The following is a 47,901-nucleotide window of genomic DNA, read 5'->3' on the forward strand; positions in this document are numbered from 1 at the left end:
GCGAGCAGCGCGTCCATGGCGCTGTAGTACCTCCAGATATCGTCAACAGTACCGATGAAAACCGCCGATTCGCCCAGCCCCAATTCAGCCGCCCTCTCCTTCGCAAGGGGAAGTTCCTCGGCTTGGCCGAAGAGCAGAAGGCGGGAATCGGCCTCACTGGAGCGCAGCTGATTGAAGATATCGAGGGCGCGCAGTGTGTTTTTTGCAGGAATACCCGCCCCAACAAACCCTATGACGGTGGCATCGCCCGGGATCCCAAGCCGATGTCTAACGGCAGCCCGGTCAGAGGACGAGAATCGGAATTTATCGGAATCGACCCCGTTGTGCACCAAGGCATAGCCAGCGCCCTGAAAGAGATATTCACCTGCGACCTCGCTGCATGCCCAGCGCTCACTCGCCGACGGGAGAAACCTCTCTATCATGGCCACGTTGACCATATTCTTCAAACGCGAGGTGCTGCCAAGCGCGCTGTTATGGCAGTGCACGATGCGCGAGGGAACTCCGGTCTTTTTGGCCTCAGAGGCGAAGACGAAGCCGAGCGCATTGTTCGTGTGAATCTGAACGATGTCGAAACGGTGCTTCGACAGAAAAGCGCCAAGGCGCTTCGCACCCAGAGTGCCAACCAATAGCGGGCTGTAGCTATCGATTAAAGGACCGAAGAATCGCTCTCCGAACCTGTCCCCTTCGACTCTTCCCACCGACAGCACGCTCTGCTCGATATCGGGAGCCGGGCAATCGAGCATCGTGGAGACGAAGGTCCTCACCCCGCCCCTTCCGGGCCCTAGCTGTTGAATGATGTGCAGGACCCGAATCATCGCGACCGGCCTGCCAGCACGTCCGCAATCCGCTCGCTCGCATGCCCGTCTCCGTAGGGGTTGGAGGCGTGGCTCATGGCCTCGTACTCAGACTCGTCAGAGAGCAGGCGGCTGAACTCACGGTAAATGACGTCCTCCTCGGTGCCCACGAGCTTCAGCGTGCCGGCCGCCACACCCTCGGGACGTTCGGTGGTATCGCGCATGACGAGCACCGGCTTGCCCAGGCTCGGCGCCTCCTCCTGGATGCCGCCCGAGTCGGTGAGGATGAGGTGGCTCGCGGCCATGAAGTTGTGGAAGTCGAGAACCTCGAGCGGGTCGATGATGTGGAGCCTGTCGAAGCCGTCGAGCTCCTCGTGCGCCGCCTTGCGGACGAGTGGGTTCATGTGGATGGGGTAGATCGCCTTGGTGTCGGGGTGCTCCTCCATCACGCGGCGGATGGCGCGGAACATGCGGTGCATGGGCTCGCCCAGGTTCTCGCGGCGGTGCGCCGTGATGAGGATGAGACGGGAGCCCTCCGCCCAGTCGAGCTCGGGGTGCGAGTAGCCCCCGCGCACGGTGGTGCGCAGGGCGTCGATGCCGGTGTTCCCGGTGACCCAGATCTTCGACTCCGGCTTGCCCTCGTCCAGCAGGTTCTGCTTGCTGGCCTCAGTGGGGGCGAAGTAGTACTCGCTCACGATATCGACCGCCTGGCGGTTGAACTCCTCCGGCCAGGGGCTGTAGATGTCGTGCGTGCGCAGGCCCGCCTCGACGTGCCCCACGGGGATCTGCAGGTAGAAGCATGCGAGCGCCGCGGCGAAGCTTGTCGTGGTGTCTCCGTGCACGAGCACGACGTCGGGCCTCTCGTCCTCGAGGACGGCCCTGAGCTTGAGCAGCACGTCGCACGTCACGTCGAACAGCGTCTGGCCCGGCTTCATGATCGCAAGGTCGTGGTCGGGAGTCACGTCGAAGACGCGCAGCACCTGGTCGAGCATCTCGCGGTGCTGGCCGGTCACGGTCACCACAGTCTCGAACTCATCCGTGCGCGCCTTCAGCTCGTTGACGAGCGGGCACATCTTGATTGCCTCCGGGCGGGTGCCGAAGACGAGCATTACTTTCTTCTTAGTCATTGGCCTTGCTCCTCTTTGACTCCTTGCGGAGAAGCATGTAGAAACGGGTGTTGCCGACCACGTAGCGCTTCACCAGGCGCTTGGGCTCCTGCATCATGCGGAAGAGCCACTCCAGGTTCGCGCGCTGCATCCACATCGGGGCGCGCGGGATGTTGCCGGAGACCACGTCGAACGAACCCCCCACGCCCACGAAAGCGCCCTTGGCGCCCAGCTCGCGGAAACGCTCGATCAGGCGTTCCTTCTTGGGCGAGGTGATGCCCACGAACACGATGTCGGGCTCGGCCTGCTCAACCTCGGCGACCACGGCATCGAACTCGTCTTCGCCGAAGTAGCCGTCACGGTAGCCCGCAAGGACCATATTGGGATACCTCTCGGACAGTACCTCGGCGGTCTTTGCGACCACTTCGGCTTTGGCGCCTAGCAGGTAGACGCTGTGCCCCTCACGCTCGGCCAGCCCACACAGCTTCCACATGAGGTCGATGCCGGCCACGCGCTCGGGCAAGTCCACGCCCAGCTTCTTGGCGGCCATGACCATGGACGCGCCATCGGCGTTTACGATCTCGCAGCGGCGCACGCACGCATCCATCTCGGGATCGTCACGCATCTGAAGCAACTTGTCGGCGTTCACGCCGATCAAATGAGCGAAGCGCCCCTCCTTGATGAGGGCATTGGTCGCCTCGACGGTCTGCTCCATCGTCCACGGGTCGACGGGCGTACCGAGCACTTCGACGCGCTTTGGCAGACCAGCGTTAAAACTAGCGTCCTCGTATTTCTCTTGGGTATCTTTAGAAAGCACCATTTCCGCTGACAACCTCAATCACTGTGAGTAGGATTATTTTCAAATCGAACAAAGCGCCCCGCTTGGCGATATATTCCAAGTCGCGACGGACCATACCGTCGAATCCCGTCGAATTGCGTTCGGTGACCTGCCACCAGCCAGTGATGCCCGGCTTGACGGCCAGACGCTGCAGGTCATACTCGGTGTACTGCTCCACCTCGCGCGGCAGCGGCGGGCGCGGGCCCACGACGGACATCTGGCCCAGGAATACGTTGAGGAACTGCGGGAACTCGTCGATGGAGTGCTTGCGGATGAACTTCCCGATCTTGGTGACGCGGGGGTCCTCCTTCATCTTGAACATCGCGCCGGCGATCTCGTTCTGCCCCTTGAGCTCGGCGAGGCGTTCGTCGGCGTCCCTGTACATGGAGCGGAACTTCCACATGCGGAACGTGGTCAGACTTCCGTCGGGGCGGGTCTGTCCCACTCGGATCTGGCTGTAGAAGGGGCTGCCCTCGCTCTCCAGACGGATGAGCGCCGCCAGCACCAAGCTGGGAATCGCGATTACGACGAGCACAGCACCGCTGAACACGATGTCGAACGTGCGCTTTATGGCCCGGTAGGCCAGGCGCGAACGATCCCAGTCCATGATGGACTGCATAGCCTTGTAGCGGCCGGCGCCCTCGCGTCGGTCCATGGCCTGAGCAATGAGCGCTGCCCCCGCAGGCGCATCCGTTGCAAATTGAGTTTTATCCGACACGTTTTCTTCCAAGACCTCGTCCCCGGGTCGGGGATCCTCCCTGTTCTGTGTAGCGATCGCCTGCAACTAGGCGATCGCCTTTTTAAGGTTGCGCATGACGCGCTGCTCGGCTGAAAGCACGGCAACGCCAACGCGGGTGGTTACGCGTCGGCCGCACAGGTCGAGCTCCAAATAAGCAGTGCTCTTGCGTCTGTTAATGGATTTGATAAGGCCCTCGTGGCCCAGCAGCGGACCTGCCGTCACTAAGACCTGGTCGCCGTCTTTTAAGGCCTCGCTCATGGGCACTACGCGGTCTCCCCTATGCGTAAAGCCGCCAATAAGCTGGACCTCTTCTTTTGCCAGCGGCACAAACTGACCGTCCTGGGATAGCACCCGGGCAAAGTCGTCCATGCGTAACAGATACTGTTGCACGGTGCGGGGATCTGCCGTATCGCAGATGAGATATCCGGGAAAGAGCGGCTTGGTCGTGTTGACCCATTCGCCGTGTACCTTAATCTCGGTTTGAAATTGGGGATAAAAGAGCTCCTGCATGGCACCAGCTGGCACCACACGCTCGATGCGCTCGCGCATTGCGTCTTCGCGACCGTTAATGACCTGGATCACATACCACACGAGCACCACCCCCTTGCTGTCTTACGTGTGGCTCACGGGGTTTGGGTATGGCTTCGCCAGGGCGCTTGTGCGCGAAGGCGCTCCATATTCAAACCCTGAGCCCAGTTAGACAAGCACGTGGCTCTGCCCCACCGTGAACGGTATGTACAAATGCAGTTGCTAGAGTCGCGGACGTGTATCGCAAAAATGACCGTGACCCCAGCTGGCTGCGTGCGAACCAGTCAAGCGAGTACAAAACTGGACCGCACGCAAACAGCTATAGGACTGCTACGTTTTGTCATGCTTACTAACAAGTATTTGCATCTCATATCTAAATCGATGCAAATTAAAAAGTCGCATGACTTCTTTATTGGAGCTCGTGGTATTTCTAACACCGCCGTTACGACCGGATGCTGATCAACCCCGTGCTATGTGGCCTGTTAGAGCCGTGAGCACAGTTGAACTCATGTAACGTTAGGTATCCTAGCACAAACTGGTAGCGAAACTGATTTGGGTTGCGTTGGACAACATATCGTTCATTTGGCGTGCTTAAGGGGGTTGTTTTTGGATGTTGTTCACGTTGGCGCAGGATATTGGGGTGCGAGCGGTGATTAAGGGCGATCCTGAAGCGCAAATGGAACGGCGAGCTGCACTGATAATCACGTTTGTCTAACAAACTATGTACAGACATGGGAAATAAATTGTGCAACTTTTTGTTGGTGTGGGTGGGGTTTGTGGCGCGAGGTATTTTGGCATGAAAAAAGGCCTTCGGAATTCCGAAGGCCTTTGCATTCACGATGGTGGAGACGAGGGGGATCGAACCCCTGACCTCTTGACTGCCAGTCAAGCGCTCTCCCAGCTGAGCTACGCCCCCGTGACGACGAGATACTATAGGGGAAGTTGGCTCGACGTGCAAGGACTTTTTTGGGTCAGACTTTAAATGCCTAATGATATAGGTAAGCGATGGCGGTGCCGGTGTGGACTTGGATCGTGGCTGTTGATCTGACGACGTTGCTGATGCCCGTATCCGCCAAGAGTCCTAGCGGGGAATGGTTTAGCTCCCACTCTAAGCCGAGTTCGCTAACCACGGTGTTGGGGGCGATGGCGATGATGGAGAACGTCTTGCCTTCGGCGCCTTCAATAGTCCAGGATTCGCCTCCGTGCAGGATGTGGGCCGTGGTCTCGTCCTCGGCAATCCAGACGGGGGCGTCCGCATAGCTTGCCAGTAGCCCTAACACGGACAGGGCCATGTCGGGACGGCCGCCCGTAGCGCAAGTCGCAACCACTTCGGCACCTGGCCAGCGACGGCGGACGGAATCGAGCGCCAGCGCAAGATCGGTATAGTCCTTGTACGGGTCGTGGCGCTCAACTTCAAAGTCGGTGGCGGCATCGATCAGCGCGCGGCCCGCATCGCTCACCGTGTCGGCATCCCCCACATATACGTCGCAGCCCAGTCCCGCGCCCAGCAGCGCGTCGAGTCCGCGGTCCACAGCGATGACGTGGTCGCACTCCCCTGCTAGCCTACGCAACAGATCCGCGCTCGCCACCACGGGCGAACCACAGACCACTAATACCTTGCAAACCACAGCCCTCGCCTATCCCTCAAAAGTAAGCACACGGGCAAGGTCAAGCTCCTCGTAGCTGTCGATAAAGATATCGCAGTTGCCACGCACTTCGTCGCGCTTCATGCGGCCGTGCGGGTCATAGATGCCCACGCGCTTAAAGCCAGCGACCCCAGAGCTCTTTAGGCCAAAAACGGCGTCCTCAAACACCCAAGCGCACTCAAACTTGCACCCATGGCGCTCCTCCAGGCGGCGCAGCGCCAACTCGTACACATCGGGGAACTGCTTGGAGCGCCCCGCCTCGCCCGTCGTGGTAACAAACTCCATGTATGCGTCGAGTCCGGCACCAGCGAGCGCGGACTGCACCAGCTCGGCCGGCGTGGACGTGGCGACGCACATGGCAAAGCCGGCCGCCTTTGCCTGCTCCAAAAATGCCAGGAGCCCCTCGCGCGGCGGCACCTTGGAGTACCCATCGATCAAGATGTCGCTCAACTCGCGATAGAGCTCCTCGCCATTCGTGCCAATGCCCCACGTGTCGTGGTATGCCTGGCACTCATCCTCGAGCGACAAATGCTCAAACTGGGCAAAATCGTCGACTGTTACGTCAACTCCGTGGCGGCGCAATAACTCGGGCTGGGCATAGGCCCAAACGGGGGTGCTATTAACCAGCGTTCCGTCGCAATCGAAAATAAAAGCGACATTGGGAGCAGCGGTCTGGGACATAAACGAACCTTTCGATGTCAAATGGTAAACATCCTGTTAAAAACGTTTTACCAAACGTCAGACTAACAATCTTGAAACCCTAATTGGTAAAACTGTCAAGAGTTTTACCATCGCAATTCTGCTAGTGGTCTAAACATGGCGCTTACCGATTAAACGCCGCCCAAAAACCACTTTCCTTCATAAAAGTAACGTACAGGTGTTATCGTAGTTTCTGCCGAAAGTTCCACCGAGCACGCGAGGTGGAACGAATCATAGAACTATCGCCGTCCCTTCGATTCGTGCAGCTTTGGACCTTTCGCATCTAGTCACCAAGGCAACACGCTGCCGCGTCATGATGGGATCAAACGTGAGCGATACAAAGCTAAAGCCAACGGCTAAAAAGCCCGCAACCCGTAAAGCCGCCCCGCACGCACCGGAGCTCACCAAGGACGATGTCTATCTATTTGGCATCGGCACGTGGGAGCGCAGCTGGGAAAAGATGGGCGCGCACCCCGACACGCAGAACCGTACGCGCGGCTGGCGCTTTTGCGTTTGGGCGCCCGATGTAAAGAGCGTGCATGTCATTGGCGAATTTAACGACTGGGATGAAGAAGCCAACCCGCTGGTGCCCGTGCATACGAGCGCTATTTGGGAAGGCTTTATTCCTGGCGCAGAACAAGGTCAGCTCTATAAGTATCTCATCGAGACCAACGAGGGCGAAAAGCTCTACAAGGCCGATCCGTATGCCTTTAAGGCCGAGTGCCCTCCGGGTACTGCGAGCGTGCTGTGGACACTCGACGGCTATAAGTGGAACGATGCCGCATGGCTCAAGCGCCGTGCCGGCCACAACCACATGTCACAGCCCCTTAACATCTACGAGGTGCATATTGGCTCGTGGAAGCGCCATGGCGACGCACCGCAGGGCGAGCCGGACGAGTACGGCAACTACCCCGGCCCCATGGATCCCTTCCCCGCGCAGCGCGGCGATTTTTACACCTACGACGACCTGTCGGTGGAGCTCGTGGACTACGTGCGCGATATGGGCTATACGCATATCGAGGTCATGCCGCTTATGGAGCATCCCTTCGATGGCTCCTGGGGATACCAGACGACCGGCTACTATGCCGCCACGTCGCGCTATGGCGACCCGCAGCAGCTCATGCACTTTATCGATGCGTGCCACGAGGCAGGCATTGGCGTGATCATGGACTGGGTGCCCGGCGGTTTCTGCGCCGACTCCCACGGCCTTGCCACCTTTAACGGCCACATGCTGTTTGAGCACGAGATTCACCCCAACTGGGGCACGCATAAGTTCGACTTCGCCCGCGGCGAGGTCCGCTCCTTCCTAGTCTCCAACGTGCTGTACTGGCTCGAGAACTTCCACGTTGACGGCATCCGCATGGATGGCGTGTCCAGCATGCTGTACCTCAACTTTGGCATCGACGATCCGGGCCAAAAGAAGTTCAACAAGTACGGAACCGAGGAGGACCTGGATGCCAGCGCGTTTATCCGCCAGGTCAACTGCGCCGTGGAGGCCCACTTCCCTGACGTGATGATGATGGCCGAGGAGTCCACCGCGTGGCCGCTCGTGACCTATCCGCCGCAGGACGGCGGCCTGGGCTTCCACTACAAGTGGGACATGGGCTGGATGAACGACACCCTGCACTACATGCAAACCGATTTTCCGTGGCGCCCCGGCAACCACGGGCTGCTCACGTTCTCCATCATGTACGCCTTTACCGAAAACTTTATTTGCCCGCTGAGCCACGACGAAGTCGTGCACGGTAAGTGCTCGCTCATCGGCCGCATGCCGGGCGACTGGTGGCGTCAGTTTGCCGGCCTGCGCACGCTGGCTTTCTACCAGATGACGCACCCCGGCGCCAAGCTCAACTTTATGGGCAACGAGATCGGCCAGTTTATTGAGTGGCGCTACTACGAGTCCATCCAGTGGTTCCTAACCGAGGAGTACGAGACCCACCGTCATCATCAGGCGTTTATCAAGGCGCTCAACCACCTGTACACCGCCGAGCCCGCCCTGTACGAGCGCGGCTACAACGACGACGGCTTTACCTGGATCGACGCGGACAACTCCAAGCAGTCCATCGTGAGCTTTGTGCGCCAGGGCGAGGACGTCGATGACGACCTGGTGATTCTGATCAACTTTGACCCGGCGAGCTACGAGAGCTTCCGCGTGGGCGTGCCGCGCGAGGGTGACTGGGAGGTCATCTTCGATTCTGACCGTCCCGAGTTCGGTGGCAGCGGCTATGCCGGCAAGGAGCCCTACACCTGCTCGAGCGAGCCCTATCCCTGGAACGGGCAGATGGACTCCATCGAGATCAAGGTTCCCGGCCTGGCAGGTGTGGTGCTTAAGCGCCGCGGCCCCAGCAGCTATAAACCGCCAGTGGTCGAGGCTCCCAAGGCTGCGACCAAAAAGCGTACGTCCACGGTAAAGCCCAAGCCCGCGGCCACCAAGAAGGCTCCGGCTAAGACGAAGGCTACCAAGCCCGCTGCCAAGGCTTCGGCCAAGTCCACCACGGCCAAAAAGGCAGGCACCAAAAAGGCCGCTCCCAAGGCTAAGGCAGCTGCCGTTAAGGCTCCTGCTAAGAAAGCGTAACAAAGCCGTTACAGCTGTAATTACCCGCCCCGACGGGGCGTAGGATACATGTCATAACCGTTCCGGGAGAAACATCCCCGGGGGAAAGGAACGTATGAATAAGATCTTCGACAACAAGCAGGAGTTTACCGAGCTCTATCGCGATGCCGTCATGAGCATTAGCGGCAAGAGCGTCGAGGCCGCCAGTGACCTCGACCGCTTTAACGCCCTGGCCAAGCTCGTGGCCGAGAAGGCGCGCACCGTTGCCACCAAGAGCGACGCCCGCGTCACCGCCGAGGGCAAGAAGCGCGTGTACTACTTCTCGATCGAGTTTTTGATCGGCCGCCTGCTCGACAACTACCTGCTCAACTTTGGCGTGCGCGACATGGTCGCCGAGGCGCTCGAAGACATGGGCTTCGACCTGTCCGTCATCGAGAACCAGGAGCCCGATCCGGCTCTGGGCAACGGTGGCCTGGGCCGTCTGGCCGCATGCTTCCTGGATTCCATGGCAGCCGAGGGCATTGCCGGCTACGGCAACGGCATGCGCTACCGCTACGGCCTGTTTAAGCAGGAGATTGTCAACGGCAGCCAGGTCGAGGCCACCGACGAGTGGCTCACCCACGGCTATCCCTGGGAGGTCCGTCGTCAGGACAAGGCCGTGACCATCAAGTTCGGTGGCCGCGTCGAGGGCTTTGAGGAGAACGGCCGCACGTTCTACCGCACGGTGGACACGCAGGACATCCTGGCCGTCCCATATGACATCCCCGTTGTGGGCTATGCCGGCGAGACCGTCAACAAGCTGCGCGTCTGGGCCGCAGAGCCGGTCGAGGAGCACTTTGACCTTGAGGCATTCAACCGCGGCGACTACGCCCTGGCCGACGCCGAGCGCGCCGAAGCCGAGGCCATCAGCGCCATCCTCTACCCCAACGACGCCGGCGAGCACGGCCGTCTGCTGCGCCTGAAGCAGGAGTACCTGTTTGTCTCTGCCGGTATCTACAGCCTGCTCGACACCTTTGAGAAGGAGCACGGCGAGAACTGGGAGCTGCTGCCGCAGTTTGTGGCTATCCACACCAACGACACGCACCCCGCCATGTGCGGCCCCGAGCTCATGCGCATCCTCATCGACGAGAAGAAGCTCGAGTGGGACGACGCCTGGAACATCGTGACGCAGGTCGTGAGCTACACCAACCACACCATCCTGCCCGAGGCTCTGGAGAAGTGGCCCATCGGCACGTTCTCCAAGCTCCTCCCCCGCGTGTACCAGATCATCGACGAGATCAGCCGTCGTTGGCACGAGTCGTTCGACACCACGCAGGAGGGCTGGCAGGAGCGTCTGCGCCAGACCGCCATTCTGTGGGACGGCGAGATTCGCATGGCCAACCTGTCCGTGATCTGCAGCCATAGCGTCAACGGCGTGGCAAAGATCCACTCCGACATCATCAAGAACATCGTGCTCAAAGACTTCTATGCCCTCACGCCCGAGAAGTTCAACAACAAGACCAACGGCATCTCGCACCGTCGCTTCTTTGCCGAGGCCAACCCCACCTATGCCAAGCTCGTGACCGAGGCCATTGGCGACGGCTGGCTTAAGGACGCCTTTGAGCTGGAGAAGCTCAAGGAGTTCCAGAACGACACCGAGTTCCTGAAGGCCGTGGGTGCCTCCAAGCGCGCCAACAAGGAGCGTCTGGCCGCCTACGTCAAGGCCGAGACCGGTCTGGTCATCGACCCCAACACTGTCTTCGATGTTCAGGTGAAGCGCTTCCATGCCTACAAGCGCCAGCTCATGAACATCATGAAGGTGATGGACATCTACAACCGTCGCATCGCCGATCCTAACTTCCACGTGACGCCGACGACCTTCATCTTTAGCGGCAAGGCCGCCTCGAGCTACACCTTTGCCAAGGAGACTATCCGCCTCATTAACTCCGTGGCCGATGTCATCAACAACGACCCGCGCGTCAACGAGGTCATGAAGGTCTGCTTTATCCCCAACTTCCGCGTGAGCAACGCCCAGCTCATCTACCCCGCCGCCGAGATCTCGGAGCAGATCTCCACGGCCGGCAAGGAGGCCTCGGGCACGTCCAACATGAAGCTCATGATGAACGGCGCCATAACGCTGGGAACCCTCGACGGCGCCAACATCGAGATCGCCGACCTGGCCGGCCGCGAGAACGAGGCCATCTTTGGCCTGACCGCCCCCGAGGTCGAGCAGCTCTGGGCGTCGAACAGCTACTTTGCGTGGGATACGCTCAACAACGATCGCGAGCGCCTGGGCCGCGTGATGGACGAACTCAAGGACAACACCTTTGCGGGCCTTTCGGGCAACTTCGAGAGCATCTACAACGAGCTCATGAACAACAACGACCCCGACCTGGTCATGGCAGACTTCCGCAGCTACGTGGATGCATGGGAGAAGCTCACGAACAGCTACGGCGACCAGGAGACCTGGAACCGCAAGGCCCTGCTCAACACCGCCTCCTCCGGCTGGTTCTCGAGCGACCGTACCATTCGCGAGTATCGCGACGAGATCTGGCACGCGTAAAGGCGCGCGAGCTCCCTTTGCCGCACGGCATTATTCGGTGGGCGCGACCAGGCGCTGCGCCCACCGCTAATGGGTTAGGAACATCGATGACAGAAGGAGAAATCGATGAGTAAGAAAGAATGCATCGCGATGCTCCTCGCAGGAGGACAGGGCAGCCGATTGGGGGCACTCACCCAAAAGATCGCTAAGCCGGCGGTTAGCTTTGGTGGCAAGTTCCGCATTATCGACTTTTCGCTCTCCAACTGCTCCAATTCGGGCATCGACACGGTGGGCGTTCTGACGCAGTATCGCCCCTACCTGCTGCATGCCTACGTGGGCTCCGGCGAGGCGTGGGATCTGGACAGCCGCGACGGCGGCGTGTCGATCCTGCCGCCGTACGAGACGCAGACCGGCGGCGCCTGGTACGCGGGCACGGCAGACGCCATCACGCAGAACCTCGACTACATCAAGGCCAACGACCCCAAGTACGTCCTGATTCTTTCGGGCGATCACCTGTATCGCATGGACTACCGCAAGATGCTCAAGACGCACATTGATAACAATGCCGACCTCACAGTGAGCGTTATGCCCGTGCCTTGGGAGGAGGCCAGCCGCTTTGGCATCCTGACCACCGACCCCGAGGACGGCCGCATCACCAAGTTTACCGAGAAGCCCGATAAGCCCGATTCGAACCTCGCATCCATGGGCATCTACATCTTCTCGGCCGATGTGCTGATCGAGGCGCTCGAGGAGGACGCTCTGGACCAGCGCTCGAGCCACGACTTTGGCAAGGACATCATCCCCAAGCTGCTCGGTGAGAATAAGCGCCTGTACAGCTATGAGTTCCACGGCTTCTGGAAGGACGTCGGCACCATCGCCAGCTTCCATGAGACCTCGATGGACCTGCTGGGCAACAACCCCGAGTTTGATCTGTTTGACAAGAACTTCCCCATCATGTCCAACATCACCACGCGTCCGCCGCACTACATTGGCCCAGACGGCCGCCTGGACGACTGCCTGGTCTCCAACGGCTGCAAGATCTACGGCACCGCTCGCCACTCGATCCTTTCGACCGATGTCATCATCGAGGAGCGCGCCGTGGTCGAAGACTCCGTGCTGCTGCCGGGTGCGCACGTTAAGAGCGGTGCGCACATCTGCCGCGCTATTTTGGGCGAGAACTCCACGGTCGAAGAGGGCGTGAAGCTCGGCTCTGTCGATACCACCAAGGATACGGCCGTCGTTGGAAATGACGTCGTTATCGGGAAGGGGGAATGATCCGATGATCAATCGCAAGGCCATCGGTTATATCACCGCTAACTACTCTTCGTCCTACGGCAGTGTCTTGCTCAAGGACCGCCCCATCGCGTCCGTCCCGTTTTTGGGCCGCTACCGCCTGATCGACTTTCCGCTGTCCAACATGATGAATGCCGGAATCAAGACCGTCGGCGTCGTCATGCCGGGCAACTACCGCTCGCTGATCGATCACGTGGGCTCGGGCAAGGACTGGGGCTTGGACCGCAAGAAGGGCGGCCTGTTCATGGTGCCCGGCAACGCGTATGGCACCACCAAGGGCGGCATGCGCTTCCTGCTGCGCGACATCATCTCCAATAAGACGCTGTTCCAGCGCTCGGAGAAGCCCTATGTCGTGATGATGGGCACCAACATCATCTTTAACATGGACCTCAACACCATCATCGAGGCGCACGAGAACTCCGGCGCTCAGATGACCGTGGTGTACTGCAAGGCCACGCGCAACGTCGATGACGAGACCAAGCTCGAGATTAACGAGAACGGCCGCCTGACGGGCGTGAGCGCCGGTGTCGTGTACGGCGACAACGCCTCCATGGACTGCTGCATCGTCAACCGCGAGACGCTGCTCGAGATCATCGACCACTACCAGGCCGCCGACTATCTGGACCTGCTCGAGGCGCTCCAGGGCGACTTTGGCAACATCGACGTGTGCAGCTACGAGTACAAGGGCGAGGTCGTGGGCGTGTTTAGCGAGAAGTCGCTGTATCGCCGCAGCATGGACCTGCTCGACCAGACCGTGGCCGACCAGCTCTTCGATCCCGAGCGCCCGATCCTGACCAAGGCTCACGACGTGCCGCCTTCGCGCTATGCGACCGGCAGCCACGCGTGCAACTCGATTATCTCGGCCGGCTGCATCATCAAGGGCACCGTGCGCAACTCGATCCTGTCGCGCGGCGTCGTGGTCGAGGAAGGCGCTTCGGTGACCAACTCGATCATCAACCAGAGCTGCATCATCAAGAGCGGCGCCCGCGTTGAGAACGCCATTCTGGACAAAAACAACGTGGTCCCCACCAACACCGAGCTTCGCGGCACGCCCGAGAATATTCTGGTGCTGGGCAAGGCTCCGTTAACTTCTGACACCACCATCGTACGTTAACGTTGGCACCGCAACATCGCTCGTAACATGTAGAATAGCCGCCCGGTTCGCGCCAGGCGGCTATTCTCGAATTGCAACATGGGAGACAATATGGCAGATTCCAGCAAAAAGATGCAGATCGTGTTTGCCTCGGCCGAGTGCGCACCGTTTGTGAAGACCGGTGGCCTGGGCGACGTGGCGGGCTCGCTGCCTGCGGCGCTCGTGCGCGCCGGCGCCGAGGTTATCGTGATGGTGCCCAAGTACGCCACCATCAAGGCCGAGTACAAGGCGCAGATGGAGCACTTCTCCGACTTTTACGTGAGCCTGGGCTGGCGCAACGAGTACTGCGGGCTCGAGAAGCTTGAGCACGACGGCGTCACGTATATGTTCGTGGACAACGAGCGCTACTTTGCGCGCGACTATCCGTACGGCTTCTTTGACGACGGCGAGCGCTTTGCGTTCTTCTCCAAGGCCATCACCGAGAGCCTGCAGCACCTTCCGTCCGGTTTTGAGTGCGACATCCTGCACTGCAATGACTGGCAGACGGCACTTGCGCCCGTGTTTTTGCGCGAGTTTTACCAGGGCCTGCCGCTGTATGACCGCGTCAAGACCGTGTTCTCGATCCACAACGTGGCGTTCCAGGGCCAGTTTAGCGACACCGTAATGGAGGACATCCTTGGTGTGGCTCATATTCCGGCGGCCGCCTCACAGCTGCGTTGCGACGCCTGCAGCATCAACTACATGCTGGGCGCGCTGCGCTATGCCGATGCCATCACCACGGTGAGCCCCACCTATGCCAACGAGATCCAGACGCCCGAGTTTGGCGAGGGCCTGGACGGCGTTCTGCGCGAGCGCTCCTATGCGCTGCAGGGCATTTTGAACGGCATTGACGTGGCGGGCTTTGACCCGGCGACCGACAAGCGCATTGCCGCCAACTACACCGTCGAGGACCGTTCCGGCAAGGCCGTGTGCAAGGCCAAGCTGCAGGAAGAGCTGGGGCTCGAGGTTCGCGACGACCGTCCGCTCATGGTGATGGTCACGCGCCTGACGCGCCAAAAGGGCATGGACCTGGTCATGTACGCACTCGACCGCATCCTGGCCGGCGGCGTGCAGGTGGCCGTGCTGGGTACCGGCGACCGCGACTACGAGGACGGTCTGCGCTACTTCCAGGACAAGTACCCCGGCACCATGGCCGCGCGCATCGAGTTCGATCCGGCGCTGTCGCAGCGCATGTATGCCGCCGCCGACATGTTCCTGATGCCTTCGAAGTTTGAGCCCTGTGGCCTGTCGCAGATTATCGCCATGCGCTATGGCACCCTGCCCATCGTGCGCGAGACCGGCGGCCTGAAGGACACCGTGCAGCCGTACAACGAGTTTACCGGCGAGGGCACGGGCTTCTCGTTTAGCAACTTTAACGGCGACGAGATGGGCGACGCGGTGTTCCGCGCGGCGCGCCTGTTCTGGGATAACCGCGACGCTTGGAACCAGCTGGTCACGCAGGCCATGAGCCAGGACTTTAGCTGGACGCGCTCGGCAGACAAGTATCTGGACCTGTACTTCTTTATGCATCCGGAGATTGAGCGGCCGGCGGCTGTTGTCGACGAGCCTGTGGTTGTGGCTGAGAAAGTTGAGGCCGAGCCCGAGCCCAAGGCCGAGTCGGTTGTTGAGGCGCCCGCTGCTGCTGAGGAGCCCAAGTCTGAGGAGAAGCCGGCTGCGAAGCCTGCGGCAAAGAAGACCACGACTCGTAAGACGACGACTAAAAAGGCCACGACAACAAAGGCCGCTGCGAGCAAGACCACCACTGCCAAGGCAACTACCGCCAAGGCAGCGACCACGCGCAAGCGCACCACCGCAGCTGTCAAGAAGGCCGCCGAGGCCGAGGTCGTTCCCGAGGTAAAGGCCGAGACCGCTGCAGCCGAGGTTAAGCCCGCGGCAAAGGCTCCGGCCAAGACCGCCGCCAAGAAGACGACCGCGTCCAAGAGCACAACCAAGACCCCTGCCACCAAGAAAGCTACAGCTACCAAGGCCACTGCAACGAAGGCTGCCGCAAAGCCGGCCGCCAAGGTCGAGGAGACGCCTGCCGAGTCCAAGGCGGAGGCAACCGTCGAGGCCAAGCCTGCCGCCAAGACCACCTCGCGCAAGCGCACGACGACAGCCAAGAAGACCATGGCAAAGACCGCAACTCCCAAAGCAGAGACTAAGCCCGCTGCTGCCAAAGAGGAGCCCAAGGCCGAGGTAAAGGCCAAGCCGACGCCGAAGGCCGCTGAGGTCAAGGCCGCACCGAAGGCAGAGGCTAAGCCCGAGCCTGCCAAGGAGACTCCGGTCTCCCCCGCCACTCCGGCCGAGGAAAAGGCTCCGACCAAGAAGACCTCCGTCCGCAAGGCAACTGCCACCCGCAAGCGCCGCTAATCCTGACGATTAAAACTTAATCCTCAACGCAAAAGAGGGCGCCCCAAGCAGGCGCCCTCTTCTTGGTTGAACCCCGCATTAAAAAGAGGGCCGGTTTACTACGACAAAATGGCTCCGGCCGACCACGGCGAGTAATCATCGAAATTGGCAACGCTTCTACCTGCAGTTTTAATATCACTAAAATGACTGTGGTTGAGATCATTCAATTCGTCGTAGTAAACCGGAGCTGTTTTGTTTGGCTACAAATACTATCTACATAGGCGTTTTCGAGTATCGCGATAATGTGGATGGTAAAACGATTTTCTAGGACAACCGTTCGCCGATAATGAGCGGCTGTAGTTTATACAACTAAAGTGCAACGATATACTTAAGTATTGTGCGTTAAGCCCATGGCCCGCTGGCCATGATTGTATAGAACTGGACCGTACTATGAGATTGATTCACAACAGCCGTCTGCCGCAGTTTCGCACTCCGTTTGGCGCTGTGACCACTGGAACTTCCGTTGCACTCTCGGTGATTTTGGAGGATGCCGATCCCAACCAGGCAACGCTTACGCTGCGCACCTGGATCGATGAAATCGGTGAGTCTCTGTATCCCATGACGCACGAGGGCGACGGCATATTTACCGTAGAGCTTGAGTGCACCGAGCCCTGTCTTATCTGGTACAGCTTTATATGCAATATCGAGGGCCAACCCGAGGTTCGCTTGGGCGCGCCGCAAGGCCGCACCGGCGGCGAGGGCGTAACCTACGACTACGCCGAGGTCCCGTCCTTCCAGATTACCGTCTACAAGCACCGCGAAGTTCGTCCCGAGTGGTACGAGCGTGGCATGGTTTACCAGATCTTCCCCGACCGCTATGCACGCGACGAAAACTGGCGCGAGCGCACGCAGACCGAAGTCGAAAAGCCTCGCAACGGAATCCAGCGCCGCATGGTCGAGGACTGGAATGAACCGCCCGAGTACAAGCGTGCCGAAGACGGCTCCATCAAGACCTGGGATTTTTACGGTGGCTCGCTCAAGGGTATCCAAAATGACCTGCCCCGCATCGCGGAGCTGGGCTTCACGGCCATTTACCTCAACCCCATCTTTGAGGCCGCGAGCAACCACCGCTACGACACGGCCGACTACACCAAGATCGACCCGATCCTGGGCACCGAGCAGGACTTTACCGAGCTGTGCCAGGCAGCCGAGAAGCTGGGCATCTCCATCATCCTGGACGGCGTCTTTAACCATACGGGCGATGACTCGATCTATTTCAACCGCTACGGCAACTACCCCGGCGTGGGCGCCTGGCAGAGCGAGGATTCGTCGTGGCGCGATGCGTTTTATTTCCACGAGGACGGCTCGTATGACTGCTGGTGGGGCGTGGGCAACATGCCCGCCATCAATGAGAGCTCCGAGCTGGTACGCGAGCGGCTCCTGGGCAAGGACGGCGTGATCCGTAAATGGCTACGTGCCGGCGCTCATGGCTGGCGCCTGGACGTGGCCGACGAGCTTTCCGACGACTTCCTGGCCGAGATAAAAAAGGCCGTGCTCGCCGAGAAGCCTGACGCACTGTTGCTCGGCGAAGTCTGGGAAGACGCCTCTAACAAGATTAGCTACGGCCATCTGCGCCGCTACCTGCAGGGATCCGAGCTGGACTCTGCTATGGATTACCCCTTCCGCGACGTGGTCATCGGCTTTTTGATGGGCTACAAGAACGCCTACGAGGCCGCCGAGGATATCGAGACCCTGCGCGAGAACTACCCGAGCGAGGCATTGTCCTGCGCGCTCAATCTGCTTTCGAGCCACGACCGCCCGCGTATCATCTCGGTACTCGGCGGCGGCCCCGACGAGTCGCAGCTGCCCGAGTGCGAGCGCAGCAAGTGGCGTCTGGACGAGAACTCGATGGGCCTGGCCAAGAGCCGTTTTTGGCTTGCAACGCTTATGCAGATGACCTTCCCCGGCGTGCCTTCAATTTACTACGGCGACGAATACGGCCTGGAGGGCCTTACCGATCCGGGCAACCGCCGCACCCTGCCGACCAAGGACCAACTGCACGACTTCGATACGCTGGCTATTGTCAAAAACGCCTCTGCGGTACGCCGCGCACTGCCGTTTATGATCGACGGCGAGATCAAGGCCTTCGCGCTCAACGACGAGGTGCTGGCCTACAACCGCACGGGCAAGAATGGCGAGTCCGCGACGGTTATCATCAGCCGCAGCCTGCGCAATTCGCACCGCGTGACGATTCCGGCGCTCGGCGAATGCGCGAGTGACGTGATCAGCGGTCACGAATGCGAGATCCACAACGGTACGGTCACGCTCGATCTGTATCCGCTGGGCTCGTCGATCATCTATCACCATGCCGAGCAGCGCCTGCAGGAGCCGCTCGATCACGGCGCGGGCGTCGTTTGTCATATCACCTCGGTACCCACCGACGACGGCAAGCCCGGCACGATCGGCGCACCCACGCGTCGCTTTATCGACCATCTGGCCGCCATGGGCATGCGCTACTGGCAGGTCCTGCCCGTCAACCCAACGGACTTCTTCCGCTCCCCTTACGCCGGGCCTTCGGCCTTTGCGGGCAATATTGACCTGCTGCCCGAAAGCCAAGAGGAGCTGGCGGCCGACTTTGAGACTTGGAAGGCCCGTGGCGGCGAGGATGCAGACCCGCTCTACACGGCGTTTAAGCATCGCAACGCCGATTGGCTCGAGAAGTACTGCGTCTACATGGCCGTCAAGAAGTACTTTGAGGGCGAGTCGCGCCACGATTGGCCGGCAGATGTCGCGCGCTACAACGAGCATCTGATTGACGACAAACGTTTCCACGACGAGGCAGAGCTGCAGGCGTACATGCAGTACCGCTTTGACCTTGCCTGGTGCGAGCTCATGAACTATGCGCACAAGAAGGGCATCGAGGTCATCGGCGACATTCCCATGTACGTTTCGGACGATTCGGCCGACGCGTGGAGCGAGCCCGAAAACTTCTGGCTTTCCGATACCGGCAAGGCAATCGAGATCTCCGGTGCGCCGCCCGATAACTTTGCGCCCGAGGGCCAGGTGTGGGGCAACCCGACGTTCCGCTGGGACCACATGAAGCAGAACGGCTACCGCTGGTGGATGGACCGCCTGCGTCGCGCGTTCTCGCTCTACGACCGTGTGCGCCTGGACCACTTCCTGGGCTTCCACAGCTACTTTAGCATTCCCGCAGGCAAGGCCTGCGCCGACGGCCGCTGGCTGGCGGGTCCGGGCAAGGACCTGTTCCAAACCGCCTTTGACGAGCTGGGTCCGCTCAACTTTATCGCCGAGGACCTAGGCTACCTGACGCCCGGTGTTCGCGCCATGGCTTCGACCTGCGGCTTCCCCGGCATGGACGTGCTGGAGTTTAGCGATTACGACGTTCGCTGCGGCGTGCATCCAACGCCGGGCAAGATTCTATACACCTCGACGCACGATACGTCGACACTCGCCGGTTGGTGCACGCGCTCCTTTGCTGGCGGCGACGAGCCGAGCGGTGTTGAGGTGGCGGCCAAGCTGATGGGCGACGCGCTCGCAAGCAATGCTCCCCTGGTGATGATGCCGCTGCAGGATGTCCTGGGGCTTAGCGACGACGCGCGCATGAACGTGCCGGGTGTCGCCACGGGCAACTGGACCTGGCAGGCCGATGAGGCAGACGTTGCGGCCGCTGAGGGCAAAACTGCACAGCTCCTGCGCAACACCCATAGATTCTGGGGCGAAGCGTGATAAAACCCCCGATATAGGGTACAGTTACAGCTGTTTGAATTTATGCGGGCAGAGCGATCTGCCCGCTTTGTGCTGAAAAGGAAGTATTATGGCGCGCTACGATTACAAGTGCTCGAGTTGCGGCAACGTGTTTGAGGTTGAGCATCCCATGTCCGAGACCCCCGAGGTCGTGTGTCCGAGCTGCGGCGCTCCGGCGACAAAAACGTTCTCGGCAAGCGGCATCAAGTTTGAGGGCAGCGGCTTCTACAACACCGACCAGCGCAGCGGAGGCTCCAGCACCAACGCCACCAACGGCTGCTGCGCCAACTGCCCGCACAGCCACTAAGAACAACGCAGCCCCGCGACCGGCACCGATCGCGGGGCTGCTTCTTTAGCTACCCAGGTTTCCTTATGAGTTGCGGTGAAATAAGGACTGATTGGCGGCTAGAAGCCGCTATTCAATCCCTATTTCACCGCAACTTAGTCGTTACTTGCGGACCAGGCGGGCGCAGAAGTGGCCGTCGTAGGAGTCGGCGTTTACCGGCACGCTTTGGAAAAGGCCACGATCGTTTTGACGGACGGCCACCAGCTTCTTGGCCTGTGCGAAATCGGGCAGCTGCAGAATCTGGGCTTCGGAGAACGGTGCCACGGTAAAGCCGGCGCCCTCGGGAGAAGCCAGGAAGGCATCCACGACCTGCGTGTTCTCTTCATCAAAAACCGAGCAGGTAGCATAGATAAGTTCACCACCGGCAGCCACGCGCGCGGCTGCTTCCTTGAGCATCGTCAGCTGCAGACGGGGCAGCTCAGTCGTAACGTCGTTCTCGGTCAGACGCCACGGAATCTCGGGGTGGCGGCGCATGGTGCCGGTGCCAGAGCACGGCGCATCGATAAAGACCGTGTCGAACAGGGCGGGTTCGCCAAGCATCGCGTCAAAGGACGTAAGCACCTCATTGAGCTCGCAGGCATCGCCCGACACCGTACGAACACCTGAGATACCCGCCTTGTGCAGGCGCGCGAGATTCTGATCGCACTTACGATCGTGCAGATCGAGCGCAGTATGCTGACGCTCGTACCCGGCACGCTTGGCCTGGCACATCATCACGTAGGTCTTGGTGCCGCGACCGGCGCCAATCTCCAGGCAACGACCGGGACGTGTCGCGGCAGTAGCGATAAGCTGAGCGTTGAGGTCCGAGGCAACCGCGGCAGCACGCTCAAACACGCCCGATGCAACCGCGACCTGCGCATCGACCGGAGCATGGCAGCCCGGGAAGACAGGAGCGACGAGCTGCGAGATATACGGGTCGGGTTTGGTCGCAAACGCGTTCTCATGCAGGGCCAGCGGCGCGGGGGCCAGATTGCCGGCGAAGTTCAGCGCGCCCTCGGGCGTATCGAACGAGGCAATAATTCGAGCGCACAGCCAGCGCGGCAGACCCATCAGGCGCGACAGACGAACCAAGCGTCGCTCAGACTCACCCACATCGGACGCCGTGGCAAAGTCCTCAACGTTGTCCGCAACCTTATGCAGCACGGCGTTCGCCAGACCGGCGGCCGATTTAGCACCGCTGCGAACCAGCTCAACGCCCTGGCTCACGGCAACGCGACCCGGGGTATGCAGGTAGAGCATCTCGAAGGCCGAGATGCGAAGCGCCATGCGAACGCGCGGCGCGACCTTTTTGGGCTTATCCAAAAATTGATCGAGCAACTCATCCAAAATACCCTGCGTGGCGGCAACACCAAGCGCCAAACGGGCGGCAAAAGCAGAATCGCGCTGGTCAATGGCCTTGGCGGAAGCACGTGAAGACAACACGTCACGTGCGTACATACCGCGACGATCGGCCTCCATCAACACATCGAGCGCAAGCTTGCGCGCGGGAGACAACTTGCTCATGACAGTACACCCCACCTAAGTTCGGCACCCTGCAGGCCGGCAGCCCAGGCAGAGGCAGCCATTGCACGCTTGCCATCGGGCTTAACCTCGAGCAGTTCAACAGCGCCATCAGAAAGGCCCAGGTAGACACGCTTGGCCTTAACGAGAACCTGACCCTCGCCAAGCGACACATCGGAAAGCGCAGCATCGAGCACGCGAACCATCTTGCCGGCAATCACGCAACGGGCAGGCGCGGTATCGGACGAAGCGAGCACATGGCGCACGCAATCGAGCGCCGCCATCTGCGGATCCAGACGCATCTCCTGCTTGGAAATCTTGGCAGCATGAGTGACGAGCGACTCATCCTGCTCAGTCCACACGGCGGTGCCATCAGCAAGCGAAGGAAGCGTATCGGCAAGCAATTTGCCGCCAAGCTCAGCAAGCTCCATGGTCAGCGCCTCAGCATGCTTACCGGCAACCGACGTCGAGGCCTGCGCGCAATAAGCACCAGTATCAACGCCATGCCCAATGCGCATAATAGAAACGCCAGCAACCTCGTCACCAGCAAGAATCGCACGCTGAATGGGAGCAGCGCCACGCCAACGAGGCAACAGCGAAGCATGAACATTCACAATACCAAGCGGCGCCATATGCAGCACCTCATCAGGCAAAATGCAGCCATAGGCAGCCACACAGAAAATATCAGCCTGCGCAGCCTGGAGCGCCTCAACAACCTCAGGCGTCATGCGATTTGCCTCAATAACCGGCAACCCCAGCTCAAGCGCCTTGGCCTTAACAGGAGAAGGCTCAAGCTTCTTACCACGCCCACGAACAGCATCGGGACGAGTAATAACAAGCGCAATCTCGTTCCCAGCCTCAACAAGCGAAGTCAGCGAAGGCACAGCAAAATCAGGCGTACCCATAAACACAATACGCATAAAGAACGTCTCCCCTCAACCAAAGCCGAGACGGCTACAAACAACAGCGGAAAGCCAAGTACCCAGCCCATCCGCAATAACAATTCAACAAGAACAAATATACCCAAAACCAAAGAAAGAGCCGCAATAAAAGCAGCTCTCTCTCAACAAAGACTATCAGCGAAGACGCCCCTCCCTGGCCCGACGGCACCCGGGCGAAAAGGAGCACGAAAACGCAGTCCCCTTCCGCCGCAGGGCTTAGGTTATTGCTCCACGCGCAGTTCCGCACGAGCCGAAGAGCACTTAATGTGCTCTTCGTGCGAGCAGGACTGTTTGAGCATGGAGCAAAACCTAAGCCCTGCGGCGGAAGGGGACGGTGGGACCTACTCCGTCTCGCCCGGTCGAGCGCCGCGGGCCAGGGCGTCCTGGTACTCCTTGACTGCCTTGATGCGCTGCATCGGCTTGAGTCGCTCAAACATGGTGTTGCCATGCAGGTGATCGATCTCGTGCTGCAGGCACACGCAGAACAGGTCGCCCGTTGCCTCATAGCGAATCAGGTTGGCGTCCAGGTCATACGCCTCGACGACGACATGATCGGGACGCTCGATCTCGCAGCTAATGCCGGGGATGGACAGGCAGCCCTCGCTAAACGGCACCAGATGGTCGCTCTGCTCAACAATGACAGGGTTGATGAGCACGTACGGGTCGTAGTCGTTCTTGTCGCTGTAGTCGCAGTCGATGGTGACGAGTTGAATAAGCTCGCCGATCTGCGGAGCAGCCAGGCCGCAACCGCCGTTGTCGAACATCATCTTCTTCATCTTCTCGGCAAGCGCCTCGATCGCCGGGGTGATCTCCTCGATCACGGCGCACTCCTGACGCAGGCGAGGGTCGGGCGACAGTACGATTCCGTTGGCTTCCATGGCCATCCTTTCGGGTTGTTACATCAAATCATAGGCATCGACGTCAACGCTCACGCTTACGCCGCGCACGGAGCCCACCTCTTTGAGGCAGGCGTCGATATCATCAGAGACATGGTACCCCACGGGCGACTTCACAAGCAGATGGAAGCGGTAACGGTCCTTGGCTCTCTCGATTACACACGAAGCCGGGCCCAGCACCTGCGGCATGGCACTCCCCGCCCTCAAAAAGTCGGGCGCGGCGGCATGCCAGCGGCGCTTAAGAAGCTTTGCAATGCGCCCAATGTAGTCCTGCGCGTCGTCTCGGTTTGCCGACCACACCAAGATGTTGACCAGGCGCACAAAGGGCGGATACAGCGCGTCGCGCCGCTGGTCCAGGTCGTAGTCGGTAAAGATCGAACGGTCGTGCTCAGCGACGGCGCGAATGACCGGATCCTCGGGCAGGTAGGTCTGGATGATCACCTCACCGGGACGATCGCCGCGACCGGCACGGCCCGCCACCTGTTCCAGCAGATCGTAGGCGCGCTCCCCTGCGCGGAAATCGGGCAGCTTGAGGGCGAAGTCGGCATTGACCACGCCCACGAGCGTGACCTCGGGAAAATCGAGACCCTTTGCGATCATTTGGGTGCCCAGCAACACGGCGCAATCGGCCGCATCGAACTGCTCGAGCAGCTTTTTGTGCGCATCCTTGCCGCGCGTGGAGTCGGCATCCATGCGGATGATGGCGACGTCCTCGGGCAGCATCTGGTGCAGTGCGTCCTCGATCTGCTGCGTGCCCAGCCCCATTTTTGCCAGGTAGCGACTGCCACATTTGGGGCAACGGCTTGTGGGCGCCGGATAGGGCTGCACGCGCCAAGACGAACCGCATGTGTGACACTGCAGCGTGTGCGTGCGCTCGTGATACGTAAGCGCGGTGGAGCAGTGGTTGCAGGTGGGGACGCAGCCGCACTCGCGGCACATCAGGAATGGCGCAAAGCCACGGCGGTTATGCAGAAGCACGGCCTTCTCGCGGCGCTCGACCACACGCTCCAGGCCTTCCATCAGCGGTTTTGAGAACATGGAGCGGCTGCCGTGTGCGAACTCGCGACGCAGGTCGGCAATGCGGACCGTAGGCAGCACGGCGTGTCCGGGGCGCTCGGGCATCTCGACGCGCGTCCACGTGGCACCGCCGTACGTTCCGCGACGGCAGCGATCGAGCGCTTCGGCAGAAGGCGTGGCCGACCCCAGCACGAGCGGGCAGCGATAGCGGCGCGCCATCTCGGCTGCCACCTCGCGCGCATGGTAGCGCGGACTGGAGCCCTGCTTGTAACTGGTCTCGTGCTCCTCGTCGATGATGATGAGGCCCAAGTCGCTGAGCGGGCAAAAGAGCGCCGAGCGAGCGCCGACGACCACGCGGGCCGCACCGCTAGCAACCATATCCCACTGGTCCAGGCGCTCGCCGGCCGAAAGCCGCGAATGGAACACGGCGACCGTCTCGCCAAAGCGCGAGCGGAAGCGGCCGACGGTCTGGGCCGTCAGCGAAATCTCGGGCACCAGCACGCAGGCCGAGCGACCGGCTGCGAGCACGCGCTCGATGGCGGAGAGGTAAACCTCGGTTTTGCCGGAGCCGGTGACGCCGTCGACCAGCACCACGTCGCCATGAGCGTCCAGACGGGCGCGCTCAATCTGCGCGAGTGCCTGTTGCTGGCCGTTGGTAAGGGAGACCGGCGCCTTGCCGCTTGCCGAGGACAGCGTGGTCTGCTCGCTGCAGCCACGCCAGGCGCGGCGCTCTTCCACCACCACGACGCCGCGTTTTTCGAGCGACTTGATGGTCGCCGACATACTGTTATAGAGAAGGTTGAGGTCGCGCGTCGTGACAGGACCACACTGGAGCGCCTCGATGAGTTGGCGCTGGCGGACCGCGGTCTTGGGTGGCGTGTAGTCAAAGCCTTCGGGCGTAAGCATCACCCAGCGGTTTTGGATGGGTTTGACGGCTGGACGTTCAACCGTCCACACGCCGTCGTCGCCCTTGACCACACGCGGGCTGCCGCCCGGTGGCAAAAACAGGCGCAGGCACTCGGAAAGCGTTGCGACGTACTCGTGGCTCATCCAACGCGCGATGCGTGCAGCCTCGGCGGTAAAGAGCGGTTTGCTGAGGATAGACTCGATGGGCTTGATGCGCACGGGGTCGAGGGCGTTGTTGCCCGGCAGATCGCCCAGATCAGGCGCAATGTCGACGACATAGCCCGCGGCGGCACGGTTACCAAAGTGGACCAGGACTGTGGATCCGATCTGGACCTCGTTGGCAAGGGACTCGGGGATGCCGTAAGCAAACGGTTCCGACAGCGCACGGGTGGGGATGTCGAGGACCACGCTCGCGTAGGCGGCAGGGGGCTCGGGCGCAGGCTTAGACTGAGCCGAGGCAGCGGCAGGCTTGGGCTTCACCGGAGCTTCCTCCGGTTCCGGCGAACCAAACAGCGACAGTTGTTGAGCCATACACCACCTCTAACGAACGGACCTGAAAGGGGTGGGACAAAATAATCAGTAGAGTTTGTCCCATGGCCGATACGAGTGTCGAGCTCGTTGCGTCACTCGAACATGGGACAAACACTACTGATTATTTTGTCCCAGCAACCCACTCATCGGTACAGAAACAAGAGCCCCGCTCGGGTGAACGGGGCTCGGATACAAACGTTTGCGCAGCGATTACAGCGCCATCGTGCGGGCGCGGTCGATGCGCGCCAGGCAGTCGTCGCGGCCGACGAGCGCCATGGTCTCGCCCAGCGGGGGGCTCACCATGTTGCCGCAGACGGCGACGCGCACGGCCTGGAACACCACGCGCTTCTTAAGGTCCATCTGCTCGGGCAGCGGCTCAAGCGCGGCGTCGATGTTGGCAGCCGTCCACTCGTCCACGCCCTCGAGCGCGGCCTTGGCGGCATCGAGAATGGCGCCCATGCCTTCCTTGGCCAGGCCCTTGTTAACAGATTTCTCGTCATACTCGAGCGTCTCGGGCGTAGCAAAGATGGGAGCGGCGACGGTCACGGCGTCGGCCGGCATCTTGGTGCGCGGCTTGACGATGGCGGCAAGCGCATCGATCCAGTCCTCACCGTACTCGACGTTGCCCTCGATGAGACCCGCCTCGTGCAGCTCGGGGACCATGATCTCGTCGGCAAACTGGGCATCGGACATGCCGTTGATGTACTCGGCATTGACCCAGTCGAGCTTCTTGGGGTCGAAGGTCGCCGGGTTCTTGGAGATGCGGTCGAGCGAGAACTTGCTGGCAAGGACATCGCGCGGGATGATCGTGGTCTCGCCGTCGAGCGACCAGCCGAGCAGCGCCAGATAGTTGACGAAGGCGTCGGACAGGTAACCGGCGTCGCGGTACTCCTCCACCGAGGTGGCGCCATGGCGCTTGGAGAGCTTCTTGCCGTCGGCGCCCAGGATCATGGAGATGTGGGCGAACGTGGGCACGGGCGCGCCGAGGGCCTCGTAGACCATGACCTGACGCGGGGTGTTGGACAGGTGGTCGTCGCCGCGGATGACATGGGTGATCTTCATCATGGCGTCGTCGACGACGGTCGCGAAGTTGTACGTGGGCGTGCCATCGGAGCGGAAGATGACAAAGTCGTCGAGCTCCTTGGCGTCGAAGGTCACCTCGCCGTGGACGGCATCGTGAATGACGACGTCGCCGCGGTCCTCGGGCACCTTGATGCGTAGGACATAGGACTCGCCGGCCTCGATGCGACGGCGGGCCTCCTCGGGATCAAGATCGCGGCAACGGCGCTGATAGCCCTGGAAGGGGTCCTTGCGCTCCTGCGCGGCCTTGCGATCGGCGTCGAGCTGCTCCTTGGTGCAGAAGCAGGGATAGGCCTTACCCTCGTCCCAAAGCTTCTGGGCAGCCTGCTTGTACAGGTCCAGGCGCTCGGTCTGGGCGTAGGGGCCAAAGTCTCCGCCCACCTCGGGACCCTCGTCCCAGTCCAGGCCCAGCCAACGCATGGCGCGCAGGATGATCTGCGTGTTCTCGTCGGTAGAGCGGGTGGGATCGGTGTCGTCAATGCGCAGGATGAACGTGCCGCCGTTAGCACGGGCGAAAGCCCAGTTATAGATAGCGGTGCGGGCGCCGCCGATGTGCAGCTTGCCCGTCGGTGAGGGTGCAAAGCGGACGCGAACGTCTGATGCCATGGAAATCTCCTCGATTGCAGGATGGATGTCTAACCGCACCAGTATAAAGCAGCAATGCCCACCTCCGCACAAAGGGCACCGACCCAGTCATTGGGGACAGACTTAAATGACCAATCTTTGGGCAACCTGTCGGCACTTAGGCAAGGCTGCTCATTTAAGTCTGTCCCCAATGAGTAGGTGCGGAAAGGGTGTGAATATTCGATTAACGCGATATCATGTGCCCTTGCATACAGAGCCCGGCGGAATGGTAACGGTCGCCGGGACACGTTTTTGAAAGGACAATCATGTCAGAAGAGCTTCGTTCCATCCCGCCCCAACACGGATCGTTTGTGTTTACGTCGGAATCGGTGACCGAGGGTCATCCCGATAAGATCGCTGACCAGATCAGCGACGCCGTACTCGACGCAATCCTCGCCAAAGAAATAGAGCTCCAGGAGCAGGGCTATATTGCGCCCAACGGCGTGCCCGCCAACGTGGAGAACGTCCGCTGCGCCTGCGAGACCCTCGTGACCACCGGCACCGTCATCGTCGCCGGCGAGATTCGCACCCAGGCCTACGTCGACGTACAGGAAATCGCCCGCGGCGTCATCCGCCGCATTGGCTACAACCGCGCCAAGTTCGGTTTTGACTGCGACACCTGCGGCGTTATGAGCCTCATCCACGAGCAGTCGCCCGATATCGCCCAGGGCGTTGACGAGTCCTTCGAGACCCAGACCGGCGCTACCACCGACCCGATCGACCTGATCGGCGCCGGCGACCAGGGCATGATGTTCGGTTATGCCTCCAACGAGACCAAGACCCTCATGCCCATGCCGCACTACCTGGCAAGCCGCCTGGCCGAGCGCCTGGCTGCCGTGCGCCATGACGGAACCCTGCCCTACCTGCGCCCCGACGGCAAGACCCAGGTCACGGTGCGCTACGAGGAAGGTAAGCCCGTGGAGGTCACGACCATCGTCATCTCCACGCAGCACGCCGCCGAGATTGAGGACATGGGCAAGATCAAGGCCGACCTCATCGAACACGTCATCACCCCGGTCATGGCCGCCGAGAACATGCCGTGGGACAACGCGGACATCTACGTGAACCCCACCGGTCGCTTTGTCGTGGGCGGCCCCATGGGCGACACGGGCCTCACCGGCCGCAAGATCATCGTCGACACCTACGGCGGCTACGGCCGTCACGGCGGCGGCGCCTTTAGCGGCAAGGACTGCACCAAGGTTGACCGCTCCGCCGCGTATGCCGCGCGCTGGGTCGCCAAGAACGTGGTCGCCGCCGGTCTGGCCGACCGCTGCGAAGTCGAGCTTGCCTACGCCATCGGCGTTTCCAAGCCCCTCTCAATCATGGTCGACACCTTCGGTACCGCGCATGTTGCCGAGGACAAGATCGTCGAGGCCGTCGAGAAGACCTTCGACCTGCGCCCGGGCGCGATCATCCGCGACCTGGACCTGCGTCGACCGATCTACGAGAAGACGGCAGCCTACGGCCACTTCGGCCGCGAAGACGCCGACTTTACCTGGGAGAAGACCGACCGAGTCGAAGAACTCAAAGCAGCCCGCGGACTGTAATTGGGAACCACCAAGGTCACAACACGCACACGCTTTCAAAAGAAGTACCGCCCCCAAGCGGTACTTCTTTTTTATTTATCCGGTAGTGAAGATGTTTCGATATGAGCCAACGCTGCGTCACTAGCTAATGAATTTTGCAGCACGGGCACTCCAACCATGTATCCTTAGTCCCGAGGGGCGGGGCATAAGGTTGATCGCGAGTTCCGCACGAGCCGGAGAGCACTTAATGTGCTCTCCGTGCGAGTCAGGACTGTCCGAGCAGGCGACCTTATGCCCCGCCCCTCGGGACGATGGGATAGAACAGGAGCGCATATGGCAGGCAAGCCACAAACACTAGCAACGACCTCGGCATTCGAGATCTTGGGCCCCGTCATGGTCGGCCCCAGCTCATCGCACACCGCCGGCGCCCTGCGCTGCGCCCAAGTTGCCGCCAGCCTGCTGGAAGGCCGCATCACCAAAGTCACCTTTGGCCTGTGGAACTCCTTCGCCCACACCTACCGCGGCCACGGCACCGATCGTGCGCTCGTCGCGGGCATCCTGGGCCTCGACACCGACGACGAGAACATCAAGCAGGCCTTCGACCTCGCAAGCGAGCAGGGCCTCGAATATCACTTTGACATCAAGGGCGACGATGCCTCCATCCACCCCAACACCGTCGACATTGACATGGTCGACGACACGGGCGCCACGGCACAGGTCCGCGGTGAGAGCCTGGGCGGCGGCAAGATGCGCATCAGCCGCATTAACGGCGTCGGCGTTGACATCTCGGGCATGTACTCAACGCTCTTCGTGGCGCACAAGGACGTCCCCGGCGTGCTCGCCGCGCTCACCAACCTGCTCGCCTACGCACACGTGAACATCGCCTTCTGCCGCACCTACCGCACCGAAGTGGGCGGACAGGCCTACTCCGTCTTTGAGACCGACGGCGCGCCCGACGACACTGTTGTCCCGATGCTGCGTAAGCTCGACAATGTCGATTACGCGACCTTTATCGAGCTCCCCGGTTCTGCCTCGTCGCTCTCCCCCGGCGTCTCGGCAAAGGAAATCTTCGACGACGGCGAGCAGCTGCTCGATGCGTGCGCCGAGCTCGGCCTGAATATCGGCGCCGTTATGGCCGTGCGCGAGGCGCGTCTGACCGGCGAGGCCCACGCCGTCGCCGCCATGCGCCGCGTGCTCGACGTCATGCGCGAGGAGACCACGACCCCCATCGTCAATCCGCAACGATCGCTCGGCGGGCTTATCGGCGGCGAGGCTAAACTCGTCGATGCCACCGGCCGCAACGATTTGAGCACGAGCCTGATGGGCACCGTTCAAACCGACGCCGTGGCCCGCGCGATGGCCGTGCTCGAGCGCTCCGCCACGATGGGAGTGATCGTCGCCGCTCCCACGGCAGGCTCCGCGGGTGTCGTGCCCGGCTGCGTGCTGGCGCTCGCCGATCACCTTCAGCTCGACGACGAGCAGGTCATGGACGCGCTCTACTGCGCAGCCGCCATCGGCCTCAACCTCACCACGAGCGCCTGCGTCGCCGGTGCCGAGGGCGGCTGCCAGGCTGAGGTAGGAAGTGCGGCCGCCATGGCAGCCGCCGCGCTGGTGCAGATGCTCGGCGGCACGCCCGGGCAGGCGCTCGACGCCAGTTCCATCGCGCTGAGTAACTTGCTGGGCCTCGTTTGTGACCCCGTCGGTGGCCTCGTGGAGGTACCCTGCCAAAACCGCAACGCCATCGGCGTGGCAGCCGCCTTTAGCTCGGCGCAGCTTGCACTTGCCGGTATCAAGAGCCTGGTGCCGTTTGACCAGATGGCGCACGTCATGCTCTCCGTGGGCCACGCGTTGCCGGCCACGCTGCGCGAGACGGCAAAGGGTGGCATCGCGCAGGCTCCGGCCGCACTTTCGGCCTGTGCAAAATGCGGTGTGTGCGGATAGCGACAAAGAAAGACTCGAAGGTGGGACAAATGTCCCACCTCTTTTGAATGCCACCGTTTCCATACCACAAACAACTAGGTAATCGCTATAATGCAAGCCCAGTAAAAACACGATGAGCCGCAAGGCGAAATTCGAAGGATATGCATACGATGTCGCAAAACGATCGAACTCAACTGATTCCCGATCCGCAGCAGCCGAGCAGGCACACCGGCGGCGTTCAATCGCCGCGTCCTATCGCGCCGAGCCGCGGTCAGCAGCGAGGTGCGGCAAACGTTTCCCAACATCCGAACAAGCAGCATCAGCAGCGCCAGACAAATGGCAATGCGCCCAAGCAGCCCCCCACGCACGCTCGAGGCGATCGCGGCCCCGCACGCAAACCCGCCGAGAACAATAAGTCGGGCAAAAAGACGACGCTCTTTGTCGTTCTGGGTCTTATCGTCATTGTCTATATCGTAGGCGTCGTAGCGTTTTCGCAGGTAGCCTACCCCAACACCACTATCGCCGGCGTCGATGTCTCGTTCTCCAACGCTTCGTCTGCCGCCACCAAGGTCAACTCGGCTTGGAAGCACTATAAGCTCACCGTGACAGGCGATGACTTTAGCTGGACCTATCAGCCCGAGTCCGATGAGCCCATTGTCGACGGCGAAGCTGCCGCAAAAGAGATTATCAGCCGCAACGAAGCCATTGTATGGCCGGTTCGCCTTGTAGAATCCTTAAGCGGCAAGACCAAAACAACCGCTAGCTCCAACGAAGTCGATCTTGATCAAGACGTCGACCTGTCCATGCTCTCCGACACCTTTGACCAAAAGCAGTTTGAGAAGGATCTGGGCGCCGCCATCGACGAGTTTAACGAGGGGCGTTCGGGCGCGTTCGAGGCCAATAGCTCCTATGACGAGCAGGCCGGCAAGTTTACCGTCGAGAAGGCGCGCTCCAACGAAAAACTCAACCGCGAGCATGTCATTAAGTATGCCGAGCTCGAGCTTGCCTCGCTGGCCGAGACCTTAGATCTTTCCAAGCTCGGCAACGATGCCTATGAGCCGCTCAATGGAACGCTGACCGATGATCAGATTCAGTCTGCATGCGATGCCGCCAACAACTTCTTGGGCGTCAACGTGACCCTCAAGCTCAACGGCGAGGATGCCGGCAAGGTTGATGGCAGCTCCGTGTTGCAGTGGATCAGCTTTGCCGATCCGGCCAACCCCACGCTCGATACGTCGCAGATCAGCAGCTGGGCAGCCGAGCTCGCCAACGGCTTTAATACCGTGGGCTCCACTCGCTGGTGGACGCGCGCCGATGGCAAGCAGTGCGCCGTCGAAGGCGGCGACTTTGGTTGGTCAATCGACAGCAGCTCGCTCGCCAAGCAGGTCGAGGACGCCATCAACAACAAGCAGACCGGCGAAATCGAGATCAAGTACTCCCAGAAGGCCGACACATTTACCGCCAAGGGCGAGCCCGACTGGAAGGCCTATATCGACGTCGACCTGTCCGAGCAGCATGCGCGCTACTACGACGAGAGCGGCAACATCGTGTGGGAGGCCAACTTTATTTCTGGCAAACCGGGCGAAGACGCCACCACCGAGGGCGTATGGCAGATCAACAGCAACGATGGCGCCAGCAAACTCATCGGTGCCAAGGACCCCGAGACCGGCAAGCCCAAATACGAGAGCCCGGTAAGCTACTGGATGCCGTTCGAGGGCAATATGGTCGGATTCCACGACGCCACCTGGCAAAACGATTCGAGTTTCGATAACGCCGAATCGTACAAGTGGTGCGGTAGCCACGGTTGTATCAACCTGCGTCTGGCCGATGCCAAGTCGCTCCACGAGCGCATCAAAGTCGGCCTCTGCGTGGTCGTGCACTCGTAACGCAGCTAACGTCTACAACAAGTAAACAGCACGGCGACAAAACTTACAGTACCGTCATCCGCAACTTCTATACGCCCGCCTATCGCGACGGGCGTATATACTTATCAGAGCCATATCGATAAAGGAGACGCTATGTCCAAGGTCCCCACGATCAATCCGGGTCCTGACGATTCCGATCGCATGCCCCAAGATGCCACCGAGACCCTGCCGATTATCAGCGCTGCAGACACCAAGCAGCCCCAAACGAGTCTCGACGATTCGACCGATATCTCCGATGAAGAAGCCTATGCAAAGCTCAAGGCAAAGCGTGCCGAACGTCGACGCAAAAAGCTGATTCGACGCGGCATTGCCGCCGGCATCGTGGGTGTCATCGCGCTCATTGCAATTGTCGCAACCCTAGTTATCAATGCGCAGCCGCAGGGCGCTAGCGGGCCTGTGACCGACATGGTGACCGAGGGCACGTTTACCACAACGGTCGAGGCGAAAGGCCAGCTCAAACCCATTTCGTCCTCAGTGGTCTCCCCTTCTGTCGACGGCACGGTCGATTCGATCAACGTGCAGGCAGGCCAATCCGTCAACGAGGGCGACGTGCTCATGACCATTAAAAACGACGAGCTCGATCGCAACGTTGCCGAGGCGCAGCGTGCAGTAGCAGCCGCTCAGGAAGACCTCGCCAACGCGCAGAAAGCCGCAGCTGCCGCGCAGGCCACCCCAACGACGGACGTCGATGGAGCTTCCGCAGCGGCTGGCATCTCCGCCGCATCAGCGGACACGAACGCTGTATCGGCCGCGCAGCGCAGCCTCGCATCGGCCCAGGCAAACCTCGATCAGGCGAACGCCAAGGCCGCCAGCCGTACGGTCACGGCCCCGAGCTCGGGCAGCATCGTGGAGCTCAACGCCAAGGTCGGCGCCACGGTAACAGGCGGAATGATCATGGGCGAAAGCGATACGAGCGGCGGCAAGCAGTGCATGCAGATCGCCGACCTGTCCAAGATGAAGGTGACGGTTCAGGTGGGCGAAAAGGATATCGCCAAAATTGCCGTGGGCCAAAGCGCCAACGTGACCTATCCCGCGTTTCCCGATATCGTGAGCCAGGGCACCGTCACGGCTATCGCCTCGGTGGCAAACTCTGACTCCGGCTCCGGTAGCGGCGGCAGCGTGACCTTTAACGTCGACATCCTCATCGAAGCACCCGACAGTCGCCTTAAGCCGGGTATGACTGCCGAGGTCTCGGTAGTGACCGAGAAGCTCGACGACGTGGTTATGGTGCCGACCATGGCGCTGATGACCGAAGATGGCGAGCACTATTACGTCAATCTGGCCACCGATTCGGAAGGCAAGAAGACGCGCCGCGTGAAGGTGACCGTCGTGACGCAAAACGACAACGAAGCCGTAGTCGGCAAGACACAGATCAAGCGCGACGACCAGGGCAACGAAATCAATCCTGGCGTGCCCACAACCAAACTGCGCGACGGTGACACCCTCGTCATGGACACCGGAGCGGGCGCAACGGCTGACGGCGGCTACAGCGCGGATTCGGGCAGTATGTCTGCCGACGAGGGTATGTAATGCGTCCCGTCATCGACATCCGCAACGTGCACCGCATTTTTGAGAGCGAAGCGGGTTGCGCCCACATCTTGCACAACGTGAGCCTAGCGGTAGATCCCGGCGAGTTCGTCGCCATTACCGGCCCCTCGGGCTCGGGCAAGTCGACGCTCATGAACATCCTAGGCTGCCTGGATAAGCCGACGGCGGGCGACTACTACCTGCAAGGGCTCAACGTGGCCGAGCTTGACGATGACGAGCTCACCGAAGTTCGCGCCCTGAGCATTGGCTTTGTCTTTCAGAGCTTCAACCTGCTGCCGCGCCTGTCGGTTATCGAAAACGTCATGCTGCCGCTGGCCTACACCAACGTACCCCGTAGCCAGCGCGAAATGCGCGCCGTGCACGCGCTGCAGGCCGTCACGCTGCCCGTCGACCATTGGGACCACCGCATATCCGAGCTCTCGGGCGGCCAGATGCAGCGTGTCGCCATCGCACGCGCCCTCGTCAACGATCCGCCCATCATTTTGGCTGACGAGCCGACGGGAAACCTGGACTCCGCAACCGGAGCGCTTGTGATGGAGACCTTCCATAAGCTCCAGGAGCGTGGCAAAACCATCGTGCTTATCACACACGACCCCGGCATTGCCGCCGAGGCCGACCGTGCCATGACCATCCGCGACGGTCGTATACACGACGGCGCGTATATTCCACATACACCGCGGACCCTGCGCAGCGCCGTAGATAGCCTGCCCATGATTTCCGCCTCCGCCAACCCGCCGAAAGGAGTGGTGGCATGAGCGCCCGCGATCTCATCCAGGAAGCACTTCACTCGCTCGAGGCCAACAAGGGGCGCAGCCTGCTCACCATCCTGGGCATTGTCATCGGCATCGCATCGGTCATCGCCATGACTTCGCTCATCGGCGGCATACAAAACAGCCTGGTCAACAGCTTGGGGCTCAATGCAGCCCGCATGGTGCAGATCTATTCGTCCCAAGAACTCACGGAGTCGGATATCGAGAAGCTACAAAAACTGGTGCCGCAGATAGAGCAGATCGGCATTGTCGACAGCGCGTATACCGAGTACAAGTCTGGCGATAAAAGCTATACCGTCATGGCACAGGGTGTCGACAGCGACATGCTCGACGCCGTGGGTGCCAGCAAGCTCGTTGCAGGACGTGTCTATTCACAGGCAGAGTCTCAATCAGGCTCGCGCGTGGCGCTCATCAGCCGCGGCGGCGCCGATCAGCTTTACGGCAACGAACAGGACGCACTGGGGAAAACCATCAAGGTGTCCAACGGCGAGGTGCAGATTGTAGGCGTGATTGATGGCGGCAGCGACTCCATGGGCTCGCTCACGCTGTATATGCCACGCGAAACCATCTCCGGCCTGTTTGGCGACGAGAATCCTTCATTCCCCAGCGTGACGGCACTTGCCGCCGAGGGCACAGACATGGACGAGCTCTGCAAGACCATCGAGTCTAAGGTGCGCGCGATGAAGGGCATCTCGGAGGATGATGAGTACGACAGCGTATCGGCGACCTCCATGAAAAGCGCCATCGATGCACTCAACTCGTTTATGGGCGCCTTCTCGCTCATCATGGGCGCTGTCGCCAGTATCTCACTGCTTGTCGGCGGAATCGGCATTATGAATATGATGCTTACCAACGTGACTGAGCGCATCCGCGAGATCGGTATTCGCCGTGCCTTGGGCGCCAGTCGCCGCGATATCACCGCGCAGTTTTTGGCCGAGTCCTCGGCGCTGTGCGTCACCGGTGGCCTGCTGGGTGTCCTGATTGGCTATCTGCTGGCCTGGGGCCTCGCGATGTTTGCCGCAGGATCAGGGGTTCTCAACGAGCTCGGTGCCAGTGGGCAGATCACACCGAGCTTTTCAATCGCCACGGTGCTGCTGGCCTTCGGCGTCTCCGTCGGCATCGGCGTAATCTTTGGCTTCTACCCCGCTCGCCGCGCGGCAAAGCTCAACCCGGTGGAGTGCCTACGCTACCAGTAAGCCACCACCAGCTACCAGTAAGCCACCACCAACAAGTTGCGGTGAATTAGGGACTGAATATACTATCTAGCAGCAAAAACAGACACTATTTCACCGCAACTTATTGAAGGGCTGTTAGCGCCAGTTCTGGGCGTCGTCCTCGAGCTATTGATGGATGACGGGCTTGTACGGGTCGAGCTTGCTCGGGACGCTCCTCCTCGCGGGCGGGAGGGCGCGCAGGCGCGGCAAGCGCCTAGCGCGCGAACTCCCGTAAGAGCGCGTCTTCCACTTCCCGAAGCGAAAGGGCCCCGCCTCCCTCGGCGGGACGGGTGACCACGATGCAGCGCGCTCCCACGTCGCGCGCGGAGGCGAGCTTCTCGGCCGTGCCGCCTACGGTTCCCGAGTCCTTGGTCACAAGCCACTGGGCGCCCACCTGCCGAAGCATCGCCTCGTTGAGCTCGCGGGTGAAGGGCCCCTGCATGCCGATGACGTGCGACGGCGAAAACCCCGCGTCGATGCACTTCGTTATAGCACCGGGCAGCGGGAGCACACGCACGAAGAAGCGCTCCGCGAAATCGGCGACGCGCGTGTAGGGAGCAAGCTCCTTGCTCCCCGTCGTGAGAAGCGCGCGACCCGGGTTCTCGGAGAGAAAGCGCGCCGCGCAGGCGATCGACGCGACCGACACGATGCCTTTGGGCAGCGCCTCGACCGGGCGCGCAAGGCGCAGGCATCGTGCACCCGCGGCGAGCGAAGCGGCCCGGATGTTGCCGCTTGCGAGCGTAGCGAAGGGGTGCGTGGCGTCGACGACGATGCGCGCGCCGGAAAGCTCGCGCTCCATGTCGGCCTCGTCGAGCCTGCCCGCATGCACCTCGATGCCCGGAAGCTCGCCCAAAAGCTCGCCTCCGTACTCAGTTGCCGCGTAGGCACGAGCGGGGATGCCCACCCCGCTCGCCCATTCGCACAGAAGGCGGCCCTCGGTGGTCCCGGCGAAGATGCGCAGCGCCGTCACTTCGGGCCGCCTGTGCGCGTGATCTGGTAGAGTAGCGCGTTCATAATGGCGGCCGCCACGGTCGAGCCGCCCTTGCGACCCCTCGCGACGATGGCCGGCACGCGTCGCGCGAGTAGCTCCTCTTTCGCCTCGACCACGTTCACAAACCCGACCGGCACCCCAACGACGAGCGCGGGCGCGATCTTCCCCGCGTCCATGAGCTCGGCGAGGCGCAGAAGTGCTGTGGGAGCGTTGCCGACGGCCACGATGAGCGGACCCTCGATGCCGCAAGCTTTGTCCATGCTCGCAACGGCGCGAGTCGTGCCCGCGGCGCGCGCAGCCGCGGCGACATCAGGGTCGGCCATGTAGCACACGGCCTTGCAGCCGAGCTTCGCGAGCGCGGGCTTGCTAATGCCTGCGAGCGCCATGTTCGTGTCGGTGAGCACCGTGGCCCCTGCGCGCAGTGCGTCGAGCGCACAGTGCGCGGCGTCATGGGTGAACACGAGGGAATCGGCGTACGAGAAGTCGGCAGTGGTGTGGATGACGCGCTTCACGACGGGCTCTTCGAGCGGCAGGAACGTGCGGCCGCTGAGCTCTTCGGTGATAATCTCGAAGCTGCGCCGCTCGATGTCGCCGGGCGCCATCTCCTTGGAATCCAACTAGTACTCCACTCCTTCCCTTGCACATATCCCCTGCTCGTAGGGATGTTTCTCGCACCGCATCTCGGTTATGTAGTCGGCCTTCTCCACGATCTTGCGGGAAGGCGCGCGCCCGGTGAGCGCTACTTCGACGCCGCGCGCGGACATATCGAGCGCGCGGTCCACGAGCGCCTCGTCGACAAGCCCCTTCGAAAGCGCGTCGAGCGCCTCGTCGAGCACGAGCAGTCCCTCTTGCGCGCCCTCGAGCTCGGCGAGCGCGGAAGCGAGGTTCCCATCGTGCAGCTCGCACGTCGCGGCAAGTTCTTCCGACGTCATCGACCAGGTAAACTTGTCCGACGCCTTCCCCGCGAACACGGGCACGCCGAAATGCTCAGCGAGCAGGCGCACCTCCCCGCTTTCGCCGTCTTTCAGGAACTGCACGACGACGACGCGGCGGCCTGCGGCGATCATGCGAAGGGCGAGGCCCATCGCCGCCGTGGTCTTGCCTTTGCCGTCGCCATGATACACGTGGATCATACGCCCTCCTCGATAATGCGGTAGACATACTCCATGTCGAGCGCCCCGCGCACGACGTCGGCCAGGCGGTCGAACTCGCGCGCACGGTGATCGGCCGCGGACGCCGCGCCCGCAGCACCCACGACGTTCTCGGGCAGGCCGCGCATGCGCGCGAGTGAGCGCGCGAGGGCGAGCGCCACCCCCGGTTCGTCGAACAGGCCGTGGAGATAGGTTCCGAACACGTTTCCGCAGGCCGCGCCTTCTGGTTTGCCGCCAATTGTGCCCGCAGGGGCGCAGGAGACGGTCGTTTCGCCGTCGTGAATCTCGTACCCGCGCGCCGTCATGCCGTTCCACGCCGAGAACGCGCCTTGGGCGCCCGTGATGCGCAGCTCCGACTGGGCGAGGCGCTTTTCCTCCTTGAACACCGTACTTGCAGGGATGAGCCCGAGCCCGCGCGCGGTGCCAGCGCCTTCCCTGCCGTGCGGGTCGGAAAGCTCGTCTCCCAAAAGCTGGTAGCCTCCGCATATGCCGAGCACCGGCGTGCCCGCGCCCGAAAGCGCGCGTACACAGGCTCCGATGCCGCTAGCCGCAAGCCAGCGCGCGTCGTCGAGCGTAGTTTTCGAGCCGGGAAGCACCACCAGGTCGGGTCGGCCCAGATCGGTCGTCGAGGAAACGTAGCGCACGCCCACGCCGGGCACGCGCGAAAGCGGGTCGAAGTCGGTGAAGTTCGACAAATGCGGAAGGCGCACGACGGCGACGTCGATGACGCCGCGCGCCTCGCGGGCAGATAGGCGCGGCGCGAGCGAGTCCTCGTCGTCCAGGTCGAGCGTAAGATACGGCACGACCCCCACGACGGGAACCCCGCACATCTTCTCGAGCGGGGCCAAACCCGGGCGCAGGATTTCCACATCGCCGCGGAACTTGTTCACCACAAGCCCCCGCAAAAGCGCGCGGTCCTCGGGCGCAAGGAGCGCGACCGTGCCGTAGAGCTGGGCAAACACCCCGCCTGGGTCGATGTCGCCCGCGAGCAGCACGGGGGAGGACACGGCGCGCGCGAGCCCCATGTTGACGATGTCGTTTTCGGAAAGGTTGATTTCGGCGGGGCTGCCGGCGCCCTCGATGACGATGACGTCGTTTTCCTCCGCGAGCGAATCGAACGCCTCCAAAATCTGCGGCATGAGCGCCTTCTTTCGCGCGAAGTAGTCCCTCGCAGCGAAGGCTCCCTGCGCCTTGCCGGCCACGATGAGCTGGCTTCGGTGGCCGCTTTCGGGCTTGAGCAGGATGGGGTTCATGCGCACGTCGGGCGCGATGCCGCACGCCTCGGCCTGCATGATCTGGGCGCGCCCCATCTCGAGCCCGTCGGCCGTGACACCGCTGTTGAGCGCCATGTTCTGGCTCTTGAAGGGAGTCACGCGCAGGCCGTCCTGCGAAAGCACACGGCACAGCCCCGCCGCAAGCAGGCTCTTCCCCGCGTTCGACATGGTGCCCTGGATCATGATGGGCTTCGCCCTACCCACGGGTATCGACCTCCTTCGCCGAGCCTCGGCCATCCGCGCCCGCCATAGCGCCGCTGCAAGAAGCACCGCCCCGTTCGTCGGGTTGGCCTTCGTCCGATGCACCTTCCGCCCGAAGTGCGCGGCTGAACGCCATCGCAAGCCGGGCATTCTCCTTGCGCGTGCGCACCGCGACGCGGCACCAGAAACGGGACAGTACCGAAAACGAGTCGCACGTGCGGACCAAAACCCCCTGTTTATACAGGCGCTCGGGGATGTCTTTCGCCGGCGTGCGGACTAAAAGGAAGTTCGCATCCGATGGCACGACGGAAAGCCCGAGCGAGGAGAGCTCGTGGGAAAGCCACGCTCGCTCACCCGCCAATACATCGCGCGTGCGCGAGACGTATTCAACGTCTTCCAGGGCGGCGATGCCCGCGGCCTCGGCGACCGAGGAGACGGGCCACGCCTGCCCCGCCCGGCGAATCCCCTCGATGAGTTGGGCGTTTCCGCTGATCAGATATCCCAGCCGCAAGCCCGCCATTCCGTAGAGCTTGGTGAACGCGGAGAGCACGGCCACATGGCGCGAACACGCGGCGCGTGCGGCCACGCTCCTTTCGCGGGCGTCGAGCGCAAATCCGAGGAAGCACTCGTCCACGACGAGCAGCGCGCCCACCTGCTCGCAGCGGCAAGCCGCGGCATCGATCACGCTGGGGTCGACGAGACGCCCCGTCGGGTTGTTCGGATTGCAGAGGTACGCCACGTCTCCCGGCCCCTCGATCGCGCGGGCGAAGGAGGCGGGCACGTCGAAGTCGTCCGCTTCGGAGAGCGGGAACTCCTGCACGCATGCGCCGTAGTACGATGCCGCCTCCGCATATTCAGAGAACGTCGGCGCGCACACGACGATGCGTTTCGGGCGCACCGCCGCGGCGAGCCGCCAGATGATGTCGGACGCGCCCGCGCCGCAGACGATAGTATCTTCGGGAATGCCCTGGGCGCGCGCTAGGGCGCGAACGAGGGCGAGGCTTTCCCTATCGGGGTAGGCGTCGATTCGAGAAAGCGCCTTGCAAGCTGCGGCGACGGCGCGCGGCGAGGGGCCTGCCGGATTCACGTTCACCGAGAAGTCAATGAGGTCGGAGGCGCCCCCTTTGCAAGCGATGCCGAGCGATTGCGTGCTACCCCCATGCGCACGGGCACGCAGGATTCCCCCGGCAGCCCGGGGCGCGACGTGGTCTTCCCTCATGCCATCGCCCCCACGGCGAGCACGACCGCCGCGCGCGCAGCACCGAAGACGACAAGCGCGCATACGGACGCGGCGAGCATGAGCCTTGTCGCCCGGGCGATGTCGCCCCACTCGATTTCGCGGGACGCGTCGCCTATCGTCGGTTTCTCAACGAGCTTGCCGAAATACACCGCGGGTCCTGCCAGGCGCAGCCCGAGCGCGCCCGCGCACGCCGACTCGGTCTGCGCCGCGTTCGGGCTCGCATGGCGACGCCTGTCGCGGCGCCAGATGCGCGCCGCCCCGCGCGCGTCGAGCCCGACGATCGGGCACACGGCGATCATGAGCAGGGCCGATAAGCGCGCGGGAATCCAGTTCGCCGCATCGTCGAGGCGCGCCGAGGCGCAGCCGAAGTCGATGTAGCGCTCGTTTTTGTAGCCCACCATGCTGTCGAGCGTATTCACCGCCTTGTACGCCATGCCCAAGGGCGCACCCCCGATCATAAGGTAGAAAAGCGGCGCGATGACGCCGTCGCTCGCGTTCTCCGCCACCGTTTCCACGGCGGCACGTGCGACGCCGTGCTCGTCGAGAACAGACGTGTCGCGTCCCACGATGAGCCCGACGGCTTCGCGCGCCGCGACAAGGCCGCCCTTCGAGAACGCGCGGGCCACGGCCAGGCTCTGGCGGCGCAGCTCGCATGTCGCGAGAATCTGATAGCTCGCCCATGCCTCGGCAACGAAGCGCAAGCCGGAGTGAACCATGCCGCAAAGATACAGGATGCCCCAGGTCAAAAGCCCACACGCAAGCGGAAGCGCCACGGCGAGCACAAGACCTGCGGCGCGCGTGCCCGCGGACGTTTGCGGGAATGCGCCCCGCAGGCGGCCTTCGGCCCACGTGATCGCGCGCCCCATGGCGACGACGGGATGGGGAAGCCAGCGCGGGTCGCCGAAGGCAAGGTCGGCCGCGAACCCGGCGGCGACGGCAAGAATCGTCATCACCGGGCATCGCCCCCCGAAGCGGGACGAACGTCGCGAAGGCAGCGCCCATCCCAGGTGGCGGCCCATGCGCCGCCCGGCTCGGTATGCACGTCGAAGTATCCAATTTTCGGGACAGCTAACTCGGAGAGCAGCGCTTTCACGGTACCCGCGTGAACGACGAAGACGGCGCGCCCACTCCCCTGGGCACGCTCCGATTTGCACGCCTCCCGAAACGCCGCGACGACGCGGCGGGTGAAATCGCTCTTGCCCTCGCCATGCGGGCAGCGCGTCTCGCACCAGGAGTCTACCCAGGCGCGGTAGCGCGCATCCTCTTTAAGCTCGGCGGCGCTTCGTCCCTCGAAGTCGCCGAAATCCATCTCGCGCAGACCGGGGCACGCCATAAGCTCCGCGTTCGGGAAGAGGATGCGCGCCGTCTGGTCGGTGCGGGCCATGCCGCTCGTGATAACACGGAACACGTCACGATCGCACGCGAGGTCGCGCAAAGCGCGCTCGCCCGCGCTCGACAGGGGCTCGTCGGTGCCCGCCCCGCTGTAGCGATGGTCTTCCGTGCCCGCCGTGGCACCATGGCGCACGAAGACGACTTCCAAAGGCGCGCCCGCGCCCTGCGTCCCTCGAGGCGCATCATCAAGATTTCCCTTGATGACCTGGGGAATCCCGCACGTCATGCGCACGACGACGTCGGCGCGCGCAGCGAGCGCGCATCCCAGGCGCCCCGCGCGCTCGCGCCATTGGGCGTCTTCCGCACGCATAGGGACGACCCCCGAGCCGACCAAGGACAGAATCACTACGTCGAAGCCGATCAGCCGCTCGAGCGCCCGGTCAGCGTCGAGCGCGCGTACGAGTTCCTCAGCACAGTAAGCGACACGGCCGGCAAAAGCCGCGGGCACGCCGCCCTCCGCAAACTGCGCCGCGTCGACGAAATCGTCCGCCGCGAACCCGAGCTTTTCGCGCACGAAGGTCCTCTTCCCCGAATGCGCGCCACCTACCACGAGCATCATAGGAGCATGCCCCCCGCCACCAGCATGGCAAGCATCGCGAGCTCGGCCCATTGCAGAAACCATCCGGCCAAATCCCCCGTCACCCCGCCGAAGCGGGACAGGGCAACATGGCGGTACCACGCGAGCGCCAAAAGCCCCGCCACCGCCATAAGGGCGCCGACGGCCTGAGCGCACGCGACCATCCCTGCAGCCGAAGCCGCAGCGAAAGCGCAAAGCGGCACGACGATCGCCGCGCGCTTCTTAGCAGGCGAGAGCCCCGCGGCCATGCCGTCCGCACGCGCGGCAGGCCAGCATTCAACGGCGAGCCCCGAAAGCGAGCGGGAGAACACGAGCGAGCACAGAAGCGCGAGGAACGCCCCCGCCGTAAGCGGCAGCGCGGTGAACAGGGAAAACTGCAGAATAAGGTACACAACAACACCGATGACCCCGAAGGCGCCCGCCCGCGGGTCGTGCATGATCTCGAGCTTTCGCTCGCGCGGGGCCCAACTTGCAAGCGCATCGGAGGTGTCGCAGAGCCCGTCTAGGTGGATGCCTCCCGTCACCGCCACAGGCAGCGCCACGAGCACGGCCGCGACGATGGTCGCGGGCACGCCGAGCAGGTTCGCAACGTGTCCCCACGCCGTCATGAGGAACCCTTCCGCAAGGCCCACCAGGGGAAACGCGGCAAGCGCATGGGTTGACCCGAAATCGGTCCAGGCCGATTTCGGGACGGGGATGCGCGAGAACGTTCCGAACGCCGCGCCGATTGCCTCTGCTATCTTCACCTTGTAGGTCCTTCACCTTTCATCCACACGGGAATCCCGCATACCACCTCGACTGCGCGGTCGGCCAGCGCCGCCACGCCCGCGTTCACGCGCGCGAGCGCGCGCCTCCATGCCTCGGTCCCCTCATCGTAGCGCATCTCATCGGCGAACACGTCGACGGTGACCACCACCGTATACGCAGCGGCCTGAGCGAGCCGTTCGATGCCTCCGAGCACCTCGCGCGCCACAGCGTCAGGGTCACGCGGGGACAAGCCGCCTTCCGCGAAAAGCTCGTTCGCAACCAGGTTGCCCACGTCTTCCAAAAGAAGCGTGCAGCCGCGCGGAAGCTCGGGCACTGCGGTGCCCACGTCACGCGTGCGCTCGAGGGTGGAAAACCCCTTGCCCTCGCGCAGCGCCCGATGGCGCGCGATGCGGCGGGTGCCCTCTTCCCCGAAGGGCTCCATCGTTGCCAGGTACACGCGGGGGCCGTCGTGCCCGAGGCACAGAGACTCGGCGTAGGCGCTCTTGCCGCTCGCGGCGGCGCCGATAACGAGCGTCACCGTCATTTCACGGCCTCGAAATGCTCGTAAGCAGCCATGCCAGTCGCCGTGAACGTCTTCCCATCCCGGTATACGCGCAGCGCCGAATCCAGAAGGGGCAGATACGCCATGGCGCCCGCGCCCTCGCCCAAGTGCATGCCTGCGTCGAGGGGTGCCTTTATGCCGAGCTCGAGAAGGAGCTCCTGGCTTGCGGGTTCGCTTGATGCGTGGGTGCCCACGAGGTAGCCCAAGGCGTTGGGGCACAGGCGCGCCGCGCACAGAGCCGCCGTGCAGGATATGACCCCGTCGAGGAGCGCCGGCGCCTTCGAGGCCGCGGCCCCCAGGTAGAAGCCGCACATCGCCGCGATGTCGAAGCCGCCCACCTTCGAGAGCACGTCGATCGGGTCGGCGGGATCGGGCGAGTTCGCGTCGATAGCGCGCTCGACCACGTCGCGCTTGCGCGCGAGCGAGGCGTCCGAGAGCCCCGCGCCGCGCCCGACGAGGCTCCGCGCGTCCGCCCGGATGAGCACTGCGGCCACCGCCGCCGAGGTGGTCGTGTTGCCGATGCCCATCTCGCCCGCGGCGAGAAGGCGCACGCCGGCGCGGGCAAGCCCGCACGCGACGGCGATTCCGACCTCGATCGCGCGCACGGCCCCATCTCGAGACATAGCGGGGCCGTGCGCGATGTTGCCACTCCCCCGCCGCACGTTCGCGCGCACCATGCGCGCGTCTTCTATGCCCCGGGCCATACCCACGTCGACGGGCACGACCTCGGCACCCGCGAACGCCGCCATGCGGCAGGCGCTCGTGGCCCCCTCGCACATGTTGCGCGCGACGGCTCGCGTCACGTCTTGCCCGCTTTGCGACACGCCTTCGGCAACGATCCCGTTGTCGGAGAAGAATACCGCGAGCGCACGGGGAAACTCGGCCACCTCGGCGCTCCCCTGAGCTGCGGCGATACACGCGACGGCGTCTTCAAAGTCGCCCAATCCCCCCAAGGGGTGCGCGATGGAGTCCCACGCGGCGTACGCGGCGGCGCGGGCGCACTCGTCTGCGGGCTCGATCCGGGAGAGCGTGGCTTCGAGCACGGCGCCCGGCGCCGACGAGAACGCGCGCTCGACTTCCTCGCGGATGCAGGCAAGCGCGGTTTCGGTTGCTTCAGCCATGCCGTCTCCTCTCTGCAAACGACGCTGCGGCAGACGCGAACGCGCGCGCAACGTCGGGGTTCGCAGGATAGTACACATGCGGGAAGCCCGCAACCAGGGACGGGGTGGTCGACATGCACGGCCAGCCCTTGTCGCGCCGGGGCTTCTGCGCCCAGAAGTCGCCGCCCGGGCAGGTGGACTGCCAGTAGTGGAACTCGTGCGCGCGGATGCGTGTGCCGCGCGGCCCGTAGAGCCCGTCGCGTTGGGAAGTGAGCTCCACGTACCCGAAATGGGACAGCCTTCCCCCATTCTCGCTTGCGCCCTCAAGGGCGCCCGCAACAGGCCAGCGCCGCCCCTCGCTATCGGCGATTTCGCGCTGCAGGTACAGAAACCCACCGCATTCGGCGACCGTCGGCATGCCGGATTCCACCGCGCGCCGCACCGCCTCGCGCATCGGCGCGTTCTCGGAGAGCTGCCGTGCATGGAGCTCCGGGTAGCCGCCCCCCAGATAGAGGGCGCTTGTCCCCCGGGGCAACTCGCTATCACACAGGGGGCTGAAAAAGGCCAGCTCGCAACCCAGGTCCTCGAGCGCGCGCAGGTTCTCCTCGTAGTAGAACGAGAACGCCTCGTCACGCGCGACGGCGACGATGGGCCGCGCTCCCGCGATCGGCTCCAACCGGTAAGGTTCCTCGCGGATATCGGGTGCCGTCACCGCTATTTCGAGCAAGCGGTCGACGTCGACGCTCTTTTCCACCAGCTCGGCCATCTTGTCGATGCGCGCGGAGAGCTGCTCGACCTCGTCGGCGGTCACAAGCCCCAGATGCCGGCTTTCGAGCGAGAACGCCTCGTCGGCGGGGATATTCCCCAAAACCGCGACGCCCGTGTGCTTCTCGATCGCAGGCGCCGCGTAGGCGCAGGCAGCGGCGCTCGTCTTGTTCAGCACGACGCCGCGCACGTTCGCACAAGGCAGGAACTCGGCAATGCCGCGGATTACGGCGGCGAGCGATAAAGACGCCCCGCGCCCGTTCACCACTAAAACGACCGGCGTTTCCGTGTCGCGCGCAACCTGGTAGCTGCTTGCGTCGGCCACGCCGGGCGCCATGCCGTCGTAGAAGCCCATAACCCCCTCGAGCACCGCGACATCCGCGCCCGCGGCGCCGCGTGCGAGCAGGGCGCGCAGCGTCGGGGCGTCGGTGAAGAAGCCGTCTAAATTGCCCGAGCGCGCACCCACGACGCGGCGATGAAAGAGCGGGTCAATGTAGTCGGGTCCGCATTTGAAGGCCGCGCATGCAAGGCCGCGACGCGCGAGCGCGCGCAGGAGCGCGCACGTGACGACCGTCTTGCCGCTCCCGCTCGAGGGCGCAGCGACCATGAAGCGCGGGATGGACGTGCTCACTGGGCGCCGCCTTCCCCACCTGCGGCGTTGCAGTTAGCAAGCGAGACCACCTCAACGGATGGTTTCCCCTCGGCAGAGGGGTCCTCCCCGACAGGTGACTCAACAAGCGCCCCGACATCGGCAAGCTCCTCGGCATCCGCGCCCGCACCACGCGCGCTGACGAGGAACACGGGGTTTTGCGCCTTCATAAGATGGTGCGAGCCTACAGCCTCGGCGCGGGCGGCCGAAACCTGGCACGCCTCGAACTCCTTAAAGCGCGAACCCGAGAGGAGCGCGCACGCCTCGGTGAGCGTCTCAACGGTGACGCATGGCACGCACAGGCGAACCTGCGAGTTCTTCTCGAGCGCCGCCTCCACGATGGAGGGAAGCTCGCCCGCGCTCCCGCCGACGAACACGGCGTCGGGGACGGGCAGTTTCGCGAGCGCTTCGGGGGCGACACCGGGGACCGCATGCACGTTGCCGCACCCGAATGCATCCGCGTTCTCTCGGATGAGCCGCACGCCGGCCGCGTTGCGCTCGACCGCCCATACCGACCCCGCTCGCGCGACGAGCGCCGCCTCGA

General features: G+C 62.5%; 37 protein-coding genes and 1 tRNA gene (1 of these 38 running past the window's edge). 13 read left to right on the forward strand and 25 right to left on the reverse strand.

All coding sequences use genetic code 11. The annotated features are described in order from the left end of the window. From DWX39_RS00305 to DWX39_RS00340, 8 genes are all read right to left on the reverse strand, one after another. Nucleotides 1–764, reverse strand: partial view of a glycosyltransferase gene (locus tag DWX39_RS00305; RefSeq protein WP_158561591.1) — the 5' portion only. 295 nt of this gene lie to the left of the window's left edge; only the first 764 of its 1,059 coding nucleotides appear in the window; it begins with the start codon at nt 762–764; its stop codon lies beyond the left edge, outside the window. Between the two features lie 47 nt (nt 765–811). Next, nucleotides 812–1,921: a non-hydrolyzing UDP-N-acetylglucosamine 2-epimerase gene (gene wecB / locus DWX39_RS00310; RefSeq protein WP_199411418.1), complete on the reverse strand. Its 1,110-nt coding sequence runs from the start codon at nt 1,919–1,921 to the stop codon at nt 812–814. After that, nucleotides 1,914–2,720, reverse strand: a complete 807-nt coding sequence (locus DWX39_RS00315) for a WecB/TagA/CpsF family glycosyltransferase (protein ID WP_199411419.1) — start codon at nt 2,718–2,720, stop codon at nt 1,914–1,916. Before DWX39_RS00315 ends, wecB begins: the two co-directional genes overlap by 8 nt. Next, complete coding sequence (locus tag DWX39_RS00320) at nt 2,707–3,456, reverse strand: sugar transferase (protein WP_233508824.1); 750 nt, start codon at nt 3,454–3,456, stop codon at nt 2,707–2,709. The genes DWX39_RS00315 and DWX39_RS00320 overlap by 14 nt, the downstream gene beginning before the upstream one ends. Before the next feature lie 66 nt (nt 3,457–3,522). Next, nucleotides 3,523–4,068: an antiterminator LoaP gene (gene loaP, locus DWX39_RS00325; RefSeq protein ID WP_233508823.1), complete on the reverse strand. Its 546-nt coding sequence runs from the start codon at nt 4,066–4,068 to the stop codon at nt 3,523–3,525. A gap of 777 nt (nt 4,069–4,845) precedes the next feature. Next, nucleotides 4,846–4,921: transfer RNA gene (locus DWX39_RS00330), tRNA-Ala, on the reverse strand. Nucleotides 4,922–4,991: 70 nt separating this feature from the next. Further along, a complete protein-coding gene (locus DWX39_RS00335; protein WP_117758097.1) occupies nt 4,992–5,633 on the reverse strand; it encodes a thiamine diphosphokinase in 642 nt (213 codons plus the stop codon). 9 nt (nt 5,634–5,642) lie between these two features. Further along, entirely contained in the window at nt 5,643–6,332 is a 690-nt protein-coding gene (locus DWX39_RS00340; protein ID WP_117758098.1) for an HAD family phosphatase, read from the reverse strand. 331 nt (nt 6,333–6,663) lie between these two features. Between DWX39_RS00340 and glgB the strand changes: the two genes are divergently transcribed. The 7 genes from glgB (at nt 6,664) to DWX39_RS00375 (ending at nt 20,271) form a co-directional block, all read left to right on the forward strand. Next, a complete protein-coding gene (gene glgB, locus DWX39_RS00345) occupies nt 6,664–8,925 on the forward strand; it encodes a 1,4-alpha-glucan branching protein GlgB (RefSeq protein ID WP_117758099.1) in 2,262 nt (753 codons plus the stop codon). 94 nt (nt 8,926–9,019) lie between these two features. Further along, on the forward strand, nt 9,020–11,446 hold the full coding sequence (locus tag DWX39_RS00350) for a glycogen/starch/alpha-glucan phosphorylase (protein WP_117758100.1): 2,427 nt from the start codon (nt 9,020–9,022) through the stop codon (nt 11,444–11,446). Nucleotides 11,447–11,551: 105 nt separating this feature from the next. Next, nucleotides 11,552–12,700, forward strand: a complete 1,149-nt coding sequence (locus tag DWX39_RS00355; RefSeq protein WP_117758101.1) for a glucose-1-phosphate adenylyltransferase — start codon at nt 11,552–11,554, stop codon at nt 12,698–12,700. A gap of 4 nt (nt 12,701–12,704) precedes the next feature. Next, complete coding sequence (gene glgD / locus DWX39_RS00360) at nt 12,705–13,832, forward strand: glucose-1-phosphate adenylyltransferase subunit GlgD (protein ID WP_117564079.1); 1,128 nt, start codon at nt 12,705–12,707, stop codon at nt 13,830–13,832. 90 nt (nt 13,833–13,922) lie between these two features. Further along, entirely contained in the window at nt 13,923–16,220 is a 2,298-nt protein-coding gene (glgA, locus tag DWX39_RS00365; protein ID WP_199411420.1) for a glycogen synthase GlgA, read from the forward strand. A 429-nt stretch (nt 16,221–16,649) separates the two neighbouring features. Continuing rightward, on the forward strand, nt 16,650–19,946 hold the full coding sequence (locus DWX39_RS00370) for a 4-alpha-glucanotransferase (RefSeq protein WP_117758102.1): 3,297 nt from the start codon (nt 16,650–16,652) through the stop codon (nt 19,944–19,946). Between the two features lie 88 nt (nt 19,947–20,034). Further along, nucleotides 20,035–20,271 (forward strand): FmdB family zinc ribbon protein, encoded by a 237-nt coding sequence (locus tag DWX39_RS00375; protein WP_117758103.1) that lies wholly within the window; start codon nt 20,035–20,037, stop codon nt 20,269–20,271. A 141-nt stretch (nt 20,272–20,412) separates the two neighbouring features. Here DWX39_RS00375 and DWX39_RS00380 read toward each other — a convergent pair whose 3' ends face one another. The 5 genes from DWX39_RS00380 to gltX all read right to left on the reverse strand — a co-directional run bounded on the left by DWX39_RS00380 (nt 20,413) and on the right by gltX (nt 27,787). Next, nucleotides 20,413–21,813, reverse strand: a complete 1,401-nt coding sequence (locus DWX39_RS00380; protein ID WP_117758104.1) for an RsmB/NOP family class I SAM-dependent RNA methyltransferase — start codon at nt 21,811–21,813, stop codon at nt 20,413–20,415. Next, nucleotides 21,810–22,730 carry a methionyl-tRNA formyltransferase gene (gene fmt / locus DWX39_RS00385; protein ID WP_117758105.1) on the reverse strand — a complete coding sequence of 307 codons (921 nt, stop codon included), beginning with the start codon at nt 22,728–22,730 and terminating at the stop codon, nt 21,810–21,812. Before fmt ends, DWX39_RS00380 begins: the two co-directional genes overlap by 4 nt. 362 nt (nt 22,731–23,092) lie before the next feature. Further along, the gene (gene def, locus DWX39_RS00390; RefSeq protein ID WP_055250379.1) at nt 23,093–23,629 is read right to left on the reverse strand and encodes a peptide deformylase; all 537 of its coding nucleotides are present in this window, start codon (nt 23,627–23,629) and stop codon (nt 23,093–23,095) included. Nucleotides 23,630–23,647: 18 nt separating this feature from the next. Continuing rightward, the gene (gene priA / locus DWX39_RS00395) at nt 23,648–26,101 is read right to left on the reverse strand and encodes a primosomal protein N' (protein WP_117758106.1); all 2,454 of its coding nucleotides are present in this window, start codon (nt 26,099–26,101) and stop codon (nt 23,648–23,650) included. 210 nt (nt 26,102–26,311) lie between these two features. After that, a complete protein-coding gene (gene gltX / locus DWX39_RS00400) occupies nt 26,312–27,787 on the reverse strand; it encodes a glutamate--tRNA ligase (protein WP_117758107.1) in 1,476 nt (491 codons plus the stop codon). A 284-nt stretch (nt 27,788–28,071) separates the two neighbouring features. Between gltX and metK the strand changes: the two genes are divergently transcribed. The 6 genes from metK (at nt 28,072) to DWX39_RS00430 (ending at nt 36,690) form a co-directional block, all read left to right on the forward strand. Next, nucleotides 28,072–29,352 (forward strand): methionine adenosyltransferase, encoded by a 1,281-nt coding sequence (gene metK, locus DWX39_RS00405; RefSeq protein ID WP_117758108.1) that lies wholly within the window; start codon nt 28,072–28,074, stop codon nt 29,350–29,352. Nucleotides 29,353–29,664: 312 nt separating this feature from the next. Further along, on the forward strand, nt 29,665–31,272 hold the full coding sequence (gene sdaAA / locus DWX39_RS00410; protein WP_117758109.1) for an L-serine ammonia-lyase, iron-sulfur-dependent, subunit alpha: 1,608 nt from the start codon (nt 29,665–29,667) through the stop codon (nt 31,270–31,272). A gap of 149 nt (nt 31,273–31,421) precedes the next feature. After that, complete coding sequence (locus DWX39_RS00415; RefSeq protein ID WP_158561592.1) at nt 31,422–33,137, forward strand: L,D-transpeptidase; 1,716 nt, start codon at nt 31,422–31,424, stop codon at nt 33,135–33,137. Between the two features lie 132 nt (nt 33,138–33,269). Then, on the forward strand, nt 33,270–34,706 hold the full coding sequence (locus DWX39_RS00420; protein WP_117758111.1) for an efflux RND transporter periplasmic adaptor subunit: 1,437 nt from the start codon (nt 33,270–33,272) through the stop codon (nt 34,704–34,706). After that, on the forward strand, nt 34,706–35,479 hold the full coding sequence (locus DWX39_RS00425) for an ABC transporter ATP-binding protein (protein WP_117637734.1): 774 nt from the start codon (nt 34,706–34,708) through the stop codon (nt 35,477–35,479). The genes DWX39_RS00420 and DWX39_RS00425 overlap by 1 nt, the downstream gene beginning before the upstream one ends. Next, the gene (locus DWX39_RS00430) at nt 35,476–36,690 is read left to right on the forward strand and encodes an ABC transporter permease (RefSeq protein WP_117758112.1); all 1,215 of its coding nucleotides are present in this window, start codon (nt 35,476–35,478) and stop codon (nt 36,688–36,690) included. The genes DWX39_RS00425 and DWX39_RS00430 overlap by 4 nt, the downstream gene beginning before the upstream one ends. Before the next feature lie 232 nt (nt 36,691–36,922). On the opposite strand, the gene cobK is transcribed toward DWX39_RS00430, so the two are convergent. The 12 genes from cobK to DWX39_RS11100 all read right to left on the reverse strand — a co-directional run. Beyond that, a complete protein-coding gene (cobK, locus tag DWX39_RS00435) occupies nt 36,923–37,678 on the reverse strand; it encodes a precorrin-6A reductase (RefSeq protein ID WP_117758113.1) in 756 nt (251 codons plus the stop codon). Continuing rightward, nucleotides 37,675–38,316, reverse strand: coding sequence for a precorrin-8X methylmutase (locus DWX39_RS11090; protein WP_117833454.1), 642 nt, complete (start codon nt 38,314–38,316; stop codon nt 37,675–37,677). Before DWX39_RS11090 ends, cobK begins: the two co-directional genes overlap by 4 nt. Next, nucleotides 38,317–38,832, reverse strand: coding sequence for a cob(I)yrinic acid a,c-diamide adenosyltransferase (locus tag DWX39_RS11095; RefSeq protein ID WP_117833453.1), 516 nt, complete (start codon nt 38,830–38,832; stop codon nt 38,317–38,319). It abuts the gene before it with no gap. Then, a complete protein-coding gene (locus DWX39_RS00445; protein ID WP_233508821.1) occupies nt 38,829–40,328 on the reverse strand; it encodes a cobyric acid synthase in 1,500 nt (499 codons plus the stop codon). The genes DWX39_RS11095 and DWX39_RS00445 overlap by 4 nt, the downstream gene beginning before the upstream one ends. Beyond that, nucleotides 40,321–41,544, reverse strand: coding sequence for a histidinol-phosphate transaminase (locus DWX39_RS00450; RefSeq protein WP_158561593.1), 1,224 nt, complete (start codon nt 41,542–41,544; stop codon nt 40,321–40,323). Before DWX39_RS00450 ends, DWX39_RS00445 begins: the two co-directional genes overlap by 8 nt. Further along, on the reverse strand, nt 41,541–42,515 hold the full coding sequence (gene cbiB / locus DWX39_RS00455) for an adenosylcobinamide-phosphate synthase CbiB (RefSeq protein WP_117758116.1): 975 nt from the start codon (nt 42,513–42,515) through the stop codon (nt 41,541–41,543). The genes DWX39_RS00450 and cbiB overlap by 4 nt, the downstream gene beginning before the upstream one ends. After that, nucleotides 42,515–43,579, reverse strand: a complete 1,065-nt coding sequence (locus DWX39_RS00460; RefSeq protein WP_233508820.1) for a histidine phosphatase family protein — start codon at nt 43,577–43,579, stop codon at nt 42,515–42,517. Before DWX39_RS00460 ends, cbiB begins: the two co-directional genes overlap by 1 nt. Further along, nucleotides 43,513–44,280, reverse strand: a complete 768-nt coding sequence (gene cobS / locus DWX39_RS00465) for an adenosylcobinamide-GDP ribazoletransferase (protein WP_117758118.1) — start codon at nt 44,278–44,280, stop codon at nt 43,513–43,515. The genes DWX39_RS00460 and cobS overlap by 67 nt, the downstream gene beginning before the upstream one ends. Beyond that, nucleotides 44,277–44,825 (reverse strand): bifunctional adenosylcobinamide kinase/adenosylcobinamide-phosphate guanylyltransferase, encoded by a 549-nt coding sequence (locus DWX39_RS00470; protein WP_117758119.1) that lies wholly within the window; start codon nt 44,823–44,825, stop codon nt 44,277–44,279. The genes cobS and DWX39_RS00470 overlap by 4 nt, the downstream gene beginning before the upstream one ends. Then, the gene (locus tag DWX39_RS00475) at nt 44,822–45,964 is read right to left on the reverse strand and encodes a nicotinate-nucleotide--dimethylbenzimidazole phosphoribosyltransferase (RefSeq protein ID WP_117758120.1); all 1,143 of its coding nucleotides are present in this window, start codon (nt 45,962–45,964) and stop codon (nt 44,822–44,824) included. The genes DWX39_RS00470 and DWX39_RS00475 overlap by 4 nt, the downstream gene beginning before the upstream one ends. Beyond that, on the reverse strand, nt 45,957–47,339 hold the full coding sequence (locus DWX39_RS00480) for a cobyrinate a,c-diamide synthase (protein WP_233508819.1): 1,383 nt from the start codon (nt 47,337–47,339) through the stop codon (nt 45,957–45,959). The genes DWX39_RS00475 and DWX39_RS00480 overlap by 8 nt, the downstream gene beginning before the upstream one ends. Beyond that, on the reverse strand, nt 47,336–47,901 hold a 566-nt coding region (locus DWX39_RS11100), incomplete at its 5' end, for a hypothetical protein (protein ID WP_199411421.1). The genes DWX39_RS11100 and DWX39_RS00480, both read right to left, overlap by 4 nt.

The sequence above is a fragment of the Collinsella sp. AF19-1LB genome, assembly GCF_003459655.1.
In the GTDB taxonomy this organism is placed as follows: domain Bacteria; phylum Actinomycetota; class Coriobacteriia; order Coriobacteriales; family Coriobacteriaceae; genus Collinsella.

Excerpts from the sequence above, each read along its gene's own strand:
- wecB (WP_199411418.1), bottom strand. The coding sequence starts at position 1,921 with ATGACTAAGAAGAAAGTAATGCTCGTCTTCGGCACCCGCCCGGAGGCA.
- DWX39_RS00315 (WP_199411419.1), bottom strand. The coding sequence starts at position 2,720 with ATGGTGCTTTCTAAAGATACCCAAGAGAAATACGAGGACGCTAGTTTT.
- DWX39_RS00340 (WP_117758098.1), bottom strand. The coding sequence starts at position 6,332 with ATGTCCCAGACCGCTGCTCCCAATGTCGCTTTTATTTTCGATTGCGAC.
- glgB (WP_117758099.1), top strand. The coding sequence starts at position 6,664 with ATGATGGGATCAAACGTGAGCGATACAAAGCTAAAGCCAACGGCTAAA.
- DWX39_RS00350 (WP_117758100.1), top strand. The coding sequence starts at position 9,020 with ATGAATAAGATCTTCGACAACAAGCAGGAGTTTACCGAGCTCTATCGC.
- DWX39_RS00355 (WP_117758101.1), top strand. The coding sequence starts at position 11,552 with ATGAGTAAGAAAGAATGCATCGCGATGCTCCTCGCAGGAGGACAGGGC.
- glgD (WP_117564079.1), top strand. The coding sequence starts at position 12,705 with ATGATCAATCGCAAGGCCATCGGTTATATCACCGCTAACTACTCTTCG.
- glgA (WP_199411420.1), top strand. The coding sequence starts at position 13,923 with ATGGCAGATTCCAGCAAAAAGATGCAGATCGTGTTTGCCTCGGCCGAG.
- DWX39_RS00370 (WP_117758102.1), top strand. The coding sequence starts at position 16,650 with ATGAGATTGATTCACAACAGCCGTCTGCCGCAGTTTCGCACTCCGTTT.
- DWX39_RS00375 (WP_117758103.1), top strand. The coding sequence starts at position 20,035 with ATGGCGCGCTACGATTACAAGTGCTCGAGTTGCGGCAACGTGTTTGAG.
- DWX39_RS00380 (WP_117758104.1), bottom strand. The coding sequence starts at position 21,813 with ATGAGCAAGTTGTCTCCCGCGCGCAAGCTTGCGCTCGATGTGTTGATG.
- fmt (WP_117758105.1), bottom strand. The coding sequence starts at position 22,730 with ATGCGTATTGTGTTTATGGGTACGCCTGATTTTGCTGTGCCTTCGCTG.
- def (WP_055250379.1), bottom strand. The coding sequence starts at position 23,629 with ATGGAAGCCAACGGAATCGTACTGTCGCCCGACCCTCGCCTGCGTCAG.
- priA (WP_117758106.1), bottom strand. The coding sequence starts at position 26,101 with ATGGCTCAACAACTGTCGCTGTTTGGTTCGCCGGAACCGGAGGAAGCT.
- gltX (WP_117758107.1), bottom strand. The coding sequence starts at position 27,787 with ATGGCATCAGACGTTCGCGTCCGCTTTGCACCCTCACCGACGGGCAAG.
- metK (WP_117758108.1), top strand. The coding sequence starts at position 28,072 with ATGTCAGAAGAGCTTCGTTCCATCCCGCCCCAACACGGATCGTTTGTG.
- sdaAA (WP_117758109.1), top strand. The coding sequence starts at position 29,665 with ATGGCAGGCAAGCCACAAACACTAGCAACGACCTCGGCATTCGAGATC.
- DWX39_RS00415 (WP_158561592.1), top strand. The coding sequence starts at position 31,422 with ATGTCGCAAAACGATCGAACTCAACTGATTCCCGATCCGCAGCAGCCG.
- DWX39_RS00420 (WP_117758111.1), top strand. The coding sequence starts at position 33,270 with ATGTCCAAGGTCCCCACGATCAATCCGGGTCCTGACGATTCCGATCGC.
- DWX39_RS00425 (WP_117637734.1), top strand. The coding sequence starts at position 34,706 with ATGCGTCCCGTCATCGACATCCGCAACGTGCACCGCATTTTTGAGAGC.
- DWX39_RS00430 (WP_117758112.1), top strand. The coding sequence starts at position 35,476 with ATGAGCGCCCGCGATCTCATCCAGGAAGCACTTCACTCGCTCGAGGCC.
- DWX39_RS11095 (WP_117833453.1), bottom strand. The coding sequence starts at position 38,832 with ATGATCCACGTGTATCATGGCGACGGCAAAGGCAAGACCACGGCGGCG.
- DWX39_RS00450 (WP_158561593.1), bottom strand. The coding sequence starts at position 41,544 with ATGAGGGAAGACCACGTCGCGCCCCGGGCTGCCGGGGGAATCCTGCGT.
- cbiB (WP_117758116.1), bottom strand. The coding sequence starts at position 42,515 with ATGACGATTCTTGCCGTCGCCGCCGGGTTCGCGGCCGACCTTGCCTTC.
- DWX39_RS00460 (WP_233508820.1), bottom strand. The coding sequence starts at position 43,579 with ATGGTTTCTGCAATGGGCCGAGCTCGCGATGCTTGCCATGCTGGTGGC.
- DWX39_RS00470 (WP_117758119.1), bottom strand. The coding sequence starts at position 44,825 with ATGACGGTGACGCTCGTTATCGGCGCCGCCGCGAGCGGCAAGAGCGCC.
- DWX39_RS00475 (WP_117758120.1), bottom strand. The coding sequence starts at position 45,964 with ATGGCTGAAGCAACCGAAACCGCGCTTGCCTGCATCCGCGAGGAAGTC.